Below are 56,592 nucleotides of genomic sequence, written 5' to 3'. Positions count from 1 at the left end.
ACGGATCAGGCCCTCGGAGAAGCCCATGTACCAGTCGGGCTGGGCGCCCGTGGAGACCATGTCCGGCCGGTAGGGGCCCATCGACCAGATCGGGTTGATCGAGGCGACCGCGGCGACGGCCGCGATGACACCGAAGACCAGGAAGAAGAAGCCTCCGGCCTTGGCCATGTAGACCGGCAGCAGCGGCATGCCGACGACGTTGTTGTTCGTCTTTCCGGGGCCCGCGAACTGCGTGTGCTTGTGGTAGAAGACCAGGATCAGGTGGCCGACGACCAGGCCGAGCATGATGCCCGGCAGCAGCAGGATGTGGATCGAGTAGAACCGCGCGACAAAGTCGCCGCCCGGGAACTCGCCGCCGAAGAGGAAGAACGACAGGTACGTGCCGACGATCGGCACGGACAGGACCGCGCCCTCCATGAAGCGGACACCGGTGCCGGAGAGCAGGTCGTCCGGGAGCGAGTAACCGGTGAAGCCGGTGAACATGCCCAGGACGAACAGCAGGAAGCCGAACAGCCAGTTGACCTCACGCGGCTTGCGGAACGCGCCCGTGAAGAACACCCGCATCATGTGCACGAACATGCCGGCGAGGAAGATCAGCGCCGCCCAGTGGTGGATCTGCCGGATCAGCAGACCACCGCGCACATCGAAGGAGATGTGCATGGTCGAGTTGAACGCCTCCGACATCAGCTGCCCCTGGAGCGGGACATAGCTGCCGTGGTACGTCACCTCGTTCATCGACGGGTGGAAGAACAGCGTCAGGTACACACCCGTGAGGATGATGATGATGAAGCTGTAGAGGCAGACCTCACCCAGCATGAACGACCAGTGGTCGGGGAAGATCTTGCGCATGTTGGACTTGGCCAGGGAGTAGATCCCCAGGCGTCCGTCCGCCCAGTCGGCGATCTTCTCGCCGGCCGGTGCCTTCTCGCGCGAGCGCGAGTCAGTGTTCGTCGTAGTGCTCATCCGCGCTCCCAGAATGCAGGACCGACGGGCTCATCGAAGTCGCCGAGCGCCTCGAGGTAACCCTCGTCGCTCACGCCGATGCGCAGCTGCGGCAGGGCGTGACCGGCCGGGCCGAAGATCACTCGGGCACCGTCGGAGAGGTCGAAGGTGGACTGGTGGCACGGGCACAGCACGTGGTGCGTCTGCTGCTCGTACAGGGAGATCGGGCAGCCCACGTGGGTGCAGATCTTCGAGAAGGCGACGATGCCCTCGTGCGCCCACTCCAGCTCGCGCTTGTCCTTGATGTTGTCCGGCTGGAGCCGGACGATCATCAGCGCGGACTTCGCGATCTCCGTCTGGAAGTCCTCGTCGGTCTCCTCCAGGCCCTCGGGCTTGGCGAAGGTGAGCGAGCCGACGGCCACGTCCGAGGGACGCAGCGGCAGGTTCGTGTTCATGTTGACGAGGAGCTTGCCCTTGGACCACAGGGTGTGGCGGAGCTTCGTCCCCGGCAGCGGGCCCAGGTCGCGCAGCAGCATGACGCCGGAGAGCGGGAACAGGGCCAGCGCGCCGAACATCGTGTTGCGGATCAGCTTGCGACGGCCGAGCGCCGACTCCTTGGCACCCTCCTTGAAGTCGGCCATGACCTTGGCCTTGACCTCGGGGGGCGCCTCGATCGCGTGCCGCTCGTCGGCGATCTCCACGTCGGACATCAGGGTGCGGGCCCAGTGGACCGCGCCCGCGCCGATGGTGAAGAGCGCTCCGCCGAGGGTCAGGCCCAGCGCGAAGTTCAGCGCGCTGATGTGACCGATCGGGAAGACGAAGATCGACTTGTCGGACGGGATCGCCACGTACGAGGCGATGAAGCCGACCGTGAGGAGCATCGACAGCGTGAACAGGAAGGCGACGACGCGCTCGGACCGCTTGGCGGCCCGCTCGTCGATGTCCTGGACACGGTGCTCGTGCGGGGGCAGTCCGGGGTCGGCGAACGGGTCGTGCTCGTCCGCTACCGACACCGCGCCGTGCGCGTCCTGCTCAGCGGGCAGGTTCTCTTCTGGAATGTCTTGGCTACTCATGACTTCTTGGCCTTTGCGGTCCGAGCGGCGACCCAGACGGCTACCGCGATCAGCGCGCCCAGACCGAAGATCCAGGCGAAGAGACCCTCACTGACCGGACCGAGACCGCCCAGCTCAAGACCGCCGGGGCTCTCGGTGTTGTCGCCGTTGACCGCGTTGAGGTACGCGATGATGTCCTTCTTGTTCTTCGACGACAGCGTGGTGTCGGGGAAGGAAGGCATGTTCTGCGGGCCGGTCTGCATGGCCTCGTAGATGTGCTTCGGAGCGACACCCTCGAGACTCGGCGCGAACTTGCCGTGCGTCAGCGCGCCGCCCTTGCCGGTGAAGTTGTGGCACTGGGCACAGTTGGTGCGGAACAGCTCGCCACCCTTGGCGATGTCCGAACCCTCCGGCCCGTACTCGTTCTTCGTCGGGATGGCCGGACCGGCGCCCAGCGAGGCGATGTACGCCGCGAGCTGGTCGATCTCGGCCTGCGAGTAGATGACCTTCTTGGCCGGGATCTGAGCACCCGGCTGCTGCGCCGGCATACGGCCGGTGCCGACCTGGAAGTCGACCGCCGCGGCGCCGACGCCCACAAGGCTCGGACCGTCGGAGGTGCCCTGACCGCCGGTGCCGTGGCAGCTTGCGCAGCCGACGGCGAACAGCTTCTTGCCCTCGTCGATGGCGAGGGACTGGGCGGACTCGTCGGCCTGCGCCTTGCTCGCGGGAGCGAACGCGGCGTACAGCCCCCCAGTTGCCGCCAGCGCGAGGAGTAGGACGACGACCGCCGCCAGCGGATGGCGTCGTCGTGTGGAGAGCTTTTTCACGGATTACCCCGGTGTCAGGATCTTCTGCGTCGATGCTTCTGGAATGTGCGCTTCTTGGCTGCGCGCGGGATCGGGCCCGACTACTTGATCAAGTAGATCGTGGCGAAGAGGCCGATCCAGACGACATCGACGAAGTGCCAGTAGTAGGACACGACGATGGCCGCGGTCGCCTGTTCGTGGGTGAACCTCTTTGCCGCGTAGGTACGTCCGAGGACGAACAGGAAGGCGATGAGGCCGCCCGTCACGTGCATGCCGTGGAAGCCGGTGGTCAGGTAGAACACCGAGCCGTACGGGTCGGAGGACAGCGACAGGCCGTCCTTCTTCACCAGCTCCGTGTACTCGAAGATCTGACCGCCGATGAAGATCGCACCCATCACGAACGTGATGATGAACCAGCCCCTGAGCTTCTTCACATCCCCGCGCTCGGCCGCGAACACGCCGAGCTGGCAGGTGAGGGAGGAGAGCACCAGGATCGTGGTGTTGGTCGCGGAGAACGGAAGGTTGAGATGGCTCGCCATCTCCTTCCAGTGATCCGGACCGGTCACCGATCGCAGGGTGAAGTACATCGCGAAGAGGGCCGCGAAGAACATCAGCTCGGAACTCAGCCAGATGATGGTTCCGACGCTGGTGAGGTTCGGCCGGTTGACCGACGGGTGCGCGTGCCCGGTTTCTACTGTCGTTGCTGTCGCCACGACCGACATTATGTCGGTCGCTTATCCCGCCCTCACTCCGGGGGGTGCCGTTCGGAGTGTCCGCAGCGTGTGTACTGCCCGTATGGCCCATCGCAGGGGTGTTCCAACAGGTGTTGACGGGGTGTTCAAAGGAGTAGCATCCGCCGCATCGGTACCCGGGGTTCCCGATCGACGACGCGGAGGAACAATGCAGCCGACTGCCACGGTGCTCGTCTACAGCGACGACTCCAACACCCGCGAGCAAGTGCGGCTGGCGACCGGGCGCAGGCCGGCTCCGGACGCGCCGCTGGTGGAGTTCCTGGAGTGTGCGACGCAGGCGGCGGTCGTGAAGGAGCTGGACCGGGGCGGGATCGACGTCTGTGTCTTCGACGGTGAGGCCGCGCCGATGGGGGGCATGGGGCTGTGCCGTCAGGTGAAGGACGAGGTCTTCAACTGCCCGCCGGTGCTGGTGCTCATCGGGCGGCCGCAGGATGCGTGGCTGGCCACCTGGAGCCGTGCGGACGCGGCTGTGACGTTGCCGGTGGATCCCGTTGAGTTCGCGGCCTCGTTGGCCTCTCTGCTGCGTCACAAGCGGGCCTTGAGCGCCTAGAGGGGTGGGGCGCGGGTTGTGTGGCGACTGCGGGCCGGCTGTGGCTGGTCGCGCAGTTCCCCGCGCCCCTGGGGACGTCACGCTGACTCGGGGCGCAAACGTGCCGCGTCCTGCGGCCTGGGAGCATCCGGGGTTCCGCCGACCAGCGCGCTGCCGGAGCGCCAGTTCTTCCAGGCGAGGTTCCAGTCGCCGAAGCCGTTGCCGAAGGGCTCCATGTCGTCGCCGTTCGAGTTGATGACCTTGACGACGTCACCCTCGTGGACGGTGTCGAAGAACCACTCGGCGTTGCTGGTGCTCATGCCGGTGCAGCCGTGGCTGACGTTCTCCGAGCCCTGGGACCCCACCGACCAGGGGGCGGCGTGGACGTACTCGCCGCTCCAGGTGACCCGGGTCGCGTAGTACACGGGGAGGTCGTACGAGTCCGAGGACCCCTCGGAGATGCCGACGGTGGTTCCGCGCATCCGTACGAAGTACTCCTTGCCCAGTACGACCTTGACGCCGTTTCGGGTCTCGAAGCCGGGCTTGCCGGTGGTGACGGGGATCTGGTTGATCTCCTCGTCGTTCTTGTAGACCGTCATCTCGTGGGACGCGGCGTCCGTCACCGCGACGATCTTGTCGCCCGTGGTGAGCTTGAGGTCCTTCGAGGCGCCGCCCCACAGCCGGTCGCTGATCTTCACGCCGTCGAGGTTGCTGTGCGCCTGGATCGTGGCGTGGGCGGGCCAGTAGTCCTTGGGGCGGTAGTGGAGCTCCTTGTCGTCCACCCAGTGCCAGGCGCCCTCCACAGCGGGCACTGAGTCCACCCTGAGGGCACGTTCCACGATGGCCCGCTGCGCCTTGTCCTTGACGGGTGTGTTCAGTTCGGCGGTGACCGGCTGGCCGACGCCGTACGTGCCCGCGTCCGGGCCGAACTTGACGCTCAGGCTCTTCTTGGCGGTCGGCTTGGTGGTGTCGAAGGTGAGGACCTTGCGTCCGGGGGCGCCGTCCTCGTTCTCCGTGCTCACGCGGACCGTGTAGTGGGCGTTGGCGGCCAGCGGGGAGGTGCTGTGCCAGCGAGTGCCGTCGGCGGCGAGTTCGCCCGTGACGTAGCGTCCCGTGGCGTCCACGGCCGTGACGTCCGTGATGCGCCCGTCGTCGCCGGAGGCGGTGACCTGGAGGGGCTTGTCGGGGTCGGCCTTCTTCCCGGTGCCGGACGGGCCGTTGAAGGAGATCTGCCCCGCCGCGTCGTACGGCTTCGCAGACAGCGGGTTGCCGCCGTCGGACCCGCAGGCGGTGACGCCCGCGCCGAGGGAGATCACCAGCAGGGTGCAGCCGGCGACGGTGCGGGCGCGCGGGCGCGCGGGTGTGGAGAGGGTGAGCGCGCGGAGGCCCGAAGGGCTGAGCACGGTCGCCCTCTCGTCACCGGCTTTTGCGCCCCGAAAGAACACTTTGTGGCTCATGAGCCGAGGTTATGAAGCTTCGTCAGCCCCGGCGCGGTGGGTCACTCGGACGAGGGACCGACATTGCGGCAAAAGCACGAGCCCGGACCCTCCTGACGGAGTGTCCGGGCTCGTGGGGGTTCAGCGCGTGCTACTGGGTGCGGTTCTCACCGCGGTAGTACTCGAAGACCCAGCCGTACAGGCCGACCATGATGATCGGGGCGGAGAAGTACAGCAGCCACCAGCCGATCGCGATCGACAGGAAGGCCAGTGCGCCACCGATGCCGAGGGCGAGGGGCTGCCAGCTGTGCGGGCTGAAGAAGCCCACCTCGCCGGCCTCGTCCGCGACGTCGGCCTCCTTGTTGTCCTGCGCGAGGGTGTCGATCCGCCGGGCCGTGAAGCCCAGGTAGAAGCCGACCATGATGCACAGGCCGAAGGCCATGAAGAGGGCCGTGGTACCGGCCGCCTCCTTGGACCAGACGCCGTAGACGACGGCCATGACCAGCACGAAGACGGCCAGCCACATGAACATCCTGCCCTGGACCTTCACTTGCCCGCCTCCTTGCCGCCGGCGAGGGCCTTGTCACCGTGGTGCGCGTTCTCGAGCTGGTCGAGAGCGGCGATCTCCGGGTGGTGCAGGTCGAACGCCGGGGATTCGCTGCGGATCCGCGGCAGGGTGAGGAAGTTGTGCCGCGGCGGCGGGCAGGACGTCGCCCACTCGAGCGAACGGCCGTAGCCCCACGGGTCGTCGACCTCGACCTTCTTGCCGTACTTGGCCGTCTTCCACACGTTGTAGAGGAACGGCAGGATCGACAGGCCGAGCAGGAAGGAGCTGATCGTCGAGATCGTGTTCAGGGCGGTGAAGCCGTCGGCCGCGAGGTAGTCCGCGTAACGACGGGGCATGCCCTCGGCGCCCAGCCAGTGCTGGACCAGGAAGGTGCCGTGGAAGCCGATGAACAGCGTCCAGAAGGTGATCTTGCCGAGGCGCTCGTCGAGCATCTTGCCGGTCATCTTCGGCCACCAGAAGTGGAAGCCGGAGAACATCGCGAACACGACGGTGCCGAAGACCACGTAGTGGAAGTGGGCGACGACGAAGTACGAGTCCGAGACGTGGAAGTCCATCGGCGGCGAGGCCAGGATGACACCGGTCAGACCACCGAAGGTGAAGGTGATCAGGAAGCCGGTGGCCCAGAGCATCGGGGTCTCGAAACTCAGGGACCCCTTCCACATCGTTCCGATCCAGTTGAAGAACTTCACGCCCGTCGGCACGGCGATGAGGAACGTCATGAAGGAGAAGAACGGCAGCAGCACACCGCCGGTGACGTACATGTGGTGGGCCCACACCGTCACGGACAGGCCGGCGATGGAGATGGTCGCGGCGACCAGACCCATGTAGCCGAACATCGGCTTGCGGGAGAAGACCGGGATGACCTCGGAGATGATGCCGAAGAACGGCAGCGCGATGATGTACACCTCTGGATGGCCGAAGAACCAGAAGAGGTGTTGCCACAGCAACGCACCGCCGTTGGCAGCGTCGAAGACATGTGCCCCGAATTTCCGATCCGCCTCCAGCGCGAAGAGCGCGGCGGCGAGGACGGGGAAGGCCAGCAGGACCAGGACCGCGGTCAGCAGCACGTTCCACACGAAGATCGGCATGCGGAACATCGTCATGCCCGGTGCGCGCATGCAGATGATCGTGGTGATGAAGTTGACCGCACCGAGGATCGTGCCGAAGCCGGAGAAGGCCAGACCCATGATCCACATGTCGGCGCCGATGCCCGGCGAACGGACCGCGTCCGACAGCGGGCTGTAGGCGAACCAGCCGAAGTCGGCGGCGCCCTGCGGGGTGAGGAAGCCACCGACCGCGATGGTCGAGCCGAACAGGTAGAGCCAGTAGGCGAACATGTTCAGCCGCGGGAACGCCACGTCGGGCGCGCCGATCTGCAGCGGCATGATCCAGTTCGTGAAACCGGCGAAGAGGGGCGTCGCGAACATCAGCAGCATGATCGTGCCGTGCATCGTGAACGCCTGGTTGAACTGCTCACTCGACAGGATCTGCAGACCCGGCCGCGCCAGCTCGGCGCGCATCAGCAGCGCCATGACGCCGCCGATCAGGAAGAACGCGAACGACGTGACCAGATACAGCGTGCCGATCGTCTTGTGGTCGGTGGTGGTGAGCCACTTGATCACGACGTTACCGGGTTGCTTGCGCCTTACCGGCAGCTCGTCCGCGTAGTGGGACTCTGCTGCCGCGGCACCCTGAGGTTCGTTGAGGATGCTCACAGGTTGTTCGTCTCCCGGTTCTTCTCGTGGCTCGTCTGCGCGATGCCAGCGGGGATGTAACCGGTCTGCCCCTTCTTGGCGAGGTCCTTGAGGTGCTGCTGGTAGCGCTCCGGCGAGACGACCTTCACGTTGAACAGCATCCGGGAGTGGTCGACGCCGCAGAGCTCGGCGCACTTGCCGAGGTAGGTGCCCTCCTTGGTGGGGGTCACCTGGAAGGCGTTGGTGTGACCCGGGACGACGTCCATCTTCATCAGGAACGGCACCACCCAGAAGTCGTGGATGACGTCACGTGAGGTGAGGACGAAGCGGACCGTCTCGCCCTTGGGGAGCCAGAGGGTCGGACCCGGGTTGCCCGTCTGCGGGTTCTTGGTGGCGGGCGTGCCGACGTCGTAGACGCCGCCGGCGTTCGCCGGGAACTCCTTCTTGAACCGGTCCGGGATCGCGGCCAGGTTCTTGTCGGTCGTCGCGTCACCACTGACACCGTCGACGTTCTCGATGTAGTTGAAGCCCCAGCTCCACTGGAAGCCGACGACGTTGACCGTCACATCGGGCTTCTTGTCGAGGCTCAGGAGCTTCGTCTCATCGCGGGCCGTGAAGTAGAACAGCACCGAGACGATGATGAGCGGAACAACCGTGTACAGCGCCTCGATGGGCATGTTGTACCGGGTCTGCGGGGGGATCTCGACCTTGGTGCGGCTGCGCCTGTGGAACACGACGCTCCACATGATCAGGGCCCACACCAGGACGCCGACGGCGAGCGCGGCAGCCCAGGATCCCTGCCACAGGGAGAGGATCCGCGGACCCTCCTCCGTGGTCGGGGTGGGGAAACCAAGGCGAGGGAAGTCCTTGGATGTGCAACCGGTCGCGGTCGCCAGGACCAGGCCCGCAGTCATTGCCTGCAGCAGCTTCCGCCGCATCGGGCGCCGCGGCGAGCGGTCGGAGCCGTTGGGACTCACGTAGCGCCTTCCCGAGAGTCTCGCCCGCGCGGATTGGCTGCGGCCTGCCTTCACGCGGGTCGGTCGCCGCCCTGCGTCGGGCAGGGGTTTGGATGTTTATGCGGACCAAACCCTAGCCGACGCCCTCCGGGGGTTCGCGGGGAGGGTGGCATACGCGCCGCGGGTTACTCCTTGCGCCTAATAGCTCGGGGGTTCAGGTGATTTGGGCGGGTGCGGGTGCGTTGTGGTTGCTCGCGCAGTTCCTCGCGCCCCCATGGAAAGCTCCCGTCCGCTCTACCGTTGGCGTGTGTCCTACTTCGATGCTGCATCCAGCCATCCCCTTCATCCGGTCGCGCGGCAGGCGCTGTTGGCGTCTCTGGACGACGGGTGGGCGGATCCGGCTCGGCTGTACAGGGAGGGGCGCAAGGCGCGGCTGCTGCTGGATGCCGCCCGTGAGGCGGCTGCCGAGGCCGTCGGGTGCCGGGTCGACGAACTCGTCTTCACGTCGTCCGGGACGCGGGCCGTACACACGGGGATCGCGGGGGCGTTGGCGGGGCGGCGGCGCGTCGGGCGTCACCTGATCGTGTCAGCGGTTGAACACTCTTCCGTGCTCCATTCGGCCGAGGCGCTGGTCGCGGAGGGCGGTTCGTCCACCGAGGTGCCGGTGGACCGTACGGGTGCGGTGAGTGTGGAGGCCTACGCCGATTCCCTCCGGTCGGACACCGCGCTGGCCTGTCTCCAGTCGGCCAACCACGAGGTGGGGACGGTCCAGCCGGTCGCCGAGGTGGCGGAGGCGTGCCGGGCGGTCGGGGTGCCGTTGCTGGTCGACGCGGCGCAGTCGCTGGGGTGGGGGCCGGTCGAGGGCGCGTGGTCGCTGCTCACGGCGAGCGCGCACAAGTGGGGCGGCCCGGCGGGCGTGGGCCTGCTGGTGGTCCGCAAGGGCGCGCGCTTCGCGCCCCAAGGGCCCGTCGACGAACGGGAGTCGGGACGTGCCGCCGGCTTCGAGAACATCCCCGCCGTGGTGGCCGCGGCCGCCTCGCTCCGCGCGGTCCGCGCGGAGGCGGCCCAGGAGGCGCTACGGCTGCGGGAACTGACGGAGCGGATCCGTACGCGGGTGCCGCGACTGGTGCCGGGCGTCGACGTGGTCGGCGATCCCGTGCGGCGCCTGCCCGGGATCGTCACCTTCTCGTGCCTCTACGTCGACGGGGAGACCCTGCTCCACGAACTCGACCGCGCCGGTTTCGCCGTCTCCTCCGGCTCGTCCTGCACGAGCAGCACCCTGACGCCCAGCCACGTACTGAAGGCGATGGGCGTCCTGAGTGAGGGAAATGTGCGGGTGTCGTTGCCCCTGGGTGCGACGGAGGAGGACGTCGAACGCTTCCTGGCCGTACTGCCGGACGCGGTGGCCGGAGTCCGCGAAAAACTGGGAGCCCAGGCCCCGGTCACCGTCGTAGAGGAGAACACCCTGGTCGTGGACGCCCTCGGCAAGCGCTGCCCGATCCCCGTCATCGAACTGGCGAAGGTCATCGGCGACGTACCGATCGGCGCCACGATCCGAGTCCTCTCCGACGACGAGGCGGCCCGCCTGGACATCCCGGCCTGGTGCGACATGCGCGACCAGGAGTACATCGGCGAGGAGGAAGGCCCGGCGTACTTGATCCGCCGACTGACCTGAGCGCCCCTTCAGGAGCGCGGGGCTGTGTCGACATGCGGCTACCGCCGCCGGCGCGCGACCAGCCCCCCGCCCCCGCAGGCGGACAGCTCAGCCCAGATGACCCCGCACCTCAGCCGCAGCATCGTGCCCGTACGCCTTGGTGAACCGATCCAAGAAGTGCACCCGCCGCAGCTGATACTCCTGCGTACCCACCGTCTCGATCACCAGCGTCGCGACCATGCACCCGACCTGCGCCGCCCGCTCGAGAGAAACCCCCCACGCCAGCCCCGAGAGGAACCCCGCGCGGAACGCGTCGCCGACCCCCGTGGGATCGGCCTTGCGCTCCTCCTCCGCGCACCCGACCTCGATCGGGTCCGCCCCGACGCTCTCGATCCGGACACCCTTCGAGCCGAGCGTGGTCACCCGGTGCCCGACCTTCGTCAGGATCTCCTCGTCGCTCCAGCCGGTCTTGGACTCGATGAGTCCCTTCTCGTACTCGTTCGAGAAGAGGTACGCCGAGCCCTCCAGCAGGATGCGGATGTTCTCGCCGTCCATGCGCGCGATCTGCTGGGAGAAGTCCGCGGCGAAGGGGATGGAACGGGTCCGGCACTCCTCCGTGTGGCGGAGCATCGCCTCGGGGTCGTCGGCGCCGATGAGGACCAGGTCGAGGCCGCCCACGCGGTCGGCGACGGTCTTCAGCTCGATCTGCCGGGCCTCGCTCATGGCGCCGGTGTAGAAGGAGCCGATCTGGTTGTGGTCGGAGTCCGTGGTGCACACGAAGCGGGCGGTGTGCAGCGTCTCGGAGATCCGGACCGAGTCGGTGTCGACGCCGTGCCGGTCGAGCCAGTCGCGGTACTCCGCGAAGTCCGAGCCGGCGGCGCCGACCAGGATCGGCTTGGTGCCGAGCTGGCCCATGCCGAAGGCGATGTTGGCCCCGACGCCGCCCCGGCGTACGTCGAGGTTGTCGACCAGGAAGGAGAGCGACACCGTGTGCAGCTGGTCCGCGACCAGCTGGTCGGCGAAGCGGCCGGGGAAGGTCATGAGGTGGTCAGTGGCGATGGAGCCGGTGACTGCGATGCGCACGGCGAGGACTCTCCTGAGGGAGGCTGCGTTGACAGTTCACGCTACCCGGTCGGCACGGCGGCTCTGAAGCGGCCAAAACTACCCGATAGTAGATCTTTCTTCGCGAGCACGAGCGTGCTTACGGTGCCGCTATGACGAACCTCGATGTCCACACCGCCGTTCCGGTCCGTTTCGAGGGCGAGGGCGAGACCGGTCTCGCGGCGCTGCGCGGCGACTGCGCACGGATGGCTCCCCACTGGACGGTTCCGGACCGGATCGTCTCCCTCCCGGTCTCCCCGTCCCTCATCCACGGCGTGACCGTGCCGTCGACGTCGGCCCGGCTGCTGGACGGAATGTCGGAGTACGGCGACTGACCGGAGCCCCTTCGGCCGGATCGGCGCGCTCGGGGGAACCGCGCGCCCCCTCGCCGCGTCCCATCGCTGTCCCCCGTAAAGGGGATGCGGGATACGACCCTTCCGCCTGCGTCTTTGACAGGGGCGGGTCAGGGTCACGGGACAGTTGCGCAGCCGAAGGAGCGATGCGGTGAACACCGAGCGACCCGACAACGACGACACGACCGGCACGTCCGGTGACGTGCGGGGCGCGAGGGGCTCCGCCGAGGGGGCCGGGGTTGGCAAGGCCGAGGTCCACGGGGCCGGGGTCGACGAGGCCGGGGTTGGCAAGGCCGAGGTCCACGGGGCCGGGGTCGACGAGGCCGGGGTTGGCAAGGCCGAGGTCCACGGGGCCGGGGTCGGCAAGGCCGGGGCCGACAAGGCCGGGGCCGGGGTCGGCAAGGCCGGGGCCGGGGTCGGCAAGGCCGGGGAAGGCCGGCCCGGTGCTGGCCAGGCAGGGACCGACCAAGCCGGGGTCGGCGGCCGTGAGGAAGAGGCCGGTTCTACGGCGTCCACCGCGGACGCCGGTCGCGCGTCGTCCGGCACGGAAGCCGACCGCTCGGAAGGACCGGAAGAGGCCGCCCCACCGGGATCCGCCACGGAAGCCGACCGGCCGGAAGAGGCCGCTGCCACGGCGTCCGACGCGGAGGCCGGTTCCACAGCGTCCGGCGCGGACACCGCTCCAACGGCATCCAACGCAGAGGCCACTTCCACGACGCCCGGTACGAAGGCCACTTCTACCGCGCCCGACGCGGACACCGCTCCAACGGCATCCAACGCGGAAGCCGGTTCCACGACGCCCGGTACGAAGGCCACTTCTACCGCGCCCGACGCGGACACCGCTCCAACGGCATCCAACGCAGAGGCCACTTCCACGACGCCCGGTACGAAGGCCACTTCTGCCGCGTCCGACGCGGAGGCCGGTTCCACGGCGCCCGGTACGAAAGCCACTTCTGCCGCGGTCGGCGCCGAGGCCGGTTCCGGCCTACCGGGCGAGGCCGGGTCCACGGCATCCGGCGCCGGCGTGGACCAGCCGGAAGTCGCGCACCTCGCGAACCCCGCACGGCCCGAGGACGACCGGCCGGAAGCCGCCGGCTCCGCACCTCGCGAGGCGGGCCGACCCGGAGCCGCCGGCCCTTCGCCATCCCAGGCCGTCCACCCGGAGCAGCCCCTCTCCGCCTCCGATACGGACCTCCCGCTGCGCGACCACGACCACTCCCCCGAAACCGACGGCCCCCGCCCCCGGCGATCCCGTTCCCCCCTGGTCGTCGCCTCCGTGGCCGCCGCCGTGCTGCTCGTCGGCGGAGGCGGGGCCTACCTCGCGTCGTCATCCTCCTCGTCCGGTGCCGGAGACGGGACCGGAGCCGGAGCGGCCGGTGCGGACGGCACTCCCCCGCCCCTCGCGCTCGACGGCTACTCCTCCGGCGGGACCGGCGGAACCAGTGGAATCGCTCCCGGTGAGCCGAACCCCTACGGGCAGACCTATCAGGCCACGGGGAGCCTGCCCGGTGGTCCCGAGTCCGCGGCCGTCTACGCGCCTCGGGGTGATGTCGGCAAGGACGCCGTCGCCCGGCTCGCGAAGGCGCTCGGGGTCAAGGGGACGCCGGTGGCCGAGGGGCAGGTCTGGAAGGTCGGCGGGCAGGACGGCACCGGGCCGAGCCTTCAGGTGAACAAGGCCGCGCCGGGCATGTGGACGTTCACCCGCTACGCCCCCGGCACCGACGACTGCACCGGCACCATCACCTGCAAGAAGGACCCGGCCGCTCCCGCCGTCGACCCGGTGAGCGTCGCCGCGGCGAAGCAGGCCGCCGCCCCCGTCCTCAAGGCCGTCGGCCAGGACGACGCGAAGGTCGACGCGAGCCAACTCATGGGCGCGCAGCGGGTGGTGAACGCCGAGCCGGTGGTCGGCGGGCTGCCCACGCACGGCTGGACGACCGGGCTGACGGTCGGCGCCCAGGGTGAAGTGGTCGGCGGGAGCGGGCAGTTGGCGGCGCCGGTGAAGAGTGACGTCTATCCGGTGCTGAGTGCGCGGAAGACGCTGGCCCTGATGAACGCGGCGCCGCGGACGGATCACCGTATGGGCATCGGGGGGTGCGCAAGCCCCGTACCGCTGAAGGACCGGCTGGAGGCGCCCTGCGGTTCGTCGACCGCGTCCTCCATCACCCCGACGCAGGCCCCGGCCGCCGTCGAGCACGCGGAGTTCGGGCTCGCCGTGCACTCCGTGGACGGGAAGCAGACGCTGGTGCCGTCCTGGCTGTTCGAGGTGCGGCAGCCGGGCGGGCAGGACACCTTCACGGTGACGTATCCGGCGATCGACCCGAAGTATCTGGCGTCCGCCGACACGCCTGCTCCTACGGCGAGTTCGTCGGCGACGGCGGCACCGCACGACGTCAAGGCGGACGGTTACACGGCCGACGGGAAGAGTCTCACCGTGGCGTTCACCGGCGGGGTGTGCGCCGACTACAAGACGTCGGCGGTGGAGAGTTCGGGCCGGGTGACGGTGACGGTGACCGCGACTCCGTGGCCGAAGAAGATCTGCGTCATGATCGCCAAGGTCTACCACCAGACCGTGCATCTGAAGGCGCCGCTCGGTGACCGGAAGGTGATGGGCGCGGACGGCAAGGCGATCCCCGTGGAGCGGAAGGCGGAGGTCGGCGCCGGACCCTCGCTCGCGCGGTAGTCACGGCACCGGAAAAGCCCGAAGGCGGCGGCCCTGTCGGAGGGGGTCGCCGCCTTCGTTCCGCTCAGTCGCGCGACGTGGCCGATCGGCCACGCGCGACGCGTCCGGTTTAGCTGAACGAGTCGCCGCAGGCGCAGGAGCCCGTCGCGTTCGGGTTGTCGATCGTGAAGCCCTGCTTCTCGATGGTGTCCACGAAGTCGATGGAGGCGCCGCCCAGGTACGGGGCGCTCATCCGGTCGGTGACGACCTTGACTCCGCCGAAGTCCTTGACGACGTCGCCGTCGAGGGACCGCTCGTCGAAGAAGAGCTGGTAACGCAGGCCCGAGCAGCCGCCGGGCTGGACGGCGACACGCAGGGCCAGATCCTCACGGCCTTCCTGGTCGAGCAGGGCCTTGACCTTCGCCGCGGCGGCGTCGGACAGAAGGATGCCGTCGGTGACGGTGCTGGTCTCGTCCGATACGGACATCTACATCTCTCCCGGGTTGTACGGAGACTGCTTGCCGACGATGTCAACCGCCGGGGCCGGGGATTCATTCCGGACCTTCCCGGTGTCTTTCCCTTGGCTCCTCTCTCCATGCTCGCACACGCCCGCAAGGTCCCCCGCCGAGTGCGCGGAAGGCGCCCGCCGGGATTGATGTCACATCGACGACATCGCCATCGTCAAAGTGACGTGAAGCGGTTATGATAGATAACGTCAATTCGACGAAAAGGCACGTTCTCTCCACGGAACAGGCCGCAGAAGAGCCCAGCCCGCAGAACAGAAAGGGTGCGTGTCGTGACCACCGCCCAGACCCAGGAGCTCGACGTACAGCCGACGCCCCTCGCCCTGCTCCTTCTCGGCCGCGCGGCCGACCCGAGCAGCGAGCGCGGTGTCGAGTGCCCCGGCGACCTGCCGTCGCCGTCCGACCCCGACCTGGTCGAGCGGGCCCGCGCGGCCAAGGAGAAACTCGGCGACAAAGTCTTCGTGCTCGGCCATCACTACCAGCGCGACGAGGTCATCCAGTTCGCCGATGTCACGGGCGACTCCTTCAAGCTGGCCCGGGACGCCGCCGCGCGCCCCGAGGCGGAGTACATCGTGTTCTGCGGTGTGCACTTCATGGCGGAGTCCGCGGACATCCTCACCGGCGACGACCAGAAGGTCGTGCTCCCCGACCTCGCGGCCGGCTGCTCGATGGCCGACATGGCCACCGCCGAGCAGGTCGCCGAGTGCTGGGACGTGCTGACCGAGGCCGGCATAGCCGAGCGGGTCGTGCCGGTGTCGTACATGAACTCGTCCGCCGACATCAAGGCGTTCACGGGCAAGCACGGCGGCACGATCTGCACCTCGTCCAACGCCGAGCGGGCCCTGGAGTGGGCCTTCGAGCAGGGCGAGCAGGTGCTGTTCCTCCCGGACCAGCACCTCGGGCGCAACACCGCCGTCCGCGACCTCGGGATGAGCCTCGAGGACTGCGTGCTGTACAACCCGCACAAGCCCAACGGGGGCCTCACCACAGAGCAGTTGAGGTCCGCGAAGATGATCCTGTGGCGCGGCCACTGCTCGGTGCACGGCCGTTTCTCGCTGGAGTCGGTGGAGGACGTGCGGGCCCGCATCCCGGGCGTCAACGTCCTCGTCCACCCCGAGTGCAAGAACGAGGTCGTGGCCGCGGCCGACTACGTCGGGTCGACGGAGTACATCATCAAGGCGCTTGAGGCGGCCCCGGCCGGTTCGAAGTGGGCCATCGGCACCGAGCTGAATCTCGTACGCCGGCTGGCGAACCGTTTCGCCCCCGAGGGCAAGGAGATCGTCTTCCTCGACAAGACGGTCTGCTTCTGCTCGACGATGAACCGCATCGACCTCCCCCACCTGGTGTGGACCCTGGAGTCCCTGGCCGAGGGCAAGCTGGTCAACCGCATCGAGGTGGACAAGGAGACGGAGGCGTTCGCCAAGCTGGCGCTGGAGCGGATGCTGGCGCTGCCGTAGCCGTACCGGGCTACTCCACCCGCGGCCGGACAAGCCCCGACTCGTAGGCGATGACGACGAGTTGGGCCCGGTCGCGGGCGCCCAGCTTGGACATGGCGCGGTTGACGTGGGTCTTCACCGTCAGCGGGCTGACCTCCAGGCGTTCGGCGATCTCGTCGTTCGAGTGGCCGCCTGCGACCTGGACGAGGACCTCGCGCTCGCGGACGGTGAGGGCGTCGAGGCGTTCGGCGCGGGCCGGGTCGCGGTCGTCGTCCAGGTCACCGCCCTGGGCGAGGAAGCGGGCGATCAGGCCCTTGGTCGCCACCGGGGAGAGCAGCGCGTCGCCCGCCGCCGCGACCCTGATCGCGCTCAGCAGTTCCTCCGGCTCGGAGCCCTTGCCCAGGAAGCCGGACGCGCCAGCGCGCAGGGACTGCACCACGTAGTCGTCGACCTCGAAGGTCGTCAGTATCACCACCCGGACATGGGCGAGCGACGGGTCCGCGCTGATCATGCGGGTCGCGGCGAGGCCGTCCGTGCCCGGCATCCGGATGTCCATCAGCACGACGTCGGCCCGCTCCTCCTTGGCCAGCCGCACGGCCTGCGCGCCGTCCGAGGCCTCTCCCACGACCTCCATGTCCGGCTCCGAGTCGACCAGCACACGGAAGGCGCTGCGCAGCAGGGCCTGGTCGTCGGCGAGCAGGACACGGATCGTCATACGGGGTCCCCCGAGGCGCGTGGGCGGGTCTTGACCGGCAGGATCGCATGGACGCGGAAGCCGCCTCCGTAGCGGGGACCGGTGGTGAGGGTGCCGCGCAGGGCGGTGACGCGCTCGCGCATGCCGAGCAGGCCGTGGCCGCCGCCGGAGTCGGGGTCGTGGTCCTCGCCGGAGCCGTTGTCGAGGACGGTGACCTCCACGTTCGGGCCCACCCGGACGACACTCACCTCGGCCTTCGCCTCCGTACCGGCGTGCTTCTGGACGTTGGTGAGGGCCTCCTGGATGACGCGGTAGGCGGCCAGGTCCACGGCGGCGGGCAGGTCGGTGCCGTTGTCGGCGCGGGCCACCTCGACCTGCAGGCCCGCGCTGCGGAAGGTGCCGGCGAGCTCTTCGAGGCGGTCGAGTCCCGGGGCCGGTTCCGTGGGGGCCTCGGGGTCGCCGGACTGGCGCAACAGGCCGACGGTGGCCCGGAGTTCGTTGAGCGCGGACCGGCTGGCCTCGCGTACGTGCGCGAGCGCCTCCTTGGCCTGGTCGGGGCGCTTGTCCATGACGTGCGCGGCGACCCCGGCCTGGACGTTGACCAGGGCGATGTGGTGCGCGACCACGTCGTGCAGGTCCCGGGCGATGCGCAGGCGCTCCTCGGCGACCCTCCGGCGGGCCTCCTCTTCACGGGTGCGCTCGGCCCGTTCGGCACGCTCCCTTATGGCGTGCACGAATTCCTTGCGGCTGCGTACGGCGTCCCCCGCGGCGGCGGCCATGCCGGTCCAGGCGAAGATCCCCAGGTTCTCCTGGGCGTACCACGGGAGGGGGCCGCCGAGCATCGCGGCGCCGGTCAGCACGGTCATCGTGAGCAGGGCGACGCGCCAGGTCGTCGAGCGGTCGGTGGTGACGGCGACGGTGAACAGGGCGACCACGGCGCACATCGCGACCGGGGCGCGGGGGTCGCTGGTGACGCTCTCGACGAGGGAGGCGGTGGCCGTGACGGCGAGGACCAGCATGGGGGCGCGGCGGCGTTTGACCAGTGCGGCGGCGCCGATCACCATCAGGATCAGGCTGAGCGGGTCGGGGGTCCGGATGCCCCAGCTGACGCCGTTGTCGCCGCGGGGGTCGACGAAGGAACCGGCGACCATGCAGACGAGCACGGCTGCGGCGAGGGTGACGTCCAGGGCCGAAGGGTGCGCCTTCGCTTGGCAGCGGGCTCGGTCAACGGCACTCATTCCGGCAACGGTACGGCGTCCCTCCCGGGGGCTGTGCCCCCAGACCCCCTTCGGCCCTTAAGGGGCCTCGTCCTCGACAGCCGGACGGGCTGGATGGTGGAGGCCCGCGCTGAAAGGCCGGGCCCAGTGCTGGACATGACGGAGAGGGAGCCGCCCTCTACCCCGGGATCAGGCCGTCGTCGCTCAGCAGGTCCCGGACCTGTTCCAGGGTGGCGTCCGGGGACGGGAGGATCAGCTCGGACGGTTCCAGGGAGTCGTCCGGCAGCGGCTCGCCCAGTTCACGGACCTTCGACAGAAGTGCCTGGAGGGTCTCGCGGAAGGCGGGGCCATCTCCCTTGCGCACTTCTGCCAGGAGTACGTCGTCCAGCTTGTTCAGCTCGGTGAGGTGGCCGTCGGCCAGCCTCACCTGCCCCTCCCCCATGATCCGTACGATCATGTCGCCCTCCTCAGGCGTGGGCCTACTGCTTGTCGAAACGCGGGGTGTCCTGCGGCTGCTGGGGCTGCGCCTTGTCGGTGCCGCCCTCGATCGCCTGCTGCGAAGCGGACGAACCTCCGGCCAGCTCCGCCTTCATGCGCTGGAGTTCCAGCTCTACATCCGTACCACCGGACAGGCGTTCCAGCTCGGCCTGGATGTCGTCCTTGGCCATGCCGGTCGGGTCGTCCAGGGCACCGGAGGCGAGCAGCTCGTCGATCGCGCCGGCGCGGGCCTGGAGCTGCTGGGTCTTGTCCTCGGCCCGCTGGATCGCCAGGCCGACGTCGCCCATCTCCTCGGAGATGCCGCTGAAGGCCTCGCCGATCCGGGTCTGCGCCTGGGCCGCCGTGTACGTGGCCTTGATGGTCTCCTTCTTCGTACGGAAGGCGTCCACCTTAGCCTGGAGGCGCTGGGCCGCGAGGGTGAGCTTCTCCTCCTCGCCCTGGAGGGTGGTGTGCTGCGTCTCCAGGTCCGTCACCTGCTGCTGGAGGGCGGCGCGGCGCGAGAGCGCCTCGCGGGCCAGGTCCTCGCGGCCGAGGGCGAGCGCCTTGCGGCCCTGGTCCTCCAGCTTGGAGGACTGCGACTGCAGCTGGTTGAGCTGGAGCTCCAGACGCTTGCGGGAGGTGGCGACGTCGGCCACACCCCGGCGCACCTTCTGAAGCAGCTCCAGCTGCTTCTGGTACGAGTAATCGAGGGTTTCGCGCGGGTCCTCGGCCCGGTCAAGGGCCTTGTTCGCCTTCGCGCGGAAGATCATCCCCATACGCTTCATGACACCGCTCATGGGCTTCGCGCGCCCCCTTCTGACGGACTCCAGCTCCAGCGACTGCAACAGAACCCACAGTACGGGCCCTGCATCCATTACCGCACTGTTCGGGGACGGATGCGCTCATCCCCAAGGACGACTGACCGCGGTTCCGATCCGGCGTAAGGAGTAGGTGCTCCCCTGGGAGAACCCGCCCACCACGTCCTTCTCTGTCCCCCTACAGACGACTGGTGTTGCCGGATCGTTCCCCACGGGGCTGGGGTCCAACCCCATTCACCCCTTACCCTTGGGTTTTGTGTTCCGTAGCCGCGCCAAGGAAGAGAAGGCAGCGTCCACCGCCAAGGTGTCGCTGACCGACTCCACGATGCCCCGAGACCCTCAGGCCCCGAAGGGTCGGCCCACGCCAAAGCGCAGTGAGTCCCAGACTCAGCGCCGCAGCGTCGCCAACACCTCGATGACGCGCAAGGACGCCTCCAAGCGCCAGCGCGACGAGCGGCGCCTCGCGATGGAGAAGCAGCGCCAGGCGCTCTCCGGCCGGGGGAACGAGCGGGACCTCCCCCTCCGCGACCGGGGCCCGATCCGCAAGTTCGGGCGTGACTACGTGGACTCGCGAATCAACATCGCCGAGTTCTTCCTGCCGCTGGCCGTGGTCATCCTGGTGCTCAGCGTGGTGCAGATCCCCGCGCTGCAGAACATCGCGCTGCTGCTGTGGCTCGTGGTGATCGTGCTGATCGTGGTCGACTCCTTCTGGAGCGTGTTCAAGCTGCGCAAGCTGCTCGCCGAGCGCTTCCCGGGCCAGGACACCAAGGGCACGGTCCGCTACGCCCTGATGCGCTCCCTCCAGATGCGTCGACTCCGGCTGCCGAAGCCGCTGGTCAAGCGCGGAGAGCGGCCCTGAGCGCGGACTCATTCTCCGGGGGCGCGGCGGACGCCTGGCTGAGCAGGCTGGGCGGGCTACGGGATGTCGTACGCCAGGAGCTGGTGGCCCGGCAGCTCGACGAGCAGATAGCCGGCCGGTATCCGGTCGGACAGCGGTTGCGGGTGCTCGACGTCGGGATGGGCCAGGGCACGCAGGCACTGCGGCTGGCCCGGGCCGGGCACCAGGTGACCGGGCTCGAACAGGAACCGAAGATGGTCGCCACCGCGCGTGCCGCGCTGGCCGGTGAGCCCGAGGGCATCCGGGAGCGGGTGCGGATCATCGAGGGCGACGGCCGGGACACCGGCGTGCACTTCCTGCCGGGCAGTTTCGACGTCGTGCTCTGTCATGGCGTACTCATGTACGTGTCCGAGCCCGATCCGATGCTCGCGGGCCTTGCCCGGATGCTGGCGCCGGGCGGGCTGCTGTCGCTGCTCGTGCGGAACGCCGACGCGCTGGCCATGCGGCCCGGACTGTCCTGGGACTGGGCGGGCGCGCTGGGCGCGTTCGACTCGACCGCCTACCGCAACCGGCTCGGTCTCGATGTGCGGGCCGACCGGCTCGGCACCCTGACGGCCACGCTCGCCGGGATCGGGGCGCCGCTGCAGGCCTGGTACGGCGTGCGGGTCTTCACCGACACCGCTCCGGAGGGCGTGGAGATTCCGGAGGACGTCGAGTCGCTGCTGGCCGCCGAGGAGCGGGCCGGGCGGACCGATCCGTATCGCGCGGTGGCCGCGCTGCTGCATCTGTGCGGCGTGCGGGGCTGAGAACGCGCCCCTCCCCCTGGGGTCCCGTTCGGGTCAGCAGTACGAGCCGGACATTCACCCCAAAGAGACACTCGCGGTATGGACTCCTCCCGTACCCGCACTCCCTTCCGTGCCCTGCGGCCGGTCGCTCTGCTCGCCGGTCTCGCCTGTTCGCTCGCGCTGGTCGCCGGATGTTCCGACTCCGGGTCGTCCTCGTCGTCCTCCGCGAAGAAGGACGGCTCGACCACGCAGGCCGCCGAGGCCGCCGTACCGATGGCGAGCGGCGACCTGCAGAGCGACTACCTGAAGGTGATCAAGGAGGTCCTGCCGTCGGTCGTGCAGATCCAGGCCAGCAGTGATCTGGGGTCGGGGGTCGTGTACGACGACCAGGGGCACATCGTCACCAACGCGCATGTCGTCGGGAACGAGAAGACCTTCAAGGTGACCACCGCGAACAGCGAGGACGTGCTCACCGCCAAGCTCGTCTACTCGTATCCCGAGCAGGACCTCGCCGTCGTCAAGCTGGACAAGGTGCCGGACGGGCTGAAGGCGGCGACCTTCGCGGACTCCTCCAAGGTCGAGGTGGGACAGATCGTCCTCGCCATGGGGTCGCCGCTCGGACTGTCCTCCAGCGTGACGCAGGGCATCGTGTCGGCGACCGGGCGGACCGTCAGCGAGGGCAGCTCCGGGGGCGGTACGGGCGCGACCATCGCCAACATGGTGCAGACCTCGGCGGCGATCAACCCCGGCAACAGCGGGGGCGCGCTGGTGAATCTGAACGGGCAGGTCATCGGCATCCCGACCCTCGCCGCCACCGACCCCGACCTCGGGGGCAGCGCGGCGCCCGGGATCGGGTTCGCGATCCCCTCCTCGATGGTGAAGACGGTCGCCGACCAGATCGTCAAGGACGGCAAGGTCACCGACTCGGGCCGGGCGGCCCTCGGCATCACCGGCCGCACGGTCGTCGACGACAGCTACCAGGCCGCCGGGGTCGCCGTGGTCGAGGTCAAGGACGGCGGGGCCGCCGACAAGGCCGGGATCCAGCCCGGGGACATCATCACGAAGCTCGGTGACACGGGGATCACCACGATCACCTCGCTGTCGGAGGCCCTCGCCGGCGACAAGCCGGGGCAGCGGACGACGGTGACGTACACGCGGAACGGGGCGTCGAAGAAGGCCGACGTCACGCTGGGCGAGCAGTAGGGCGGACCGGTCCCGGGAACGAGGAGGGGGCGGCCGGAGAATCTCCGGCCGCCCCCTCCTCGGCTGTGACGGGCTACGCGTCCTCGGCGTGCAGGCTCATCGGACCGTAGATCTGTGTGCCGTCCTCGAACAGGAACACCTGGTCCGCGCCGCCGGCGACGAGGTCCTTCCACACCTCGCCGAGCCAGGACTCCGCGTCGCCCTGGGTGGTGAACTCCTCGGGCTGTACCGCGGGTTCCACCTCGGTCCCGTCGGACTTCTCGAACCGCCAGATCCATGCCGCCATGTATGCCTCCCGTGTCTGAGCGCATGCAGACCTGCAGCGTATGCGCTCCGCCGGGTTTGCCGTGATCATGTTGCGGAAGTTTGTCGGGTGCCGGCTCGGTGGGGGCTGGTCGCGCCCCGCGGCGGAGCCGCAGATGTCACAGTCCCGCGCCCCTTAGGGGGGTCAACGCGCGCATGTTCACTCGTCAGCGGTGAAAATCAACCCGTGGAACTCACTCTGCTCGGCACCGGTGCCCCTGCTGGACTCCCTCGGCCTGACTGCCCCTGTGCGGCCTGTGCTGTTTCGCTCGGGGTGGATGCTCGGGCTGCCACCGCGGTGCTGGTGGATGGGGCGTTGCTGCTTGATCTGACTCCGGGGGCGGCCTTTGCCGCCGCTCGGGCGGGACATTCCTTGGGGGGTGTGCGGCAGGTTCTGCTGTCGCATCCTCATGACGGGCCCGCGGTGGAGGTGCCTGCCGGGTTGCCGCAGCCGGGGCGGGTGCCGGACGGGCGGGAGTTGGCGCTGCTGACGGGGCACCGGGTGCGGGCGGTCGCCATGGACGCGCCGGGTACCGGGTACGCCGTCACGGGGCCCGACGGGCAGCGGGTGCTGTATCTGCCGCCGGGGGGTGCGCCTGCCGGGCTCGAGGAGGGGCGGGTGGAGTCGTACGACATGGTGCTCGCCGATGTCGTGGGGCGGCCGGACGCGCTCGCCAAGCTGCGGGCGGTCGGGGCGATGGGCCCGGCCACCGATGTCATCGCCGTCCATCTCGATCACGATGTGCCGCCGGGGGCCGAGTTGACGCGTCGGCTGGCGGCGGTGGGGGCACGGGCCGTGCCGGACGGGACGACGTTGACCGTGGGGGTGTACGAGGACGTGCCCGATGTACCGAGGCGGACGCTGGTGCTGGGCGGGGCGCGGTCCGGGAAGTCGGTGGAGGCGGAGCGGCGGCTGGAGGCGTTTCCCGATGTGCTGTACGTCGCCACGGGCGGCTCGCGCAACGGGGACACCGAGTGGGCCTCCCGGGTGTCCGCGCACCGGGACCGGCGGCCGGGGTCGTGGCGTACGGCCGAGACGTGCGACCTGGTGCCGTTGCTGGCGGAGGACGGGCCGCCGTTGCTCATCGACTGTCTGTCGCTGTGGCTGACGGATGCCATGGACTCCGTGGGGGCGTGGGACGACACGGAGTGGGGGGACCGCGGGGAGAAGCAACTCCGGGAGCGGGTACGGGAGTTGACGGCCGCCGTGCGGGCGACCCGGCGGACCCTGGTCGCCGTGTCCAACGAGGTCGGCTCGGGGATCGTCCCGGCGACCGCGTCCGGGCGCCGGTACCGGGACGAGCTGGGACGGCTGAACTCCGCGATCGCCGGTGAGTGCGAGCACGTGTTGCTGGTGGTGGCGGGGCAGGCGCTGACGTTGCGGGGTCGGGCCTGACCGGCGGATCGGACGAGGCCGCAGGACGCGCGGCTCCTAGGGCTGCCGGCTTCTGCGGGCGATCAGGCGGTGCGGGAGCGGGAAGCTGTCCGGGAGGCGGCGGGGTTCTGTGACGAACTCGACCGCGTGGGGCTCCAGTTGGGGGCGGAGGGTGTCCGGGGGGCCTTCCAGGACGAGGAGGCCGCCGGGGCGCAGGACTGTGAGGGCGGCGTGGAGTTCGGCGGCCGGGTCGGGGGCGGGTGAGCGGTCGCGGAGGAGGGTGACGACGTCGTAGCGGGCCCGGAGGGCGGTCGTGAGGTGCGGGTCCGTGAGGTGGCCGGCGTAGGCCTCCTCGATGCGTTCGGCGGCGCGGGCGCGGACGACGCGGGGGGTGGGGTCGGTGCCGTCGAACGAGGTGTACGGGAAGAGGGCCTTCGCCGTCTCCGGGAAGTGGGCGTCGCCCGTGCCGACGTCGAGCCAGCTCTCGGGTTCGGGGAGGAGCCGCAGGATCGCGCGGGCCAGCGCGCGGTGGCGGCGGTACGCGTCGAGGGTGCTGACGCGCGTGCTGACGCGGGTGCGCAGGCTGTTCATGGGCGGCTCCCGGAGACGTACGGCAAAACGGTGCAAAACGATACGTACGGGATCTCGATCTTCGGGGCAAGGACGTCGGGGGCGCGTGGTGGCCATGTGGCTCTGTGGTGTTCGACCGCTGCCGGTACTGTTCGGCGAATGAGCTCGCTTAATCTCGACGACTTCACCGATCTGATCGAGCGCCCCGACGGCGGTGTGCGCCGTGACGCCGAGGCGCGGCGGGAACGTCAGATCGTGCCGCCCGGGGCGCTGGGCCGACTCGACGACCTGGGTGAGTGGCTGGCGGCGGCGCAGGGCGCCGTGCCGGTGCGGCCGGTCGAACGGCCGCGTGTGGTGCTCTTCGCCGGCGACCACGGGATCGCCTCGCTCGGCGTGTCGGGCCGGCCTGCGGGCAGCGCCGGGGAGTTGGTGCGGTCCGTGCTGGAGGGCGGCAGCCCCGCCGCCGTGCTCGCCCGTCGGCTCGGCGTGCCGGTGCGGATCGTGGACATGGCCCTGGACTGCGAGCCGGACTCGCTGCCGGCCTCGGTCGTGGAGCATCGCGTACGGCGGGGCAGCGGGCGAATCGACATCGAGGACGCGCTGACCCTTGAGGAGGCGGAGGCCGCGTTCAACACCGGTGTCGCCGTCGCGAACGAAGAGGCGGACTCCGGTACGGATCTGGTGGTGCTCGGCGATGTCAGCGTCGGCGGTACGACCCCGGCGTCCGTGCTGATCGCGGCGCTGTGCGGGACCGACGCGTCCGTCGTCACCGGGCGGGGTGGGCTCGCGATCGACGACCTGGCGTGGATGCGCAAGTGCGCCGCGATCCGGGACGCGCTGCGGCGGGCGCGGCCGGTGCTGGGCGACCAGCTCCAGCTCCTCGCGACGGTGGGCGGCGCCGATCTCGCCGCGATGACCGGGTTCCTGCTGCAGAGCGCGGTACGGAAGCTCCCGGTCATCCTGGACGGCGTCGTGGCCGCCGCCTGCGCCCTCGTCGGCCAACGCGTCGCCTTCCGCGCCCCTGACTGGTGGCTCGCCGGCCAGAACAGCGGCGAACCGGGCCAGGCAAAGGCCCTCGACCGCATGGCCCTTGAGCCCCTCCTCGACCACGGAGTAACCGTCGGCGAGGGCGCGGGCGCACTGCTGGCCCTGCCCCTGGTCCAGGCCGCGGCAGCACTGGCCGCCGAACTGCCGCTCCGCCCGGAGGAGTTGACGGGGGCTGAGGAAACTCCGGAGGCGTTGGAGCCCGGGGAGTCGGTCGAGGCTGTCGGCACGGACGGGGCTGTCGGGGCGGGCGAGGCGGACAAGGCCGTAGAGGCGGACGAGCCCGTCGCGGCGGACGCAGCCGTCGGCGCGGAAGAGGCCAAAAAGCCCGAGTGAGCCAGGCGGGGGCGAGCTCGGGCAGGGCATCGCGGTGGCGGTGGGCTGTTCGTTGTGTCGACGCCCATATGATCCTCCTTCATGGGAGATGTCCGGGTCGGGTCCGTTCAGGAACGTCACAGCTCAGGGGCCTCGCGGCGGGCCGCGGCCTTCGCCGTCTGGTATTTGCGGGCGGTGGCGTTCATCAACTTCCTCAGCGCGGCGTGGGTTTCGCTGGGGCAGGACGTGCGACGGCACAACCAGGAGAACTTCTTCACCCCGTATCTGCTGACGGCAGGCTTCGCGTCCGGGGTGTTCACGGCGTTCCTCGCCATCACCATGCGGCGCCGCAAACGCGCCGCGTGGATCCTGAACCTGGTGGTCAGCGGGCTGTTCCTCGCGTTGTTCGGGTTCGCGATGTCGTTCCCGGAGATCCGCCGGTATCCGCAGAACTGGATCTCCCTCGTGCTGACCGCCGCCTTCGTCGGTTCGCTGCTCGTGGGGCGCCGGGAGTTCTACGCGAAGGGCGACCGGTCCAACCCCCGGCTCGCCGCCGTCGTCGCGGTCGTCGGGACCCTGGCCGCCTCGCTGCTCGCCGGGCTGCTGGTGACGGTCACCAACCAGGCGCAGGACGCGTCCCGTTCGACGTTCGTGGAGCGCTGGCGCTACGGCGCGTTCCGGCTGGTCTCCATCGCCGCCCCGGAGAACCGCTTCCCCGGCATCTGGACCCCGAACTGGGCCAACGTCACCATCAACGTCCTCAGCACCCTCCTGGTCCTCGCCGTCTTCTACGCCGCGTTCCGCTCCCGCCGCGCCGTCGACCCGCTCACCGAGGACGACGAGAAGCAGCTGCGGGCGCTCCTGGAGCGGCAGGGCGAGCGGGACTCGCTCGGCTACTTCGCGCTGCGCCGGGAGAAGAGCGTGGTGTGGTCGCCGACCGGCAAGGCCGCCGTGGCGTACCGAGTGGTGGGCGGGGTCTCGCTGGCCTCGGGCGACCCGATCGGCGACCCGGAGGCGTGGCCCGGCGCGATCGAGCCGTGGCTCGCGGAAGCCCGGGCCCACGGCTGGATCCCGGCCGTGATGGGCGCGAGCGAGGAGGCCGGCACCGTCTACGCGCGGCACGGCCTCGACGCCCTCGAACTCGGGGACGAAGCCCTCGTCGAGGTCGCCGAGTTCACCCTTGAGGGACGCGCCATGCGGACCGTGCGGCAGGCCTACAACCGGGTGAAGCGGGCCGGGTACACCGTGCGGATCCGGCGCCACGAGGACATTCCCGCCGACGAGATGGCGTATCTGCTGAAGCGCGCCGACGACTGGCGCGACGGAGCCACCGAACGCGGGTTCAGCATGGCCCTCGGACGGCTCGGCGACCCCGATGACGGACTCTGCGTGATGCTCGAATGCACCGACGGCGAGGGCGAGTTGAGGGCCGTGCTGTCCTTCGTGCCGTGGGGCCCGCACGGGCTCTCCCTCGACCTGATGCGGCGCGACCGCGACTCCGACAACGGGCTGATGGAGTTCATGGTGATCGAACTCCTGCGCCGCGCCCAGGAGATCGGCATCACCCAGGTCTCGCTCAACTTCGCCATGTTCCGCTCGGTCTTCGAACGCGGGGCGCGGATCGGCGCCGGCCCGGTGCTACGGCTGTGGAGGTCGCTCCTCAGCTTCTTCTCGCGCTGGTGGCAGATCGAGTCGCTGTACCGCGCCAACGCCAAGTACCGGCCCATCTGGGAACCCCGGTTCCTGCTCTTCGAGAAGAGCGCGGACCTGCTGCGCATCGGCCTCGCGGCGGCGCGCGCGGAAGGCTTCCTGGAGGCGCCGGGCCTGCCGAAGTGGCTGCACCGCAAGCACCTGGAGACGCACAGATGAACCGCCTCGCCCGCTGGGCCCGCGCCGAATGGGGACTGCTCTACGTCACCGTGCGCGAGCCGCTGCTGAAGCGGCGCTGGCGGGCGATCCCGATGACGATCGGCGCGGTACTGCTGACGGCGCTGCTCCAGTTCGTGCAGAACCAGTCCTGGGGCTACCGGTTCGTGCAGGACACCGGCGCGGTCAGGGCCGTGGACCCGCTGTGGCTGGCGCTCCTCCGCACCCCGCTCTCCCTCTTCGTCCCGGCCCTCGACCTCCCCGTGTGGGGCGCGCTGGCCCAGATCCTCTTCGTGTTCGGCATCGCGGAGATCGCCCTCGGCCGCTGGCGCACACTCGTCATCGCCTACGCCGCGACCCTCGCCGGCACCCTCTACGCCCGCCTCGGCATCTGGCTCGGCTTCGACAACCCGTTCGGACTGCCCAGCTCGGACCGGTTGGTGGTGGACACGGGCCCGTCCGCCGCCGTGGTCGGCCTCGCCGTCTTCGTCGCGTGGCGCTACGGCGCGTACGTCACCGCCCTCGCGGTCACGGCGGCGATAGCGATCGAGGTGATGCTCAAGGGCAACCTCGCGGGCAAGGAACACCTGGCGGCGATCATCGCGGTGGGGCTGCTGTGCCTGATCTCGGCGGTACGGCACCGCGGGCGACCCCTGGGGGGTTAGGCAGGGTACGGCTACCGGCGGCCGGGGATCCGTACCGGGTCCGGGTCCGGTTTGCCGCCGATCCAGTCCTGGACCTTGCGGCGCGGGCCCGCCCAGCGGCGGTCGTGGTGGTAGGCGCGGAGCGTGGAGCGCGCTCGGGCCCGGTGGCGGCGGTTGCGGTAGAAGCGCTTGGACCAGGGGGAACCCGGGCGGGCCAGCCGGACCGCGCCCACGAAGGCGACCAGCGGGACCAGGATGCCGAAGACCGCCGTGCGGGCCTTGCCCTTGCTCAGGGCGATGAGCGAGAAGAGGAAGTTCACCGCGACGCTCACGATCACGCTGGCCCGGTCGTGGAGTTCGGAGTCGGTGAGGTCGTTGACGCCGAAGGGCGAGAAGCCGGCGAGGACGAAGCCGACCAGGGCCGCCGTCAGCACCACCGCCTCGACGCTCTTGCGGCCCGCCTCGGTCCAGTACACGTCGTCGAGGTAAAGGATCAGCGCGAACTCGTCGAGGACCAGGCCCGCGCCGATCCCGAAGACGATCGCGAAGATCGCCGATCCGACGCCGTAGCGGGTGCTGGCCACCGCGCCGAAACCGCCGAGGACGCTGAGGACGACACCCGGGACGACGTGGTGGATGTGCACGTCACCGGCCTTGATGTTGCCGAACGGGCCCTTGCCGGCGCGGATCAGGCGGGTGATGACGCGGGTGATGAGGAAGGTCAGGACGAAGGCGGTCAGCGCGAGGAGGAGCGGGAGTTTGCCCGGCTCGACGATGTTGCGATGCAGCCAATGTCCCATATGGGCACTTTAGTCACGGCCCGCTCGGGTGCCCTCTCGATCGCCGGGTAATCTGCGCCGGTGTCCAAGACCCCGCCCCTCGACGGCCTCCGCTTCGCGTTCGGCACACTGACCGTGCTGCCGGTCACGGTGACCCGCTGGGACCGGGAGGCCGCGCGGGCGGGGATGCTGGTGGCGCCGGTGGTGGGGGTGGTCGTCGGCGGGTGCGCGGCCGGGCTCGGGCTGCTGCTGCTGTTGCTCGGGGCGAGTCCCTTGCTGGCCGCCGTCGGGTCTGTCGCCGTGCCTGCCGTGCTCACTCGCGGGCTGCATCTGGACGGGCTCGCGGACACGGCGGACGGGCTGGGGAGCGGGAAGCCTGCGGAGGACGCGCTGCGGATCATGAAGCAGTCGGACATCGGGCCGTTCGGGGTGCTGGCTCTTGTTTTCGTGGTGCTGGGGCAGGTGGCCGCGCTCGCTCAGCTCTACGGCGACTCGTGGGGGCGGGGTGCGGTCGGGGCGGTCGTCTCGGGGGTCGTGGCTCGGTCGGCGCTGACTCTTGCCGCTCGGGCGGGGGTGCCGGCGGCTCGGCCCGAGGGGTTGGGGGCGGCGGTCGCGGGGGTGGTGCCGGTGCGCTCCGCGGTGTGGCTGGTGGTGGGGGTTGTGGTTGTGGGTGGGGTGTGTGGGTGGGGGCTCGGGGTGTACGGGGTCGTCCCTGCGGTTGTTGTTGCGCTGGTCGTTGCCGAGGTGCTTCTGCGGCATTGTCGGCGGCGGTTCGGGGGGGTTACCGGGGACGTGTTCGGCGGGCTTGCGGAGACTGCGGCGACTGTTGCGTTCGTGGTGCTTTCGTTTGGTGGATGAGTGCGGGTGCGTCGGGGCTGGTCGCGCAGTTCCCCGCGCCCCTGAGGGGGTTGACCTTGCCCGTGTTTGACAGGAACCGGCGGGCTTAGCAGGCCTTTGCGGAGACTGCTGCGCCTGCTGCGTTCGTGGTGCTTTCGCTGGGTGGGTGTGTGCGGGTGCGTCGGGGCTGGTCGCGCAGTTCCCCGTGCCGCTGAGGGGGTTGCCCTTGCGCGTGTTTGACGGGAACCGGCGGGCTTGGCAGGCCTTGCGGAGACTGTGGGTGCGTTGGGGCCGGTTGCGCAGTTCCCCGTGCCGCTGAGGGGGTTGCCCCTGTGCGTGTTTCAGCGGGGGCGCACTTCTCATCGCACATGTCCAGCCGTTGCGCTTGCCCGGGATCGACTCGTCCGTGTCCGTGTAGCCGAGCAATCTGACGCCCGCCGCCCGGAGTTGGGCCGCCGTCACGATCGCGGTCCGCTCGGCGAGGCGGACGGTCGGGTGTTCGTAGCTCCCGAGTGCGGCCCGGGACATCACCGGCGAGGATCGGGAAGTGGTCGCGCCGTCACCGTCGGTGCACCCCCCGCGGGAATGAGCCGGCAGGCACACGCGCGTAGGCTCGTCCTGGGTGCTCAGCGGCCCCCTGTCTCCACCACCGCCGCAGGTCGGAAATAGGGTCGGCTGTCGGGCCCGGTCGACCCACACCGATCGACCACAGCAACTCCACATCGGAAGCGAGAATTCACCACTGTGACTGCTCTCACTCTCAGCACCGCCGCGGCGCCCGGCCTGCGGGCCGACGCGATCGTGATCGGTGTCGGCAAGGGCGGCAAGGGCCCGGTCGTCGCACCGGGCGCCGACGCCGTGGACAAGGCGTACGACGGCAAGCTCGCCGGCGTCCTGGAGACCCTGGGCGCCTCCGGTGCCGAGGGCGAGATCACGAAGCTGCCCGCACCGGCCGGCTTCAAGGCCCCGCTCGTGCTCGCGGTGGGACTCGGCGCGGAGCCCGAGGAGGGCGAAGCGTACGGCGCCGAGGCGCTGCGCCGGGCCGCCGGAGTCGCCGCCCGCGCGCTCACCGGCGCCAAGAAGGCCGCCTTCGCGCTCCCCCTCGCCGACGCCGCCGACGCCGGCGCGATCGCCGAGGGCGCGCTGCTCGGCGCGTACTCCTTCGACGCGTACAAGGGCAGCGCCAAGGACGCCAAGGCGGGCGGCAAGGCCCCCCTCGGCGAGGCCACCCTGCTCGGCGGCAAGCCGCGCGACAAGGAGTACAAGGCGGCCGTGGAGCGTGCGCTCGCGGTCACCGAGGAGCTCAACCGCGCCCGCGACCTGATCAACACCCCGCCGAACGACCTCGACCCCGAGGCCTTCGCCGCCGTCGCCCAGACCGCGGCCAAGGAACACGGCATCAAGGTCGAGGTGCTCGACGAGAAGGCCCTGGAGAAGGGCGGCTACGGCGGCATCCTCGGCGTCGGCGCCGGCTCGGCGGCCGGTCCCCGGCTGGTGAAGCTGTCGTACACGAACGCCAAGGCGAGCAAGCACCTCGCGTTCGTCGGCAAGGGCATCACCTACGACTCGGGCGGCATCTCGCTCAAGCCGGCCGGGCACAACGAGACGATGAAGTGCGACATGAGCGGTGCGGCCGCGGTGTTCGCGGCCGTCGTCGCCGCCGCGCGTCTCGGCCTCGAGGTCAATGTGACCGGGTGGCTGGCGCTCGCCGAGAACATGCCGTCCGGCTCCGCGACCCGTCCCGGTGACGTGCTGCGGATGTACAGCGGCAAGACCGTCGAGGTGCTCAACACGGACGCCGAGGGCCGCCTTGTCCTCGCGGACGCGCTGTGGGCCGCCTCCGCGGAGAAGCCGGACGCGATCGTGGACGTGGCGACGCTGACCGGGGCGATGGTTCTCGCCCTCGGCAGCCGGACCTTCGGCGTGATGGCGAACGACGACGCGTTCCGCGCGGCGATCGTCGACGCGGCCGAGGAGGTCGGCGAGCCGTCGTGGCCGATGCCGCTGCCCGAGCACCTGCGCAAGGGGATGGACTCCCCCACCGCCGACATCGCGAACATGGGTGAGCGGATGGGTGGCGGGCTCGTCGCGGGGCTGTTCCTGCGGGAGTTCGTGGGTGAGGGGATCACCTGGGCGCACGTCGACATCGCCGGGCCCGCGTTCAACGAGGGCGGGCCGTTCGGGTACACGCCCAAGGGTGGGACCGGGTCCGCGGTGCGGACGCTCGTGCGGCTGGCCGAGCTGACCGCTGCCGGGGATCTGGGCTGACGTTCGCCCGGTAGCCCGGTGCCCTCAGGTGCGTGGGCGACTGCGGGACGGCCTGTGGCCGGTCGCGCAGTTCCCCGCGCCCCTGGGGGGGCGCACCCAGGGATGGTAAAAGCCGCAGCGTCTCTCAAGTGAGCGTGTGGTGTCTCACACCCGGGCCCGGCGTCTCGTTGGGCCTCGACAAGTGCGAAGATGGGCTCGGCAGGACAGGGCCCCCACCACAGGGCCGAAGAAAGAGCGGCCGGACACCAGCCGCCGACCGGTCGTCGCCGACCGGCGTGGCGCACATGCATGGAGGACGTGACGTGGCGAACGACGCCAGCACCGTTTTCGACCTAGTGATCCTCGGCGGTGGTAGTGGCGGTTACGCCGCGGCGCTGCGCGGGGCCCAGCTGGGCCTGGACGTCGCCCTGATCGAGAAGGACAAGGTCGGCGGCACCTGCCTGCACCGAGGATGCATCCCCACCAAGGCCCTGCTCCACGCGGGCGAGATCGCCGACCAGGCCCGCGAGAGCGAGCAGTTCGGCGTCAAGGCCACCTTCGAGGGCATCGACGTACCGGCTGTCCACAAGTACAAGGACGGCGTGATCTCGGGCCTGTACAAGGGACTCCAGGGTCTGATCGCATCCCGCAAGGTGCACTACATCGAGGGTGAGGGCAAGCTCTCCTCCCCCACCTCCGTCGACGTCAACGGCCAGCGCATCCAGGGCCGCCACGTCCTGCTGGCGACCGGCTCCGTGCCGAAGTCGCTGCCGGGCCTGGAGATCGACGGCAACCGGATCATCTCCTCGGACCACGCCCTCGTCCTGGACCGTGTCCCGCAGTCCGCGATCATCCTCGGCGGCGGTGTCATCGGCGTGGAGTTCGCCTCCGCGTGGAAGTCCTTCGGCGCCGACGTGACGATCATCGAGGGCCTGAAGCACCTCGCTCCTCTCGAGGACGAGAACTCCTCCAAGCTTCTTGAGCGCGCGTTCCGCAAGCGCGGCATCAAGTTCAACCTGGGCACCTTCTTCTCGAAGGCCGAGTACACCGAGAGCGGTGTCAAGGTCACCCTCGCCGACGGCAAGGAGTTCGAGGCCGAGGTCCTGCTCGTCGCCGTCGGCCGCGGGCCCGTCTCCGCCGGTCTCGGCTACGAGGAGCAGGGCGTCGCCATGGACCGCGGCTACGTCCTGGTCGACGAGTACATGCGGACGAACGTCCCGACCATCTCCGCCGTCGGCGACCTCGTCCCCACGCTCCAGCTCGCGCACGTCGGCTTCGCCGAGGGCATCCTGGTGGCGGAGCGTCTGGCCGGTCTGAAGGCCGTCCCGATCGACTACGACGGCGTCCCCCGGGTGACGTACTGCCACCCCGAGGTCGCCTCCGTGGGCATCACCGAGGCCAAGGCCAAGGAGATCTACGGCGCGGACAAGGTCGTCGCTCTGAAGTACAACCTCGCGGGCAACGGCAAGAGCAAGATCCTCAACACCTCCGGCGAGATCAAGCTCGTCCAGGTGAAGGACGGTGCCGTGGTCGGCGTCCACATGGTCGGCGACCGCATGGGCGAGCAGGTCGGCGAAGCCCAGCTGATCTACAACTGGGAGGCGCTGCCCGCCGAGGTCGCCCAGCTGATCCACGCCCACCCGACGCAGAACGAGGCTCTCGGCGAGGCTCACCTGGCACTGGCCGGGAAGCCCCTCCACTCCCACGACTGACCCCCTCGGTCGGACGACGACACAGACTTCCGCAATTCGTAAGGAGCAACCGAAACCATGGCGGTTTCCGTAACCCTTCCGGCGCTCGGTGAAAGCGTCACCGAGGGCACTGTCACCCGCTGGCTGAAGGCCGAGGGTGAGCGAGTAGAGGCCGACGAGCCGCTGCTCGAGGTGTCGACCGACAAGGTCGACACAGAGATCCCCTCCCCCGTCGCCGGTGTGCTGGCCTCCATCAAGGTGGCCGAGGACGAGACCGTCGAGGTCGGCGCCGAGCTGGCCGTGATCGACGACGGTACGGGCGCGCCCGCCGAGGCCCCGGCCCCGGCCGCCGAGCCCGAGGCGGCTCCGGCCCCCGAGCCCGCTCCGGCCCCCGCTGCCGAGGCCCCCGCGGCTCCGGCCGCCGCCCCCGAGCCCGCCGAGACCCCCGCCGCTCCGGCCGGTGGCGCCTCCGGTACCGACGTCGTGCTGCCCGCACTGGGCGAGTCGGTCACCGAGGGCACCGTCACCCGCTGGCTGAAGGAGGTCGGCGAGGAGGTCGCGGAGGACGAGCCCCTCCTGGAGGTCTCGACCGACAAGGTCGACACCGAGATCCCCTCCCCGGTCGCCGGCGTCCTGCTGGAGATCCTGGTCGGCGAGGACGAGACCGCCGAGGTCGGCGCCAAGCTCGCCGTCGTCGGCGCCCCGGGTGCCGCTCCCGCGGCCGCCCCGGCTCCGCCCGCCCCGGCGCCCGCTCCGGCGGCTGCCGCTCCGGCTCCGGCCCCCGCGCCGGCCGCCCCCGAGGCTCCGGCCGCACCGCCCGCCCCGGCCGCGCCCGCTGCCCCGGCTCCGGCGCCCGCCCCGGCCGCCGCCGCTCCGGCCGCCGCCCCCGCTGCCCCGGCCCCCGCGCCGGTCGCCGCGGCTCCGGTGACCCCGGCCGCTCCGGCTCCCGCCGCCGCACAGCCCGCGGACGACGGCGCCTACGTCACCCCGCTGGTGCGCAAGCTCGCGTCCGAGAACGGCGTGGACCTGTCCACCGTCAAGGGCACCGGCGTCGGCGGTCGTATCCGCAAGCAGGACGTCATCGCCGCCGCCGAGGCCGCGAAGGCCGCCGCCGCTCCGGCTCCCGCAGCCGCCGCCCCGGCCGCCGCCGCGAAGAAGACGCCGACGCTGGAGGCCTCTCCGCTGCGCGGCCAGACCGTCAAGATGCCCCGCATCCGCAAGGTCATCGGCGACAACATGGTCAAGGCGCTGCACGAGCAGGCGCAGCTGTCCTCGGTCGTCGAGGTCGACGTCACGCGCCTGATGCGGCTGCGCGGCCAGGCCAAGGACTCCTTCGCCGCGCGCGAGGGCGTCAAGCTCTCCCCGATGCCGTTCTTCGTGAAGGCGGCGGCCCAGGCGCTGAAGGCCCACCCGGCCATCAACGCCCGGATCAACGTCGAGGACGGCACGATCACCTACTTCGACACCGAGAACGTCGGTATCGCGGTGGACTCCGAGAAGGGCCTGATGACCCCGGTCATCAAGCACGCGGGCGACCTGAACATCGCCGGTATCGCCAAGGCCACCGCCGAGCTCGCGGGCAAGGTCCGGGCGAACAAGATCACCCCGGACGAGCTGTCCGGCGCGACCTTCACCATCTCCAACACCGGTTCGCGCGGCGCGCTCTTCGACACGATCATCGTGCCCCCGAACCAGGTCGCGATCCTCGGCATCGGCGCCACGGTCAAGCGCCCCGCCGTGATCGAGACGGAGGACGGCACGGTCATCGGCGTACGCGACATGACCTACCTGACCCTCTCCTACGACCACCGCCTGGTCGACGGTGCCGACGCGGCCCGTTACCTGACGGCGGTCAAGGCGATCCTCGAGGCGGGCGAGTTCGAGGTTGAGCTCGGCCTGTAGTCGGCCGCCTGGCCTGTTGTCTGTACGGTGCCCCCGTTCCGGAATCCTCCGGGGCGGGGGCACCGCGCGTTTCCGGGACGGGCGGCACGTCGTCTGCCGTCCGCGGGCCCGGCGTACGATCCCGTCGTGTGCGCGCCGATGTCGCCGCCGCGACGCGGAAGCCCCGGCCGACTCGGCCGGACTCCCGGGCGCCGTCCGGTCTCACGAAGACCCGGACGCCACCATCGCCACTCCCGCCCCGAACCCCCTGTTCCCCGCGCCCCCGACGCTCCGGACGGCAACCACGCCGATCCGTCCCGTCGGCGTGTAAGTCTCGTCTCACCTGCATGAAAGCGCCCCCGTGCGCCCCTCCCGGGCGGGCGTGCGGCCTTATTGTCTAAACGTCAAACGCCCTTAAGGAGCTCTCATGACCGCGCCCGTCGTCCACTCGCTGCGCGAACAGATCCGCGAGCACATCGTGGAGGGGATCGTGAGCGGTCGCTGGAAGCCGGGCGAGCGGATCGTGGAGCGGCGGATCGCGACCGAGCTGGAGGTCTCCCAGACGCCGGTGCGGGAGGCGCTGCGCGAGCTGGAGTCGCTGCGGCTGATCGAGTCCGCGCCGAACAAGGGCGTACGGGTACGGAACCTGACGGCGGCCGACCTGGAGGAGAGCTACCCGGTCCGGGCCGGCCTGGAGGCCATCGCTGCGGAGCTGGCGGCGGAGAGGCTCGCCGAGGACTGCTCGGCCCTGGAACCGCACGTCGCCGCGCTCTACGACGCCGACCGGGACGCCGACGGGACCGGCCAGGTGCGCCACACCGTCGGCTTCCACCGCGAACTGGTCCGCGCGGCCGGCAACTCCGTCCTCCTGCACACCTGGGAGGGCCTCGGCATCGAGGTCTTCACGGCCCTCTCCATCCGCTGGCTGGGCACGGTCCAGCAGTCGTACGCGGAGGAGCACGAGGAGCTGGTGGCCGCGTTCCGGCGCCGGGACCCGCGGATCGCGGAGCTGGTGAAGGCCCACGTGCTGGGCTGCGCCCCGCGCCCGTGACGCAGTCGAGCGCAGCCATGCTCACCTGCGAAAACTCCGTAGAAACCGGCGAAAAACACGGCACCCGGTGCCCTCGCAAAAGGCACCCCGTGCCGACTTTCCGGTAATCAAGATATTTTGCCCGGGAACCTTTGATCGATCATCGATCAGGGAGTTACAGTCACCGACGGGCTCCCACCACAGGGCCCGTCGCCCTGTCCTGCCAAAGACCAAGGGCACCCCCGAAATCCCCTTGCCGATGAGGGAACCCCCCTTCGACTGAGGAAGGCGGCGTTATGACCGACCCCTACGCCATCCAGCCGAGCGAGCTCGACCAGCTCCCGGACCGCGACCCCGAGGAGACCGCCGAATGGCAGGCCTCCCTGGACGCCGTCACGAAGGCTGCTGGCCCGCACCGCGCCGCATACCTGATGCGCCGCACGCTGGAGCGCGCGGAGGGCAACGGCCTCGCGCTGCCCAAGCTGCTTGAGACGGACTACGTCAACACCATCCCGACCGCCGCCGAGCCCGCCGCCCCCGGCGACGAGGCGCTGGAGCGCCGGATCACCGCGTGGAACCGCTGGAACGCGGCGGCGATGGTGACCCGCGGCGCGAAACACGGCGTCGGCGGCCACATCGCGACCTTCGCGTCCGCGGCCTGGCTGTACGAGACGGGCTTCAACCACTTCTTCAAGGGCAAGGAGGCGGACGGCTCCGGCGACCAGCTGTACATCCAGGGCCACGCCTCCCCCGGCATCTACGCCCGCGCCTTCCTCGACGGCCGTCTCACCGAGACGCACCTCGACAACTTCCGCCAGGAAGCGGGCGGCAACGGCCTCCCGTCGTACCCGCACCCCCGGCGCCTCCCCTGGCTCTGGGAGTTCCCGACGGTGTCGATGGGCCTCGGCCCGCTGTCGGCGATCTACCAGGCCCGCTTCAACCGCTACCTCACCGCGCGCGGCATCAAGGACGTCTCCGAGTCGCACGTCTGGGCGTTCCTCGGCGACGGCGAGATGGACGAGCCCGAGTCGACGGCGGCCCTCGCACTGGCTTCCCGCGAGGGTCTGGACAACCTGACCTTCGTCATCAACTGCAACCTCCAGCGCCTCGACGGCCCGGTCCGCGCGAACTTCAAGATCGTGCAGGAGCTGGAGGCCCAGTTCCGCGGCGCCGGCTGGAACGTCATCAAGTCGCTGTGGGGCAACGCCTGGGACGAGCTGTTCCAGCTCGACACCACGGGCGCGCTGGTACGCCGCCTGCGCGAGGTACCGGACGCCCAGGTGCAGACGTACCAGACGCGTGACGCGGCCTACATCCGCGAGGACTTCTTCGGCAAGGACCCGGCGCTCGTCGAGCTCGCGAAGCTGCTGAGCGACGACAAGATCCTCGAGTGTTTCCACCTCTCGCGCGGTGGCCACGAGGCGTCCAAGGTCTACGCCGCGTACAAGGCGGCCGTCGAGCACAAGGGCGGCCCGACGGTCATCCTCGCGCAGACGGTCAAGGGCCACACGCTCGGCGAGGGCTTCGCGTCGAAGAACGCCAACCACCAGATGAAGAAGCTCTCGACGGACGAGTTCAAGCAGATGCGTGACCTGCTCGAACTCCCCATCAAGGACAGCGACTTCGTCGACGGGGTCGTGCCCTACGGCCACCCCGGCGCCGACTCCCCCGAGGTCCGGTACCTCCAGGAGCGCCGCGCGGCGCTCGGCGGCCCGGCCCCGGCCCGCCGTACGCACGCGCTGGCCCCGCTCCCCTCCCCCTCCGAGAAGGCGTTCGCGTCCTTCGACAAGGGCTCCGGCTCGCAGAACGTCGCCACGACCATGGCGTTCGTCCGCCTCGTCAAGGACCTGGTCCGCGACAAGGAGACCGGCAAGCGCTGGGTGCCGATCGTCCCCGACGAGGCGCGCACCTTCGGCATGGAGAGCCTGTTCCCCTCGCTGGGGATCTACTCCCCCAAGGGCCAGACGTACGAGCCGGTCGACCGCGACCAGCTCATGTACTACAAGGAAGCCAAGAACGGCCAGATCCTCAACGAGGGGATCACCGAGGCCGGTTCGATGGCCGACTTCATCGCCGCGTCGACGTCGTACGCGACGCACGGCGAAGCGATGATCCCCTTCTACATCTTCTACTCGATGTTCGGCTGGCAGCGCACGGCCGACCAGATGTGGCAGCTCGGCGACCAGCTCGGCCGCGGGTTCCTCGTCGGCGCGACGGCCGGCCGTACGACGCTGACGGGCGAGGGTCTCCAGCACGCCGACGGTCACTCCCCCGTGATCGCGGCGACGAACCCCGCCGCCCTGTCGTACGACCCCGCGTTCGCCTACGAGGTCGCCGCCATCGTCCGTGACGGCATCCGCCGGATGTACGGCGAGGCGGCCCCCGGCGAGGACTCGAACGTCTTCTACTACCTCACCGTCTACAACGAGCCGATCCCCCAGCCCGCCAAGCCGGCCGGCCTCGGTATCGACGAAGGCATCGTCAAGGGCCTGTACCGCTTCAACACGGCCGAGTCCGCCGGGCTTTCGCCGGTCGCCAACGCGGCGCGGATCCAGCTGCTCGGTTCCGGTACGGCGATCCACTGGGCGCTGAAGGCGCAGCGGATGCTCGCCGAGGAGTGGGGTGTCGCGGCCGACGTCTGGTCGGCGACGTCCTGGACCGAGCTGCGGCGGGACGCGCTGGACGCGGATGCGGCGCTGCTGCGGGGTGAGGAGCGGGTGCCGTACGTGCGGCAGGCGCTGCACGGTGCCGAGGGGCCTGTCCTCGCGGTGTCCGACTACATGCGGCAGGTTCCCGACCAGATCGCGCAGTGGGTCGAGCAGGACTGGTCCTCCCTGGGCGCGGACGGGTTCGGCCTCTCCGACACCCGCGACGCGGCCCGCCGTCACTTCGGCGTCGACGCCGAGTCGATCGTCGTCGCCGCGCTCGCCCAGCTGGCGCGACGCGGCGAAGTCAAGGCGACGTCGGTGAAGGAGGCACGGGAGCGGTACGGCCTGTAGGGGCTTTCCTCGCCCCCGCCGCCCCTACCCGTCCCATCCTCCTGGGGCTCCGCCCCAGACCCCGCTCCTCAAACGCCGGAGAGGCTGAAATTCCAGCCCCTCCGGCGTTTGCCTTTCAGCCCTTCAAGCCCCTGTCCGCACCACTCAGCCCTTCCGGACGTTGCGGTTTTCCACGGCGGGTCCGCACCACTCAGCCCGTCCGGCGTTTGAGGACGAGGCCCTTTCGGGGCCGATGCGGGGGGCTGGGGGCGGCAGCCCCCAGGGATGGGACGGGTAGGGGCGGCGGGGGCGAGATCCCTCATCATGGGACACATGCGCGCTGCCCGTCTCATCAAAATGGTGCTGCTGCTCCAGTCCCGCGCCACCATGACCGCCGCCGAACTCGCCCAGGAACTGGAAGTCTCCGAGCGCACGGTCACCCGGGACGCACAGGCCCTCTCCGAGGCAGGCGTCCCGGTGTACGCGGAGCGAGGCCGCGCCGGCGGCTACCGCCTGGTCGGCGGCTACCGCACCCGCCTCACCGGCCTGGCCCGCAGCGAGGCCGAGGTCCTGTTCCTGAGCGGAGTACCGGGCGCGTTGCGCGAGATGGGGCTGGAGGACGCGGCGTCGGCGGCCCGCCTTAAGGTGTCCGCCGCCCTCGTCCCCTCCCTCAGCGACGCCTCCCACACGGCGGCCCAACGCTTCCACCTCGACGCCCCCGCCTGGTTCCGCGAACCGAGAACCCCGGACCTGCTGCCCGTCGTGGCGGACGCGGTGTGGGACGACCGGAAAGTGGTGGCCCGCTACCGCCGCGGCGACGACGAGGTCGAGCGCCCGCTGGAACCGTACGGCCTCGTCCTCAAGGCAGGCGTCTGGTACCTGTGCGCACGCGTGGCCGACCGAGACGCCTTCCGCGTGTACCGCATCGACCGTTTCACGGCGGTGGAGCGCCAGGGCGAGGAACGCTTCGTACGGGACGAGGGTTTCGACCTCCCGGCGTTCTGGGACGAGCGGGCGGAGCAGTTCGCGCGGTCGATCCTGCGGGCGGAGGTGGTGGTACGGCTGTCGGCGGACGGCGCGCGAAGACTTCCGTACGCCGTCGATCCGGCCGCCGCGCGGGAGGCGCTGAAGGCCGCGGACGCGCCCCCGAACGACGACGGGTGGGTGACGGTGACCCTTCCGGTGGAGTCCGAGGAGGTCGCCCGCGGCCAGCTGGCGGAGCTGGGCCCGGAGGTGGAGGTCCTGGCACCGGAGAGCCTGCGGGCACGGTTCGCGACGGACGCGGCACGGCTGGCCGAGCTGTACGGAACATGACCACCGGAGCAACCCCCGGCTCACCTTCCTCACCTCTCCCACCGCTTCGCCGATAACGATCTGCCCCGCTCCAGGTGACAATCCGCTGCACTCCACGTGCGCACCACCCCTCCAGGACCGATGCTTGACCCGTGATGGACGAGACGGAGTTCTGGGAGCTGGTGGACGGCACCCGCGAGGCCGCCGAGGGCGACCCCGAGGAGCAGGCCGACCTGCTCGTCGACCGGCTGCTGCTGCTCGACCCGGAGCTGGTCCTGGACTTCGCCCGGCACTTCGAGGCCCGTTACAACCGCGCGTACACCTGGGACCTGTGGGGTGCCGCGTGGGTGCTGCTGGACGGCGCGAGCGACGACGCGTTCGACTTCTTCCGGTGCTGGCTGATCGGCCAGGGCCGTGAGGTGTACGAGGGTGCCGTGCACGACCCGGACTCGCTGGCCGAACTCATCGACGACTTCGACGACGAGATCGACGGCGACGGGGAGGAACTGGGGTACGCGGCGGACGAGGCGTACGAGCAGCTGACCGGTGCCGTCGCCCCCGACCTGGGGATTCCGCCCGCGCCCGCCGAACCGCTCGGCGCTCCGCTCGACCTGGAGAACGAGGCGGTCCTCGCGGAACGTTTCCCGAAACTTCGGGAGAGGTTCCGGCGGGACTGAGCCGGGGTACTGGCGTGGGTGCCCGCTCTCCGATCGACCCGATCCCAGTGAGGTCACCGTGGCCCGAATACCGTACCCGGAGCGTTCCGCCGAGGCCGTCGACGCGCTTCCCACCCCGTTGAACGCGTTCCGCATGCTCTCCCACGCCCCGGACCTGACGGGCCCGGCGATCGACCTCGGTATGGCGGTGCTCGGCTCGTCGCTGCCGGTGCGGCTGCGCGAGCTGGTGGTGATGGCGGTGGCGACGCACACGGACTGCGCCTACGGAATCGTCCAGCACCGCCCGATCGCGCTCCACGCGGGGCTCACCGTCGACCAGTTGGCGTCGGTGGTCGAACTCCGGCCCGAGGACGGCGAGTTCGACGAGCTCGAGACGACGCTGCTGACCGCGTCGGAGGAGCTGGTGACCCAACACTCGCTCACGGACGGCACGTTGGGCACCCTCCGCAAACATCTGACCGACCGTCAGCTGGTCGAGCTGATCACGACGGTCGGCTACTACACGATGCTCGCCGGCCTCCTGAACGGCCTCGGCGTGGACATCGACCCGGTGGGCGAGAAGTACCTGGGCCTCGGCAGGAGTGTCACAGAAACGTCCTGATGCCGCCGAGGCCAGAACAACTCCGGGGCCGTGAACCTCCAACAGGGCGACAACGCCCGCCAGTTCAGCCCTCGGAGGGGTCATGTTCCCGATCGTCCGCACGCGTTCGATGATTCTGCTCGGTGCCGCCGTCGTCGTGGGGGCCGCCGCGCTGGGCGGCGCCCTGCTGTTCGCCGGCAGGAGCGCCGAGGGCTCGGACCTCGACGACCCGGACCCGCAGGCCGTCAGCGAGGTCGCCGTCTGCTTGGACGTGAAGGTGCACGCCTGGGTCACGATGAACGTCGGCACGGTCGCCGAGCCCGACGACAAGTTCGTCGACTACGACATCGACGCCACCCGCCACGACCACGACCCCTTCGGCCGCACCCTGGCCAAGGGCTGCAACAGCGCCGCCGGAGCCTTCGGATCCCGGATGCGGTTCGAGGCCCCCGGCCTCGACAAGGGCCGCCCCCTCTATGTGACCGCCCCCGCCGACCGCCGACACGTCCTGGTGCTCCGCCTCACCCGGCACCCGGACGGCACGGTCACCAGCACGGAGCAGACGGTCGCCGCCCGCTGACCACGACCGCCTAGGCGGCGGTACGGCGGCGGCTCGTGTCCGTCGGGATGTAGGCCTGCGTCTGCTCGGCCTTGACCGCGTGGTGCATCGGGGCCGCGTTGGCCTGGTCGAGCGCGGAGGCCGTGACGGCGGCCGGGCCGAGGATCACGGTGGCGACCGCGCAGACGACCGCCCAGGGTCCGCGGGCGGATCTGGCCCAACCGGCCGACTTCTCCGTGGTGTTGGAGTGACTGCTGTTCATTTTCCCCACCTCCAGCTCAGTGCGTGTGCATGACGATAGGGAGGCCGGCCAAGGGAACCCGGTGAGTCGCCTGCGAGAAACCTGTGAGCGTGGCGGGGCAAGTGTTCGCCCGGTTCACAGACTTGAGGCCTTGACCGGTGGCGTGACGTCCGGCGTACGGTGGCCGCCGCCGAACAGGAGCGCGCGCCCATGACCAGCCCGTACGTGAAGGGGATCACCCGCGAGGAACACCTCGCGCATCTCCGGCTGCACCCCGACGCGAGCCACCTCCAGATCCCCGAGTGGGCCGATGTGAAGCCCGACTGGACGGCGGAGAGCGTCGGTTGGTTCGAGGGCGAGGCGCTGACAGCCGTGGCGCTCGTCCTGTACCGCGCGTTCCCGGGCACCGGGCGCTGTCTCGCCTACCTCCCCGACGGCCCCGCGATCGACTGGCACAGCCAGCGCCCGGAACGGTATCTGGACCCCCTGATCGCGCACTTGGAGAAGGAGGGCGCGTTCTCGGTCCGCATAGGCCCGCCCCTGGTCGTCCGCCGCTGGGACGCGGCCACGGTGGCGGCGGGCGTCGCCGACCCCTCCGTAGGACATCTGCGCGATCTCCCCACGGACGGCATCGACGCCTACGCGCTGGACGCGGCGGAGCGGCTGCGGCGCCTCGGGTGGAACCGGTGCGAGGAGGAGGACGAGAGCGGCTTCGGCCTCGGCCAGCCGCGCTACGGCTGCCACATCCCCCTGGCCGGCCGCTCGGTGAACGAACTGCGCGCCGCGCTCTCCCCCCACTGGCTGCAGTCGCTGCAGACGGCGGAGGCGGGCGGCGTCGGGGTCTTCTGGGGCTCGGCGGACGACCTCCCCGCGTTCCACCGCCTGTACCGGGCCACGGCGGAACGCGACGGCTTCAAGCCGCGCCCCCTCGACTACTTCCGCCGCATGTGGCAGGCGCTGAACGCCGAGGAACCGGACCGGCTCCGCCTCTACCTCGCCGAGTACGACGACGAGGTCCTCTCCTCCGCCCTCATGATCAGCACCGGGCCCCGCGTCTGGCACTCCTACCCCGCGTCCGGCCGCCGAGGCCGCGAACTGCGCCCCAGCAGCCTCCTGTTGTGGCGCATGCTCTGCGAGGCCCTGGACTCGGGCGCGCACACCTACGACCTCCGCTCCATCACCCCGTCCCTGGTGGCCGAGGACCGCCTTGTGGCCCGCCTCCTCTTCAAGACGGGCGCGGGCGGCCAGGCAGTGGAGTACCTGGGAGAATGGGAACGCCCGGTGGGAAGCCAGGGCAAGGTCCTGCAACGAGCGTTGACCCTCTATCTCTCCCGCAGGTAAAGGGGCGACTCAACGCCCCTGCAACCGCGCCGCCGCCACCCGGACCTCCGGCAGCCGCGCCAGAAGCGCAGCCCCGGGACAGCTCGTCATGTACCCGTCCTTGTGCCCCGCCAGCGCGGGCAGCACCGCCGTCGTACCGGACGCATACCGACTGAGGCTGTTACTGGACACCAGCCGCGCCTTCCCCCGCGGATCGACATCCGCAAGCCCCAGCTTCCAGGCGGCCAACGCGGCGATCGCCTCGGTCATGGCCCGAGGAACAGCCATCCCCGAAGTGAACGTCCCGATCGCCGCGATCCCCGCGGTCCGATGGTTGAACCCCTGCGTGTGCGCGCCCGTGACGGCCCGGTCGACGCCCCCCGCCCGCCCCTCGTAGATCGTCCCGCAGTGATCGACGAGGAAGTTGTAGCCGATGTCGTCCCAGTCCCGGACCCCCGTCTGCCCGGCGTACAGGTACCGGATGATCCGAGGCGCGTCCGCGCAGTCGTACCCGTTGGGCGAGTCCGTGTGATGGACGAAGACGGCGACGACCTTGTCGTCGTACCGCGGCGGCGGCTGCGCGTGCCGCGAGAGCGCGTCGAGCCAGGCGGACCGCGGCACGATGTGCGGCTTGGGCGCGGTGTGCGGCGCGGCGGCGGGCCGGGCCGCGACGGGCGGCCGTACGGCGGCGGCGGTGGCCCGGCGTCCGATGCCGTTCGCGCACAGGGCGAGGACGAGGACCGCGGCGAGGCCGGGCAGACAGGCCAGCAGGACGAGCGCGGAGCGGGGTATTCGTACCCGGCGCCGGCGCCGGGCACCCAGCGTTCTTCTCAGGACACGCATGGTCACACTCTCGGCCGGAATCGCGCCGCCCGCGATGTGTGCTGTGCCACCCGGTGGAACCATCGTCCTGGTCCGGCACGTTTCTGGGGGTACACGCACGCGTGGTGGGTTCACGGGGGCCACGCGCGCGGGACTGATCAGTGGGCCCGTTCCTCGCGTACTAAGGGTTCCGAGAGAAAGGCGGCTCCGTGGACCTGCTCGACCTGCTGTTGTTGCTGGTGATCCTCGCCTACGCGGCGTCGGGGTACCGGCGCGGCCTCGTCGCCGGATGTGTGTCGCTCGCCGGGTTCGTGGGCGGCGCGGTCGTCGGCGTGTGGGTGCTGCCGTGGATGATGGACCTGGTGACACCGGGGACGACGGCGGCGACGGTGACGGCCGTGCTCACCGTCCTGGCTCCGGCGGTGATCGGGCACGAGCTGGCGGGTCGGCTGGCGCTGAAGCTGCGCAAGGAGCTGGACCAGGGCCCGCTGCGGGTGGCCGACGGCATCGGCGGGGCCGCGGCGAACTCGGTGGCGGTGATGCTCGTCGCGTGGGTGGCCGCGAGCGTGCTGGGCGCGTCCTCGTCGGCGACGGTGACGACGGCGATCCAGGACTCGAAGCTGCTGGGCAGCGTGCAGACGCTGATGCCGGACACCACGCCGACATGGTTCTCGCGGGCCACCTCCGCGCTCACCGAGGCGGGCTTCCCGCAGGTCTTCAACCCGTTCGAGAACGAGTCGACGGCCGAGGTCGCCAAGCCCACCGGCGACAGCGTCACGGCCGCCGCGACCAACGCGGCCAAGGTGAGCACGGTCAAGATCGAGGGCTCCTCCGGCACCCAGGGCCGCGAGGGCAGCGGCTTCGTGTACGCGGCGCAGCACGTGATGACGAACGCGCACGTGGTGGCCGGCATCGACGACCCGACCGTCCGCATCGGCGGGGTCGGGCGGTCGTACGAGGCACGGGTCGTCCTCTTCGACCCGCAGAAGGACGTGGCCGTGCTGTACGTGCCGGGGCTGTCCGCGCCCGTGCTGCGCTTCGACGACAGCGCGGCGCGCGGCGACTCGGCCGTGGTCGCGGGCTATCCGCAGGACGGCGACCTGAACCTCCAGGCGGCGACGGTCGCCAACCGGGTGAACGCGACAGGCCAGAACATCTACAACAACGGCACGGTCACCCGCGAGATCTACTCGATCCGCTCCACCGTCCGCCCCGGCAACTCCGGCGGCCCCCTGCTGACGACCGACGGCAGGGTCTACGGCGTGGTCTTCGCCCGCTCCACCTCGGACAACGAGACGGGGTACGTGCTCACGGCCGACGGGGTCTCCGGGGACGCGAAGCGAGCGGCGACGGCGACGGCTCAGGTGGACACGGGGGACCTGGTCACCTCGTAGAGGCTCAGAGGGCGCGGCCCATGAAGACGTCGTCGACGTACTTCCCGTCGAGCAGGAACTCCTCGGGCAGTACGCCTTCCACGGCGAAGCCCTCCGCCTCGTAGAGCGCGCGGGCCGGGGTGTTGTGGCCGAGGACGCGCAGGGTGAGCCGGCGTGCGCCCCGGCGCCTGGCCTCCTCGACGGCGGCCCGGACCAGCGCCCGGCCGACCCCGTGCCCGCGCGCCTCGTCGGCGACGGCGAGGCCCTGGATCTGCCGGACGTGCGCGTTGCAGGCCAGCTCGGTGGGGAAGGCCAGCCGGATGTAGCCGACGATCCGGCGGTCGAGTTCGGCGACCAGATGATCACCGGGCGCGTGCCGCTCGTCGAAGAAGGGGCGGTACGGCGGCTGCGGGCGCGGCATGACCGCGTGCAGGTGGGACCAGGTGGCGCGGTCCAGTGCGCCCAGTTCCTCGTCGTCGTCGGGCAGTGCTGTACGTATGTTCGGCTCGGACATGTGGGCCAGGGTACGGCGGGGCACGGCGTGGCCCTCATGGGGGTTTTACGGATCAACGGGGCAGGATGGGCACCATGGAACCCTCGCGAATCGCGGTGACCGGCGCTTCCGGTCTCATCGGCAGCGCACTGGTGCGGTCCCTGACCGCCGACGGGCACGAGGTGGTGCGCCTGGTGCGGCGCGCGGCCCGGAGCGCGGCCGAGGTGTGCTGGGACCCCGAGGGTCAGTACGTGGACGCGGCCGGGCTCGACGGCTGCGACGCGGTGGTCAACCTCGCCGGTGCGGGGATCGGCGACCACCGCTGGTCGGACGAGTACAAGAAGCAGGTCCGCGACAGCCGCGTCCTCGGCACGGCGGCCCTCGCGGAGGCGGTGGCCACGCTGGACCGGCCGCCGCGCGTGTGGGTGAACGGCAGCGCGATCGGCTTCTACGGCGAGACGGGCGACCGCGCCGTGGACGAGGACGCGCCTCCGGGTGACGGCTTCCTGCCCTCGCTGTGCGTGGAGTGGGAGGAGGCGACGGCACCGGTGCGGGAGGCGGGCATCCGGACGGCGTTCGCGCGGACCGGCCTGGTCGTGGCCCGTGAGGGCGGCGCCTGGGCCAAGCTGTTCCCCCTCTACAAGGCGGGCCTCGGCGGCCACTTCGGGAACGGCCGGCAGTACTGGTCCTTCATCGCCCTGCACGACGAGGTGGCCGCGATCCGCCACCTCATCGACACGGACGGCCTGTCGGGCCCCTTCAACCTCACCGCCCCGAACCCCCTGACGAACCGTGAGATCTCCGCGGCCATGGGGCGCGTCCTCCGCCGCCCGTCCCTCTTCACCGTGCCGGCCCCCGCCCTGAAGCTGGCCCTCGGCGAGATGTCAGGGGAGGTCCTCGGCAGCCAACGGGTGCTGCCGAAGCGGTTGTTGGAGTCGGGCTTCACGTTCGCGTTCCCGGAGATCGAGGGGGCGATCCGGGCGGCGGAGTAAGGGGCGGAGCACACCCCTCGACCACCTCAGCCCCACAACGCTTCGTTTGATGACACACGGCGACCGTATGCGACCGCTGTGCGACCGTGCCCTGTCGATGCGCGACTTCCCTTGACCGAGCGTGGCCCTAACCTCGACCCGAACTCGGGTATCCCTGGAGGCTGTTGGGGGCATGACGCCTTCACCGGCCGCGCAACCCTGAGGAGGGGCACGTGCTTGAGCCCGCGTACCAGGCGGACGTCGTCGTCGTGGGAGCCGGGGTCGCCGGACTCGCCGCGGCTCATCGGCTGATCAGCGCAGGAGTAACGACCGTAGTCCTGGAGGCCGCCCCTTACGTGGGCGGCCGTATGTCGACCGAGAAGGTCGACGGGTTCCGGCTCGACCGGATCGGACAGTTCCTGTCCACCTCGTACCCCGAGCTGCGCCTGACCCCGGGCCTGGACGCCCTGGTGCTGCGCCCCTTCGCACCGGGCGTCCTCCTGCACAGCGACGGCCGTCACCACCACGCGGGCACTCCGGCGCCCGGAGGGAGCGCGTGGGGCGCACTCCACGCGGTACGCGCCCTGGCGAGCGCCCCCAGGCAGGGCGCGGTTCGGAAGGGCCCGCTGTGGGGCGGCCCGGTGACGCGGGGACGCGGAGGCCCCTCCTGGGCCGCGGCGGCGGCAGGCAGTGGGCCGACGCTCAGGGACCGTACGGGAGAAGCGGACGGGGTCGTACCGCACCGGACCACGGCCCGGGGTTCACTCAGGGGCCGCGCGAGTTCGCCGTGGGGCGCTCTGGCGCTCAGGGACCGGGGCACCCCGGCCCTCAGGGCCCGGACGGACGCCTCCTGGGGCGGCCCCACGCTCAAGGAGCGCCCGGTGGACACCCGGGGTTCCTCGGCCGTGCCCAGGTCCCGGTCCGGCGCCCCGCTCGGCGGCCCCGTCGACCAGGCCCGCCTCGGCACCGCGCTGACCCGGCTGGCGGCCACCCCCGTCGAACGCCTCCTCGCCCGCCCCGAGTCGGCCGCGGGCCAGGCCCTCGCCGCCCGTGGCGTACCCGCACGGACCATCGACGGCTTCCTGCGCCCCCTGCTCGCCGCCCTGCTCTGCGACCCGGAGCTGACCACCTCGAGCCGCTGCGCGGACCTCGCGCTGCGCGCCTTCGCGGGCGGCGGGCTGTGTGTGCCGGAGGGCGGCGCGGAGATGCTGCCCGAGGTGCTCGCCGCGGCGCTGCCGACGGGCACCGTACGCACCGGCGTACGCGTGACCGCCGTGGCGACGACGTCGGTGACCACGGCCGAGCACGGCCAGATCCGGTGCCGGGCGGTGCTCGTCGCGACGGACGCGCGCGCGGCGGCCGACCTCCTGCCCGGCCTGCGCGTACCCGACTTCCACCCGGTGACCGTGGTCCACCACACGACCGACGACCCGCCCGCGACCGGCGCAGCCCTCCTCCTGGACTCCGACCGCGGCGGCCCGGTCGCCCACACGGCGATCGTCAGCGAGGTCGACCCGAGCCGCGCACCCGCGGGCCGCGCCCTCGTCTCCTCGACCGTCCTCGGCCCTCCCCCACCGGACGTCGAGACCGCCGTACGCACCCACCTCTCCCGCCTCTACGGCACCTCGACCACCCGCTGGGAGACCCTCGCCGTCCACCACACCCCCACAGCCGTGCCGGTCATGCGCCCACCACACGATCTACGGCGCCCCGTACGCCTGTTGGCCGGCCTCTACGTCTGCGGCGACCACCGCGACACGAGCACGGTCCAGGGAGCCCTGCACTCGGGCCACCGGGCGTCGTCGGCGATCCTGGCGGACCTGGGCGCGGCGGCCTCGATGCACCGAGCAGACCCCATCCCGACAACACAGGCTGCCTGAGATCTTTAGGGGCGCGGGGAACTGCGCGACCAGCCACAACGGCGCCGCGCAGTCCCCCTCACAGCCACCCGCACGGCGAAGGACTCACCCGAACGCGGCGACCTTGTCGCGATACCCCCGCACCGGCGCCGCGTCCTTGTACGGCTCGAGCCGCCGCTCGAAGTCCCGCACGTACTCGACAGCCCGAACCGACCGCATCTCCACCGCCTGCCCCGCCGCCTCCGCCCCCAACGCACAGGCCTGATCCAGCTCACCGAGCCCGAGCCGGGCGGAGGCGAGAACGACCCGGCAGAACAACCGGCTCCGGGCGAACGCGGGCGCCCGCAACTGCAACGACCGCTCCGCATGCTGCGCGGCCGCCCGGAACTGCTGCAGATCCCGATGCGCGTGCCCGAACTCGTCGGCAAGCTGCGCCTCGTCGAAGAACCGCGCCCAGTAAGGCACTTCGTCCCCCGCACGCGCCGTCTCAAGCGCGCGCTCGGCCCGCACGAGCGCCGACGTGCACGCCCGCACCTCCCCGAGCACCCCGTGCGCCCGCGCCTCCACGGAGTGCAGCAGCGACTGCACGACGGGCGGCGCACTCGTCCCCACCCCCTGCTGCGCCACCCGCGCGAGCTGCACGGCCTCGCGCCCGTGCCCGAGGTAGACGGCCTGCCGGCTCATGGTCATGAGCACGTAGGAGCCGTAGGCCCGGTCCCCCGCCGCCTGCGAGAGCCGCAGCGCCTGCACGAAGTACCGCTGCGCGAGCCCGTGCGCGGCGATGTCGTACGACGTCCAGCCCGCGAGCCGGGTGAGGTCGGCCGCCGCGGCGAACAGGCGCCGGCCGGTCTGCTCGCCGTAGGTGCCGCGCAGCATCGGCTCGGTCTCGTGCTCCAGGTAGCGCACGAGGGCCTGGCGGGCGTGACCGCCGCCGTAGGCGTTGTCGAGGGTGCGGAAGAGTTCGCCGACCGAGCGGAGGGCGGAGATGTCGCCGCCGGTGACCTTCTGTCCCGGCCCGCGCTCGGCGGCCTGGCCGCGCTGGCGGGGGACGACGGGGCGGCCCTGCGGGGGCACCCGGTTCGCGGGTTCGGCGCGGCCGACCCGGTCGTCGGCGCGGCCGATCAGCCAGTCCCGGCTGGGCACCACGAGCCCGGCCGGGGTGAAGGCGATCTTCCGCAGTTCGGCGTGGCTGCCGGAGTCCTTGCGCCACAGCCCGCTGACGATGTCGACGGCCTCCTCGGGGGTCGCGGCGAACTCGAGCCCGGCGTACACCGGCGCGCAGGCGTCGAGCCCGAGGTCCTGGGCGGTGAGCCGGCGGCCGAGCCGGCGGGTGAAGACCTCGGCGATGAGGGCGGGCGTGGTGCCTCTGGGCTGCTGGCCGCGCAGCCACCGGGTGACGGATGTCTTGTCGTATCTGAGATCGAGTCCGTGCTCCAGACCGAGCTGGTCCACGCGACGGGCGAGACCTGCGTTGGAGAACCCCGCTTCTGCGATGAGCGCGGCGAGCTGACGGTTGGGAGTGCGCTGCGCGGGTCGTTCCGTCATCTGCGGTGCGGTCTCCTGCCTTTCGGGCCTCACAGAGGCCGATGCGGCCACTGCCTGCCCGGATTGCCTGTGAGCAGCCCTTTTGGCCTCGTGAACGGCGCGAATGTAGCGGAGCGTAAGCATCCCGTCGCACATTCCGACGTGCATTCATCCGATCGTGTGAGGATTGGTCGTAGGGCTGACGGTCCCGGCCGCCCGGTGGGCTGTCAGCGGTCGGTCGTACAGTGGCGTAGGCATGTTTCGTGCCTTACGACTCATAGGTGCTGCTGAGGAGGCGCTTGCCGTGGGTGAGTTGCGGTTCGTCCGGTTGGGCTTCGGCGCGGAGGCCGTCGAGTACCAGGAGGCGTGGGACGAGCAGCGCCGGGTGCACGCGGCCCGCTTCGCCGACGAGGTCCCCGACACCGTGCTACTGCTGGAACACCCCCCGGTCTACACCGCCGGCCGCCGCACCCAGGACAACGAGCGCCCGCTCGACGGCACCCCGGTGATCGACGTCGACCGCGGCGGCAAGATCACCTGGCACGGCCCCGGCCAGCTCGTCGGCTACCCGATCCAGAAACTGCCCCGCCCGGTGGACGTCGTCGCACACGTACGACGCCTGGAGGAGGCGCTGATCCGGGTGTGCGCGGAGTTCGGCGTCGAGACCAGCCGGGTCGAGGGCCGCAGCGGCGTCTGGATCCTCGGCGACCCGGTCGAACAGCGCCCGTCGATCGGCGGCCTCTCCCTCGACTTCGACCCCCGTCTGCACGACGAGGAGTTCGACCCCCGCATGAACGGCCCCGAGTACGCCCCCTCGAACGCCGGCCAGCGCCGCGAGGACCGCAAGATCGCCGCGATCGGCATCCGCGTCGCCAAGGGCGTCACGATGCACGGCTTCGCCCTCAACGTGAACCCCGACAACCGCTGGTTCGACCGCATCATCCCGTGCGGCATCCGCGACGCGGGCGTGGCGTCCCTGGCGGCGGAACTGGGCCGAGACGTGACCATCGCCGAGGTCCTGCCGGTGGTCGAGCGCCACCTGAAGGACGTACTGGAGCACGCGGACCTGAAGCCGCGCGAGATCGAGAAGCGGGACGCCGAGGTGACGTCGGCAACAGTCGCTCCGGTGGGCGTCGCGACGGGGGCAGAGGCATAAGTCGACCCGTCGACCGGTCCGGCGTTCCGCGAGGGCGCGGACACCAGTCAGTACCGAGGGCGCGGGCATAAATCAGTCCGTTCGGCGTTGACCTTTAAGCGCGGTCGGCCTTATCAGCCCGTCCGGCGTTTGAGGACGAGGCCCTTTCGGGGCCGAAGCGGGGGTCCGGGGGCGGCAGCCCCTGGAGGCCAGCACCAACACAGAGCCACCAAATCAACGGGCGTACCCTGGGTCACGCCGAGGAATCAATCGCTAGGGAGCCCATCGTGTCCGCAGTCGCACCCGACGGACGCAAGATGCTGCGCCTGGAGGTCCGGAACGCCCAGACCCCCATCGAGCGCAAGCCCGAGTGGATCAAGACCCGGGCGAAAATGGGTCCCGAGTACACGAAGATGCAGGCGCTGGTGAAGAGCGAGGGCCTGCACACGGTCTGCCAGGAAGCCGGCTGCCCCAACATCTACGAGTGCTGGGAGGACCGCGAGGCGACCTTCCTCATCGGCGGCGACCAGTGCACCCGGCGCTGCGACTTCTGCCAGATCGACACCGGCAAGCCCGAGGCCCTGGACCGCGACGAACCGCGCCGGGTCGGCGAGTCCGTCGTCACGATGGACCTGAACTACGCCACGATCACCGGCGTCGCCCGCGACGACCTGGAGGACGGCGGCGCCTGGCTGTACGCGGAGACGGTCCGCCAGATCCACGAGCAGACGTCGTCCCGCGACGCCGGCCGCACCAAGGTCGAGCTCCTCGCCCCCGACTTCAACGCGGTCCCGGAGCAGCTCGCCGAGGTCTTCTCCTCGCGCCCCGAGGTCTTCGCGCACAACGTCGAGACGGTGCCCCGCATCTTCAAGCGCATCCGCCCCGGCTTCCGCTACGACCGCTCGCTCAAGGTCATCACCGACGCCCGCGACTACGGTCTGGTCACGAAGTCGAATCTGATCCTCGGCATGGGCGAGACCCGCGAGGAGGTCAGCGAGGCGCTGCGCCAACTGCACGAGGCGGGCTGCGAGTTGGTGACCATCACGCAGTACCTGCGGCCGTCGGTGCGGCACCACCCCGTGGAGCGCTGGGTGAAGCCGCACGAGTTCGTCGAGCTCAAGGAGGAGGCCGACCAGATCGGCTTCTCCGGGGTCATGTCCGGCCCGCTGGTGCGCTCGTCGTACCGCGCCGGGCGGCTGTACCAGATGGCGATCGAGAAGCGCGGCGCGTACGTGGCCTCGCAGGCGGTCTGATCCCAGCCGGTCCCGGGCTGTGTGAATTCGCGCACAAGTAGCTACTCACGGGTAATAGACGACGTCGGCGCGGCCCTGACCGTCCTCGCAGTTGAGGGCGCTCATCAGGGCCGCGTCAGTGTTCGGGCCCTCCGCATCAAGGCTTCATTGGTGTTTGACCGGTCGGTCACGCCCTGGTAACACCAAGCAGTGACACTGGATTCACAGCACGTAGACCCTTACCCAGAGCCGTTCCGAGGGGGGACCTCCACCATGCAGGCCGCGCCCGTTCGCGCCACCGCCATCCCGTCCTTCACCGACGCACTTCGCGCGGTCGAGTCGCTGCTGCTGAGCAGCGGCCAGCGGACCGCCCGCCGCAACGCGTGGACCTCCGTCCTGGAGGACCGCCGCCGCGCCAAGGACCGGGTCGAGGCGCAGCTCGTCATCGAGCAGTCCCTCACCTCCATCTCCCACTCCTGATTCGCCGCCCTTCGGGCACCGCCGTCGTCGGCGCTCCGGGAGCCACGTAGACTCTTCGCATGGCGAGGAAGGACACGACAGCGGACAACGCTGCGAACCCCGGGCGACTCAAGCAGATCGCTCTGACCTACAAGATGACCCGCAAGGCCGACAAGACGATCGGCCTTGTACTCGCGGCTGTCGGAATCGTCACCTTCGGTGTCTTCCTCGCGATCGGCTTCTTGCTCGGGCACCCCATCTATCTGGGCATTCTCGGTCTCCTGCTCGCCTTCCTCGCGTCGGCGATCGTCTTCGGACGCCGGGCCGAGCGGGCCGCCTTCGGGCAGATGGAGGGCCAGCCGGGCGCGGCCGCCGCGGTACTGGACAACATCGGCCGGGGCTGGACGACCACTCCGGCGGTGGCGATGAACCGCAGCCAGGACGTGGTGCACCGCGCGGTCGGCAAGGCCGGCATCGTCCTGGTGGCCGAGGGCAACCCGAACCGGGTGAAGTCCCTCCTGGCCGCCGAGAAGCGGAAGATGGCCCGCATCGTCGCGGACGTCCCGGTGCACGACGTGATGGTCGGCACCGGCGAGGGCCAGATCCCCCTGAAGAAGGTCCGCACGACGATGCTGAAGCTCCCGCGCGTCCTGACGGGCCCGCAGGTGACGGCGACCAACGACCGCCTCCGCGCCATGGGCGACCTGATGAGCAACATGCCGCTCCCCAAGGGCCCGATGCCGAAGGGCATGAAACTCCCCAAGGGCGGCGGCAAGGCCCGCTGACACCTCCCGCATTTCGACTTCTACGAGGAAGGGGCGACCGGATCCGATCCGGTCGCCCCTTCCTCGTAGGAAAGCCGCCCCCTCAGGCGAGCGTCCTGAACCCCCGGTCGTAGTACACCATCGGGGCCCCCTCCCCCAGCCGTACGCCCGTCACCCTGCCGATCAGGACCGTGTGGTCTCCGGCCGGGTGGCGGGCGTGGGCGGTGCAGTCGAGTTCGGAGAGGGCGCGGTCGACCGTGGGCAGGCCGCCGGGGCCGGGGCTCAGGCCGCCCGAGGCGAACTTGTCGGTGCCCTTGGTGGCGAAGCGCAGGGCGAGGGGCCGGTGGGAGGGGGCCAGCACGCTCACGGCGAAGCGGTCGCAGTGGCCGAACGACGGCGCCGAGTCGGCCGAGTTCGCCAGGCAGACCAGGATCATCGGCGGCTCCAGCGACACCGAGCAGAAGGAGCTGGCCGTGAACCCGCGGGGCGTGCCGTCCTCGCCGCACGTGGTCACCACCACGACACCGGAGGGGAAACGGGCCATCGCGGCCCGGAAGTCCTCGGGCTCCGCAGCCGCCCGTTCGGTTTCGAGTACGTCGACTACGTCCTGACGCTCCGGCATGACGGTGCACCACCTGTCGGGCCTCGCGGCGGAGGCCACCGCGGTTTCAGCAGCCTCGGGACGCCTCGGATGCGGCTCACCGACAGTGATCGGGATCGTCACCCGGGTCCAGATCGACTATGCGGGCAGCTGAGCGGGGCGGCAACCGGGGCGGTGCCTTGGCGACGGGCGGAATCCCTGGTGGCGCCCCGTCCGCGACCGGTGATCCGGCCGATGCCCGACCGGCGCCCCGGCCCGCCGAGCCCGCTCAGCACACGGGCGGACCGGGGCGGCGCCCGATCGACGGACGGCAACCCGGACCTGCTCGACGCACGGCACCCGGGCCGAGCCGGTCGACGCCGTGGCCGGCCACCTCACCGGCGGACCCGCTCCGCACGCTGTGTCGGGCCACCGTGCCCGGCCACACCGCTCCGTCACCGCACCACCCCGCTCCCCTCCTCCCCCGACAACGCCCACGCCCCGTACGCCGCCCCCGCCGTCTCGAAGGACAGCGCGACATGTGAAGCCGCGCAGTTCACGTCGCGCCAGAAGCGCTGGACCGGGTCCGACGAGGACTGCCCGGACGTGCCGCTGGTGCGGAAGACGCGGTCGACGGCGGAGACGAGGAGTTCCAC

General features: G+C 70.6%; 53 protein-coding genes (2 of these 53 running past the window's edge). 30 read left to right on the top strand and 23 right to left on the bottom strand.

The genetic code is table 11. The annotated features are described in order from the left end of the window. The 4 genes from qcrB to ctaE form a co-directional block, all read right to left on the bottom strand. Positions 1-963: the 5' portion of a cytochrome bc1 complex cytochrome b subunit gene (gene qcrB, locus OHT77_RS32210; protein ID WP_328831921.1), read on the bottom strand. The gene continues 675 nt to the left of window position 1, outside the view; the window shows 963 of its 1,638 coding nt (coding positions 1-963); the start codon lies at positions 961-963; the stop codon falls past the left edge of the window. After that, entirely contained in the window at positions 960-2,015 is a 1,056-nt protein-coding gene (gene qcrA, locus OHT77_RS32205) for a cytochrome bc1 complex Rieske iron-sulfur subunit (RefSeq protein ID WP_328831920.1), read from the bottom strand. The genes qcrB and qcrA overlap by 4 nt, the downstream gene beginning before the upstream one ends. Continuing rightward, a complete protein-coding gene (qcrC, locus tag OHT77_RS32200; RefSeq protein ID WP_266767854.1) occupies positions 2,012-2,821 on the bottom strand; it encodes a cytochrome bc1 complex diheme cytochrome c subunit in 810 nt (269 codons plus the stop codon). Before qcrC ends, qcrA begins: the two co-directional genes overlap by 4 nt. Positions 2,822-2,901: 80 nt before the next feature. Next, positions 2,902-3,522 carry an aa3-type cytochrome oxidase subunit III gene (gene ctaE, locus OHT77_RS32195; RefSeq protein ID WP_019067823.1) on the bottom strand — a complete coding sequence of 207 codons (621 nt, stop codon included), beginning with the start codon at positions 3,520-3,522 and terminating at the stop codon, positions 2,902-2,904. A 178-nt stretch (positions 3,523-3,700) separates the two neighbouring features. On the opposite strand from ctaE, the gene OHT77_RS32190 reads away from it, so the two are divergent. Continuing rightward, positions 3,701-4,102 (top strand): hypothetical protein, encoded by a 402-nt coding sequence (locus OHT77_RS32190; RefSeq protein ID WP_266767855.1) that lies wholly within the window; start codon positions 3,701-3,703, stop codon positions 4,100-4,102. A gap of 77 nt (positions 4,103-4,179) precedes the next feature. Here the strand turns inward: OHT77_RS32190 and OHT77_RS32185 are convergent, their stop codons facing one another. The 4 genes from OHT77_RS32185 to ctaC form a co-directional block, all read right to left on the bottom strand. Next, a complete protein-coding gene (locus OHT77_RS32185; RefSeq protein WP_328831918.1) occupies positions 4,180-5,538 on the bottom strand; it encodes a L,D-transpeptidase in 1,359 nt (452 codons plus the stop codon). A gap of 130 nt (positions 5,539-5,668) precedes the next feature. Continuing rightward, a complete protein-coding gene (locus OHT77_RS32180) occupies positions 5,669-6,067 on the bottom strand; it encodes a cytochrome c oxidase subunit 4 (RefSeq protein WP_266767858.1) in 399 nt (132 codons plus the stop codon). After that, positions 6,064-7,800 carry an aa3-type cytochrome oxidase subunit I gene (gene ctaD / locus OHT77_RS32175; protein ID WP_266767860.1) on the bottom strand — a complete coding sequence of 579 codons (1,737 nt, stop codon included), beginning with the start codon at positions 7,798-7,800 and terminating at the stop codon, positions 6,064-6,066. Before ctaD ends, OHT77_RS32180 begins: the two co-directional genes overlap by 4 nt. Next, positions 7,797-8,756, bottom strand: coding sequence for an aa3-type cytochrome oxidase subunit II (gene ctaC / locus OHT77_RS32170; protein WP_328831917.1), 960 nt, complete (start codon positions 8,754-8,756; stop codon positions 7,797-7,799). Before ctaC ends, ctaD begins: the two co-directional genes overlap by 4 nt. A gap of 286 nt (positions 8,757-9,042) precedes the next feature. On the opposite strand from ctaC, the gene OHT77_RS32165 reads away from it, so the two are divergent. Next, complete coding sequence (locus OHT77_RS32165) at positions 9,043-10,410, top strand: cysteine desulfurase/sulfurtransferase TusA family protein (RefSeq protein WP_328831916.1); 1,368 nt, start codon at positions 9,043-9,045, stop codon at positions 10,408-10,410. A gap of 87 nt (positions 10,411-10,497) precedes the next feature. Here the strand turns inward: OHT77_RS32165 and OHT77_RS32160 are convergent, their stop codons facing one another. Next, positions 10,498-11,472, bottom strand: a complete 975-nt coding sequence (locus OHT77_RS32160) for a carbohydrate kinase family protein (RefSeq protein ID WP_328831915.1) — start codon at positions 11,470-11,472, stop codon at positions 10,498-10,500. 131 nt (positions 11,473-11,603) lie between these two features. Between OHT77_RS32160 and OHT77_RS32155 the strand changes: the two genes are divergently transcribed. Both OHT77_RS32155 and OHT77_RS32150 read left to right on the top strand, forming a co-directional pair. Next, complete coding sequence (locus OHT77_RS32155; protein WP_328831914.1) at positions 11,604-11,825, top strand: hypothetical protein; 222 nt, start codon at positions 11,604-11,606, stop codon at positions 11,823-11,825. Between the two features lie 1,042 nt (positions 11,826-12,867). Further along, a complete protein-coding gene (locus tag OHT77_RS32150; protein WP_443048222.1) occupies positions 12,868-14,523 on the top strand; it encodes a hypothetical protein in 1,656 nt (551 codons plus the stop codon). A 109-nt stretch (positions 14,524-14,632) separates the two neighbouring features. Here OHT77_RS32150 and OHT77_RS32145 read toward each other — a convergent pair whose 3' ends face one another. Further along, positions 14,633-14,989, bottom strand: a complete 357-nt coding sequence (locus OHT77_RS32145) for an iron-sulfur cluster assembly accessory protein (protein WP_019065032.1) — start codon at positions 14,987-14,989, stop codon at positions 14,633-14,635. A 309-nt stretch (positions 14,990-15,298) separates the two neighbouring features. Here OHT77_RS32145 and nadA point away from each other — a divergent pair, with 309 nt between their 5' ends. Further along, a complete protein-coding gene (gene nadA, locus OHT77_RS32140; protein ID WP_266767868.1) occupies positions 15,299-16,483 on the top strand; it encodes a quinolinate synthase NadA in 1,185 nt (394 codons plus the stop codon). Between the two features lie 10 nt (positions 16,484-16,493). Here nadA and OHT77_RS32135 read toward each other — a convergent pair whose 3' ends face one another. The 4 genes from OHT77_RS32135 to OHT77_RS32120 all read right to left on the bottom strand — a co-directional run bounded on the left by OHT77_RS32135 (position 16,494) and on the right by OHT77_RS32120 (position 19,647). Beyond that, positions 16,494-17,177 carry a response regulator gene (locus tag OHT77_RS32135; protein ID WP_266767869.1) on the bottom strand — a complete coding sequence of 228 codons (684 nt, stop codon included), beginning with the start codon at positions 17,175-17,177 and terminating at the stop codon, positions 16,494-16,496. Continuing rightward, positions 17,174-18,394 (bottom strand): sensor histidine kinase, encoded by a 1,221-nt coding sequence (locus tag OHT77_RS32130; protein ID WP_328831913.1) that lies wholly within the window; start codon positions 18,392-18,394, stop codon positions 17,174-17,176. Before OHT77_RS32130 ends, OHT77_RS32135 begins: the two co-directional genes overlap by 4 nt. Before the next feature lie 157 nt (positions 18,395-18,551). Next, positions 18,552-18,830: a PspA-associated protein PspAA gene (gene pspAA / locus OHT77_RS32125; protein ID WP_266767871.1), complete on the bottom strand. Its 279-nt coding sequence runs from the start codon at positions 18,828-18,830 to the stop codon at positions 18,552-18,554. Positions 18,831-18,852: 22 nt separating this feature from the next. Next, positions 18,853-19,647: a PspA/IM30 family protein gene (locus tag OHT77_RS32120; protein ID WP_266767872.1), complete on the bottom strand. Its 795-nt coding sequence runs from the start codon at positions 19,645-19,647 to the stop codon at positions 18,853-18,855. 325 nt (positions 19,648-19,972) lie between these two features. Between OHT77_RS32120 and OHT77_RS32115 the strand changes: the two genes are divergently transcribed. From OHT77_RS32115 to OHT77_RS32105, 3 genes are all read left to right on the top strand, one after another. Continuing rightward, complete coding sequence (locus OHT77_RS32115) at positions 19,973-20,527, top strand: DUF3043 domain-containing protein (RefSeq protein WP_328834409.1); 555 nt, start codon at positions 19,973-19,975, stop codon at positions 20,525-20,527. An 83-nt stretch (positions 20,528-20,610) separates the two neighbouring features. Further along, complete coding sequence (locus tag OHT77_RS32110) at positions 20,611-21,312, top strand: class I SAM-dependent methyltransferase (RefSeq protein ID WP_328831911.1); 702 nt, start codon at positions 20,611-20,613, stop codon at positions 21,310-21,312. A gap of 78 nt (positions 21,313-21,390) precedes the next feature. Beyond that, entirely contained in the window at positions 21,391-22,494 is a 1,104-nt protein-coding gene (locus OHT77_RS32105; RefSeq protein WP_328831910.1) for a S1C family serine protease, read from the top strand. 73 nt (positions 22,495-22,567) lie between these two features. Here the strand turns inward: OHT77_RS32105 and OHT77_RS32100 are convergent, their stop codons facing one another. Beyond that, on the bottom strand, positions 22,568-22,780 hold the full coding sequence (locus tag OHT77_RS32100; protein ID WP_266767875.1) for a hypothetical protein: 213 nt from the start codon (positions 22,778-22,780) through the stop codon (positions 22,568-22,570). A gap of 204 nt (positions 22,781-22,984) precedes the next feature. Between OHT77_RS32100 and OHT77_RS32095 the strand changes: the two genes are divergently transcribed. Beyond that, a complete protein-coding gene (locus tag OHT77_RS32095) occupies positions 22,985-24,193 on the top strand; it encodes a bifunctional adenosylcobinamide kinase/adenosylcobinamide-phosphate guanylyltransferase (RefSeq protein ID WP_328831909.1) in 1,209 nt (402 codons plus the stop codon). Positions 24,194-24,229: 36 nt separating this feature from the next. Here OHT77_RS32095 and OHT77_RS32090 read toward each other — a convergent pair whose 3' ends face one another. Beyond that, on the bottom strand, positions 24,230-24,763 hold the full coding sequence (locus OHT77_RS32090; RefSeq protein WP_328831908.1) for a methyltransferase domain-containing protein: 534 nt from the start codon (positions 24,761-24,763) through the stop codon (positions 24,230-24,232). Between the two features lie 138 nt (positions 24,764-24,901). Between OHT77_RS32090 and cobT the strand changes: the two genes are divergently transcribed. The 3 genes from cobT to OHT77_RS32075 all read left to right on the top strand — a co-directional run bounded on the left by cobT (position 24,902) and on the right by OHT77_RS32075 (position 28,632). Further along, a complete protein-coding gene (cobT, locus tag OHT77_RS32085; protein ID WP_328831906.1) occupies positions 24,902-26,122 on the top strand; it encodes a nicotinate-nucleotide--dimethylbenzimidazole phosphoribosyltransferase in 1,221 nt (406 codons plus the stop codon). An 81-nt stretch (positions 26,123-26,203) separates the two neighbouring features. Then, positions 26,204-27,970 (top strand): phosphatidylglycerol lysyltransferase domain-containing protein, encoded by a 1,767-nt coding sequence (locus tag OHT77_RS32080; protein WP_328831905.1) that lies wholly within the window; start codon positions 26,204-26,206, stop codon positions 27,968-27,970. Next, a complete protein-coding gene (locus OHT77_RS32075; protein ID WP_328831904.1) occupies positions 27,967-28,632 on the top strand; it encodes a hypothetical protein in 666 nt (221 codons plus the stop codon). Before OHT77_RS32080 ends, OHT77_RS32075 begins: the two co-directional genes overlap by 4 nt. A gap of 11 nt (positions 28,633-28,643) precedes the next feature. Here OHT77_RS32075 and OHT77_RS32070 read toward each other — a convergent pair whose 3' ends face one another. Beyond that, on the bottom strand, positions 28,644-29,411 hold the full coding sequence (locus OHT77_RS32070; protein WP_328831903.1) for a hypothetical protein: 768 nt from the start codon (positions 29,409-29,411) through the stop codon (positions 28,644-28,646). Between the two features lie 60 nt (positions 29,412-29,471). Between OHT77_RS32070 and OHT77_RS32065 the strand changes: the two genes are divergently transcribed. From OHT77_RS32065 to OHT77_RS32020, 10 genes are all read left to right on the top strand, one after another. After that, positions 29,472-30,248: an adenosylcobinamide-GDP ribazoletransferase gene (locus tag OHT77_RS32065; protein WP_328831902.1), complete on the top strand. Its 777-nt coding sequence runs from the start codon at positions 29,472-29,474 to the stop codon at positions 30,246-30,248. A 723-nt stretch (positions 30,249-30,971) separates the two neighbouring features. After that, a complete protein-coding gene (locus OHT77_RS32060) occupies positions 30,972-32,495 on the top strand; it encodes a leucyl aminopeptidase (RefSeq protein ID WP_328831901.1) in 1,524 nt (507 codons plus the stop codon). Between the two features lie 302 nt (positions 32,496-32,797). Next, positions 32,798-34,186 (top strand): dihydrolipoyl dehydrogenase, encoded by a 1,389-nt coding sequence (lpdA, locus tag OHT77_RS32055; RefSeq protein WP_266767886.1) that lies wholly within the window; start codon positions 32,798-32,800, stop codon positions 34,184-34,186. 57 nt (positions 34,187-34,243) lie between these two features. Further along, complete coding sequence (gene sucB / locus OHT77_RS32050; protein WP_328831900.1) at positions 34,244-36,067, top strand: 2-oxoglutarate dehydrogenase, E2 component, dihydrolipoamide succinyltransferase; 1,824 nt, start codon at positions 34,244-34,246, stop codon at positions 36,065-36,067. A 406-nt stretch (positions 36,068-36,473) separates the two neighbouring features. Then, complete coding sequence (locus tag OHT77_RS32045) at positions 36,474-37,097, top strand: GntR family transcriptional regulator (protein ID WP_266767889.1); 624 nt, start codon at positions 36,474-36,476, stop codon at positions 37,095-37,097. Between the two features lie 275 nt (positions 37,098-37,372). Continuing rightward, a complete protein-coding gene (gene aceE, locus OHT77_RS32040; protein ID WP_328831899.1) occupies positions 37,373-40,075 on the top strand; it encodes a pyruvate dehydrogenase (acetyl-transferring), homodimeric type in 2,703 nt (900 codons plus the stop codon). A gap of 312 nt (positions 40,076-40,387) precedes the next feature. Next, entirely contained in the window at positions 40,388-41,368 is a 981-nt protein-coding gene (locus OHT77_RS32035) for a helix-turn-helix transcriptional regulator (protein ID WP_328831898.1), read from the top strand. A gap of 134 nt (positions 41,369-41,502) precedes the next feature. After that, on the top strand, positions 41,503-42,024 hold the full coding sequence (locus OHT77_RS32030) for a DUF4240 domain-containing protein (protein ID WP_328834408.1): 522 nt from the start codon (positions 41,503-41,505) through the stop codon (positions 42,022-42,024). Between the two features lie 58 nt (positions 42,025-42,082). Next, entirely contained in the window at positions 42,083-42,625 is a 543-nt protein-coding gene (locus tag OHT77_RS32025) for a carboxymuconolactone decarboxylase family protein (RefSeq protein ID WP_328831897.1), read from the top strand. 82 nt (positions 42,626-42,707) lie between these two features. Next, the gene (locus OHT77_RS32020; protein ID WP_328831896.1) at positions 42,708-43,184 is read left to right on the top strand and encodes a hypothetical protein; all 477 of its coding nucleotides are present in this window, start codon (positions 42,708-42,710) and stop codon (positions 43,182-43,184) included. Between the two features lie 10 nt (positions 43,185-43,194). On the opposite strand, the gene OHT77_RS32015 is transcribed toward OHT77_RS32020, so the two are convergent. Further along, a complete protein-coding gene (locus OHT77_RS32015; protein ID WP_328831894.1) occupies positions 43,195-43,425 on the bottom strand; it encodes a hypothetical protein in 231 nt (76 codons plus the stop codon). A 189-nt stretch (positions 43,426-43,614) separates the two neighbouring features. Here OHT77_RS32015 and OHT77_RS32010 point away from each other — a divergent pair, with 189 nt between their 5' ends. Next, positions 43,615-44,745 (top strand): lipid II:glycine glycyltransferase FemX, encoded by a 1,131-nt coding sequence (locus OHT77_RS32010; RefSeq protein ID WP_328831893.1) that lies wholly within the window; start codon positions 43,615-43,617, stop codon positions 44,743-44,745. 9 nt (positions 44,746-44,754) lie between these two features. Here OHT77_RS32010 and OHT77_RS32005 read toward each other — a convergent pair whose 3' ends face one another. Further along, a complete protein-coding gene (locus OHT77_RS32005; protein ID WP_328831891.1) occupies positions 44,755-45,567 on the bottom strand; it encodes a peptidoglycan recognition protein family protein in 813 nt (270 codons plus the stop codon). 188 nt (positions 45,568-45,755) lie between these two features. Here OHT77_RS32005 and OHT77_RS32000 point away from each other — a divergent pair, with 188 nt between their 5' ends. Continuing rightward, positions 45,756-46,940 carry a MarP family serine protease gene (locus OHT77_RS32000; RefSeq protein ID WP_328831890.1) on the top strand — a complete coding sequence of 395 codons (1,185 nt, stop codon included), beginning with the start codon at positions 45,756-45,758 and terminating at the stop codon, positions 46,938-46,940. A 4-nt stretch (positions 46,941-46,944) separates the two neighbouring features. Here the strand turns inward: OHT77_RS32000 and OHT77_RS31995 are convergent, their stop codons facing one another. Then, positions 46,945-47,433, bottom strand: a complete 489-nt coding sequence (locus OHT77_RS31995; RefSeq protein WP_328831889.1) for a GNAT family N-acetyltransferase — start codon at positions 47,431-47,433, stop codon at positions 46,945-46,947. A gap of 74 nt (positions 47,434-47,507) precedes the next feature. On the opposite strand from OHT77_RS31995, the gene OHT77_RS31990 reads away from it, so the two are divergent. Continuing rightward, positions 47,508-48,404, top strand: a complete 897-nt coding sequence (locus tag OHT77_RS31990) for a TIGR01777 family oxidoreductase (protein ID WP_328831888.1) — start codon at positions 47,508-47,510, stop codon at positions 48,402-48,404. 212 nt (positions 48,405-48,616) lie between these two features. Then, on the top strand, positions 48,617-50,263 hold the full coding sequence (locus OHT77_RS31985; protein ID WP_328831887.1) for an FAD-dependent oxidoreductase: 1,647 nt from the start codon (positions 48,617-48,619) through the stop codon (positions 50,261-50,263). 84 nt (positions 50,264-50,347) lie between these two features. Here the strand turns inward: OHT77_RS31985 and OHT77_RS31980 are convergent, their stop codons facing one another. Beyond that, the gene (locus OHT77_RS31980; RefSeq protein WP_328831886.1) at positions 50,348-51,787 is read right to left on the bottom strand and encodes a regulator; all 1,440 of its coding nucleotides are present in this window, start codon (positions 51,785-51,787) and stop codon (positions 50,348-50,350) included. A gap of 283 nt (positions 51,788-52,070) precedes the next feature. On the opposite strand from OHT77_RS31980, the gene lipB reads away from it, so the two are divergent. The 4 genes from lipB (at position 52,071) to OHT77_RS31960 (ending at position 55,377) form a co-directional block, all read left to right on the top strand. After that, a complete protein-coding gene (gene lipB / locus OHT77_RS31975; RefSeq protein ID WP_328831885.1) occupies positions 52,071-52,922 on the top strand; it encodes a lipoyl(octanoyl) transferase LipB in 852 nt (283 codons plus the stop codon). A gap of 266 nt (positions 52,923-53,188) precedes the next feature. Next, a complete protein-coding gene (gene lipA / locus OHT77_RS31970; protein WP_328831884.1) occupies positions 53,189-54,154 on the top strand; it encodes a lipoyl synthase in 966 nt (321 codons plus the stop codon). Between the two features lie 252 nt (positions 54,155-54,406). Beyond that, entirely contained in the window at positions 54,407-54,613 is a 207-nt protein-coding gene (locus tag OHT77_RS31965; RefSeq protein ID WP_328831883.1) for an SCO2195 family GlnR-regulated protein, read from the top strand. 59 nt (positions 54,614-54,672) lie between these two features. Then, positions 54,673-55,377: a DUF4191 domain-containing protein gene (locus OHT77_RS31960; RefSeq protein ID WP_266767911.1), complete on the top strand. Its 705-nt coding sequence runs from the start codon at positions 54,673-54,675 to the stop codon at positions 55,375-55,377. An 82-nt stretch (positions 55,378-55,459) separates the two neighbouring features. On the opposite strand, the gene OHT77_RS31955 is transcribed toward OHT77_RS31960, so the two are convergent. After that, positions 55,460-55,978: a flavin reductase family protein gene (locus tag OHT77_RS31955; RefSeq protein ID WP_328831882.1), complete on the bottom strand. Its 519-nt coding sequence runs from the start codon at positions 55,976-55,978 to the stop codon at positions 55,460-55,462. A gap of 413 nt (positions 55,979-56,391) precedes the next feature. Next, on the bottom strand, positions 56,392-56,592 hold the 3' portion of the coding sequence (locus tag OHT77_RS31950) for an acyl-CoA dehydrogenase family protein (protein WP_328831881.1). Its footprint extends 969 nt past the window's final position; 201 of the gene's 1,170 nt are visible here — the last part of the coding sequence; the start codon falls outside the window, past its right edge — the gene reads right to left on this strand; its stop codon occupies positions 56,392-56,394.

The organism is Streptomyces sp. NBC_00252, from assembly GCF_036187565.1.
GTDB lineage: Bacteria > Actinomycetota > Actinomycetes > Streptomycetales > Streptomycetaceae > Streptomyces.
This window is presented reverse-complemented; position numbering and strand designations above follow the sequence as displayed.

Excerpts from the sequence above, each read along its gene's own strand:
- qcrA (WP_328831920.1), bottom strand. The coding sequence starts at position 2,015 with ATGAGTAGCCAAGACATTCCAGAAGAGAACCTGCCCGCTGAGCAGGAC.
- ctaE (WP_019067823.1), bottom strand. The coding sequence starts at position 3,522 with ATGTCGGTCGTGGCGACAGCAACGACAGTAGAAACCGGGCACGCGCAC.
- OHT77_RS32190 (WP_266767855.1), top strand. The coding sequence starts at position 3,701 with ATGCAGCCGACTGCCACGGTGCTCGTCTACAGCGACGACTCCAACACC.
- OHT77_RS32185 (WP_328831918.1), bottom strand. The coding sequence starts at position 5,538 with ATGAGCCACAAAGTGTTCTTTCGGGGCGCAAAAGCCGGTGACGAGAGG.
- OHT77_RS32155 (WP_328831914.1), top strand. The coding sequence starts at position 11,604 with ATGACGAACCTCGATGTCCACACCGCCGTTCCGGTCCGTTTCGAGGGC.
- OHT77_RS32145 (WP_019065032.1), bottom strand. The coding sequence starts at position 14,989 with ATGTCCGTATCGGACGAGACCAGCACCGTCACCGACGGCATCCTTCTG.
- OHT77_RS32135 (WP_266767869.1), bottom strand. The coding sequence starts at position 17,177 with ATGACGATCCGTGTCCTGCTCGCCGACGACCAGGCCCTGCTGCGCAGC.
- OHT77_RS32130 (WP_328831913.1), bottom strand. The coding sequence starts at position 18,394 with ATGAGTGCCGTTGACCGAGCCCGCTGCCAAGCGAAGGCGCACCCTTCG.
- pspAA (WP_266767871.1), bottom strand. The coding sequence starts at position 18,830 with ATGATCGTACGGATCATGGGGGAGGGGCAGGTGAGGCTGGCCGACGGC.
- OHT77_RS32120 (WP_266767872.1), bottom strand. The coding sequence starts at position 19,647 with ATGAGCGGTGTCATGAAGCGTATGGGGATGATCTTCCGCGCGAAGGCG.
- OHT77_RS32105 (WP_328831910.1), top strand. The coding sequence starts at position 21,391 with ATGGACTCCTCCCGTACCCGCACTCCCTTCCGTGCCCTGCGGCCGGTC.
- OHT77_RS32100 (WP_266767875.1), bottom strand. The coding sequence starts at position 22,780 with ATGGCGGCATGGATCTGGCGGTTCGAGAAGTCCGACGGGACCGAGGTG.
- OHT77_RS32090 (WP_328831908.1), bottom strand. The coding sequence starts at position 24,763 with ATGAACAGCCTGCGCACCCGCGTCAGCACGCGCGTCAGCACCCTCGAC.
- cobT (WP_328831906.1), top strand. The coding sequence starts at position 24,902 with ATGAGCTCGCTTAATCTCGACGACTTCACCGATCTGATCGAGCGCCCC.
- OHT77_RS32080 (WP_328831905.1), top strand. The coding sequence starts at position 26,204 with ATGGGAGATGTCCGGGTCGGGTCCGTTCAGGAACGTCACAGCTCAGGG.
- OHT77_RS32075 (WP_328831904.1), top strand. The coding sequence starts at position 27,967 with ATGAACCGCCTCGCCCGCTGGGCCCGCGCCGAATGGGGACTGCTCTAC.
- OHT77_RS32070 (WP_328831903.1), bottom strand. The coding sequence starts at position 29,411 with ATGGGACATTGGCTGCATCGCAACATCGTCGAGCCGGGCAAACTCCCG.
- sucB (WP_328831900.1), top strand. The coding sequence starts at position 34,244 with ATGGCGGTTTCCGTAACCCTTCCGGCGCTCGGTGAAAGCGTCACCGAG.
- OHT77_RS32045 (WP_266767889.1), top strand. The coding sequence starts at position 36,474 with ATGACCGCGCCCGTCGTCCACTCGCTGCGCGAACAGATCCGCGAGCAC.
- aceE (WP_328831899.1), top strand. The coding sequence starts at position 37,373 with ATGACCGACCCCTACGCCATCCAGCCGAGCGAGCTCGACCAGCTCCCG.
- OHT77_RS32035 (WP_328831898.1), top strand. The coding sequence starts at position 40,388 with ATGCGCGCTGCCCGTCTCATCAAAATGGTGCTGCTGCTCCAGTCCCGC.
- OHT77_RS32030 (WP_328834408.1), top strand. The coding sequence starts at position 41,503 with ATGGACGAGACGGAGTTCTGGGAGCTGGTGGACGGCACCCGCGAGGCC.
- OHT77_RS32020 (WP_328831896.1), top strand. The coding sequence starts at position 42,708 with ATGTTCCCGATCGTCCGCACGCGTTCGATGATTCTGCTCGGTGCCGCC.
- OHT77_RS32015 (WP_328831894.1), bottom strand. The coding sequence starts at position 43,425 with ATGAACAGCAGTCACTCCAACACCACGGAGAAGTCGGCCGGTTGGGCC.
- OHT77_RS32010 (WP_328831893.1), top strand. The coding sequence starts at position 43,615 with ATGACCAGCCCGTACGTGAAGGGGATCACCCGCGAGGAACACCTCGCG.
- OHT77_RS32005 (WP_328831891.1), bottom strand. The coding sequence starts at position 45,567 with ATGCGTGTCCTGAGAAGAACGCTGGGTGCCCGGCGCCGGCGCCGGGTA.
- OHT77_RS31995 (WP_328831889.1), bottom strand. The coding sequence starts at position 47,433 with ATGTCCGAGCCGAACATACGTACAGCACTGCCCGACGACGACGAGGAA.
- OHT77_RS31990 (WP_328831888.1), top strand. The coding sequence starts at position 47,508 with ATGGAACCCTCGCGAATCGCGGTGACCGGCGCTTCCGGTCTCATCGGC.
- OHT77_RS31980 (WP_328831886.1), bottom strand. The coding sequence starts at position 51,787 with ATGACGGAACGACCCGCGCAGCGCACTCCCAACCGTCAGCTCGCCGCG.
- OHT77_RS31965 (WP_328831883.1), top strand. The coding sequence starts at position 54,407 with ATGCAGGCCGCGCCCGTTCGCGCCACCGCCATCCCGTCCTTCACCGAC.
- OHT77_RS31960 (WP_266767911.1), top strand. The coding sequence starts at position 54,673 with ATGGCGAGGAAGGACACGACAGCGGACAACGCTGCGAACCCCGGGCGA.
- OHT77_RS31955 (WP_328831882.1), bottom strand. The coding sequence starts at position 55,978 with ATGCCGGAGCGTCAGGACGTAGTCGACGTACTCGAAACCGAACGGGCG.